45 protein-coding genes and 2 pseudogenes (1 of these 47 running past the window's edge) are annotated in these 46,856 nt (G+C 71.4%); 29 read left to right on the top strand and 18 right to left on the bottom strand.

Annotation, left to right across the window (positions count from 1 at the left end):
• Nucleotides 1-5 precede the first annotated feature (5 nt).
• Nucleotides 6-443 (bottom strand): DUF3052 domain-containing protein, encoded by a 438-nt coding sequence (locus tag ABD350_RS09545; RefSeq protein ID WP_030776836.1) that lies wholly within the window; start codon nt 441-443, stop codon nt 6-8.
• 409 nt (nt 444-852) lie between these two features.
• Here ABD350_RS09545 and aceE point away from each other — a divergent pair, with 409 nt between their 5' ends.
• Nucleotides 853-3,600: a pyruvate dehydrogenase (acetyl-transferring), homodimeric type gene (aceE, locus tag ABD350_RS09540; protein ID WP_344347411.1), complete on the top strand. Its 2,748-nt coding sequence runs from the start codon at nt 853-855 to the stop codon at nt 3,598-3,600.
• Nucleotides 3,601-3,727: 127 nt separating this feature from the next.
• Nucleotides 3,728-4,528 (top strand): potassium channel family protein, encoded by an 801-nt coding sequence (locus ABD350_RS09535; RefSeq protein ID WP_344347409.1) that lies wholly within the window; start codon nt 3,728-3,730, stop codon nt 4,526-4,528.
• Here the strand turns inward: ABD350_RS09535 and ABD350_RS09530 are convergent.
• Nucleotides 4,525-4,830, bottom strand: a complete 306-nt coding sequence (locus ABD350_RS09530; RefSeq protein WP_344347408.1) for a small hydrophobic protein — start codon at nt 4,828-4,830, stop codon at nt 4,525-4,527. The two genes, ABD350_RS09535 and ABD350_RS09530, sit on opposite strands and share 4 nt — an antisense overlap.
• 225 nt (nt 4,831-5,055) lie before the next feature.
• Nucleotides 5,056-6,675 (bottom strand): MFS transporter, encoded by a 1,620-nt coding sequence (locus tag ABD350_RS09525; protein ID WP_344347407.1) that lies wholly within the window; start codon nt 6,673-6,675, stop codon nt 5,056-5,058.
• 128 nt (nt 6,676-6,803) lie between these two features.
• Between ABD350_RS09525 and ABD350_RS09520 the strand changes: the two genes are divergently transcribed.
• From ABD350_RS09520 to ABD350_RS09510, 3 genes are all read left to right on the top strand, one after another.
• A complete protein-coding gene (locus ABD350_RS09520) occupies nt 6,804-7,430 on the top strand; it encodes a TetR/AcrR family transcriptional regulator (protein ID WP_344347406.1) in 627 nt (208 codons plus the stop codon).
• Nucleotides 7,431-7,533: 103 nt separating this feature from the next.
• A complete protein-coding gene (locus ABD350_RS09515; RefSeq protein ID WP_344347405.1) occupies nt 7,534-8,751 on the top strand; it encodes an alpha/beta hydrolase in 1,218 nt (405 codons plus the stop codon).
• Between the two features lie 66 nt (nt 8,752-8,817).
• Nucleotides 8,818-9,666, top strand: a complete 849-nt coding sequence (locus ABD350_RS09510; RefSeq protein WP_344347404.1) for a DUF4429 domain-containing protein — start codon at nt 8,818-8,820, stop codon at nt 9,664-9,666.
• 23 nt (nt 9,667-9,689) lie between these two features.
• On the opposite strand, the gene ABD350_RS09505 is transcribed toward ABD350_RS09510, so the two are convergent.
• Both ABD350_RS09505 and ABD350_RS09500 read right to left on the bottom strand, forming a co-directional pair.
• Nucleotides 9,690-10,706, bottom strand: a complete 1,017-nt coding sequence (locus ABD350_RS09505; RefSeq protein ID WP_344347403.1) for an aldo/keto reductase — start codon at nt 10,704-10,706, stop codon at nt 9,690-9,692.
• Nucleotides 10,703-11,167 (bottom strand): MerR family transcriptional regulator, encoded by a 465-nt coding sequence (locus tag ABD350_RS09500; RefSeq protein ID WP_344347402.1) that lies wholly within the window; start codon nt 11,165-11,167, stop codon nt 10,703-10,705. Before ABD350_RS09500 ends, ABD350_RS09505 begins: the two co-directional genes overlap by 4 nt.
• A 97-nt stretch (nt 11,168-11,264) precedes the next feature.
• Here ABD350_RS09500 and ABD350_RS09495 point away from each other — a divergent pair, with 97 nt between their 5' ends.
• Together ABD350_RS09495 and ABD350_RS09490 are read left to right on the top strand one after the other, a co-directional pair.
• Nucleotides 11,265-11,759, top strand: a complete 495-nt coding sequence (locus ABD350_RS09495) for a GNAT family N-acetyltransferase (RefSeq protein WP_344347401.1) — start codon at nt 11,265-11,267, stop codon at nt 11,757-11,759.
• A 19-nt stretch (nt 11,760-11,778) separates the two neighbouring features.
• Nucleotides 11,779-12,600 (top strand): serine hydrolase domain-containing protein, encoded by an 822-nt coding sequence (locus ABD350_RS09490; RefSeq protein ID WP_344347400.1) that lies wholly within the window; start codon nt 11,779-11,781, stop codon nt 12,598-12,600.
• 23 nt (nt 12,601-12,623) lie between these two features.
• Here the strand turns inward: ABD350_RS09490 and ABD350_RS09485 are convergent, their stop codons facing one another.
• On the bottom strand, nt 12,624-13,283 hold the full coding sequence (locus ABD350_RS09485; protein WP_344347399.1) for a pirin family protein: 660 nt from the start codon (nt 13,281-13,283) through the stop codon (nt 12,624-12,626).
• Between the two features lie 103 nt (nt 13,284-13,386).
• Between ABD350_RS09485 and fasR the strand changes: the two genes are divergently transcribed.
• The 5 genes from fasR (at nt 13,387) to fabF (ending at nt 18,353) form a co-directional block, all read left to right on the top strand.
• Nucleotides 13,387-14,592, top strand: coding sequence for a fatty acid biosynthesis transcriptional regulator FasR (gene fasR, locus ABD350_RS09480; protein ID WP_344347397.1), 1,206 nt, complete (start codon nt 13,387-13,389; stop codon nt 14,590-14,592).
• A gap of 89 nt (nt 14,593-14,681) precedes the next feature.
• A complete protein-coding gene (locus ABD350_RS09475) occupies nt 14,682-15,608 on the top strand; it encodes an ACP S-malonyltransferase (protein ID WP_344347396.1) in 927 nt (308 codons plus the stop codon).
• A 10-nt stretch (nt 15,609-15,618) separates the two neighbouring features.
• Nucleotides 15,619-16,650, top strand: coding sequence for a ketoacyl-ACP synthase III (locus ABD350_RS09470; RefSeq protein WP_344347395.1), 1,032 nt, complete (start codon nt 15,619-15,621; stop codon nt 16,648-16,650).
• Nucleotides 16,651-16,731: 81 nt separating this feature from the next.
• Nucleotides 16,732-16,980, top strand: coding sequence for an acyl carrier protein (locus tag ABD350_RS09465; protein WP_030604530.1), 249 nt, complete (start codon nt 16,732-16,734; stop codon nt 16,978-16,980).
• Nucleotides 16,981-17,090: 110 nt separating this feature from the next.
• A complete protein-coding gene (fabF, locus tag ABD350_RS09460; protein ID WP_344347394.1) occupies nt 17,091-18,353 on the top strand; it encodes a beta-ketoacyl-ACP synthase II in 1,263 nt (420 codons plus the stop codon).
• Nucleotides 18,354-18,430: 77 nt separating this feature from the next.
• Here the strand turns inward: fabF and ABD350_RS09455 are convergent, their stop codons facing one another.
• Nucleotides 18,431-18,925 carry a DUF3145 domain-containing protein gene (locus ABD350_RS09455; protein ID WP_344347393.1) on the bottom strand — a complete coding sequence of 165 codons (495 nt, stop codon included), beginning with the start codon at nt 18,923-18,925 and terminating at the stop codon, nt 18,431-18,433.
• A 256-nt stretch (nt 18,926-19,181) separates the two neighbouring features.
• On the opposite strand from ABD350_RS09455, the gene ABD350_RS09450 reads away from it, so the two are divergent.
• Both ABD350_RS09450 and ABD350_RS09445 read left to right on the top strand, forming a co-directional pair.
• A complete protein-coding gene (locus ABD350_RS09450; RefSeq protein WP_344347391.1) occupies nt 19,182-20,066 on the top strand; it encodes an SGNH/GDSL hydrolase family protein in 885 nt (294 codons plus the stop codon).
• 14 nt (nt 20,067-20,080) lie between these two features.
• Nucleotides 20,081-21,061, top strand: coding sequence for an aldose epimerase family protein (locus ABD350_RS09445; protein ID WP_344347389.1), 981 nt, complete (start codon nt 20,081-20,083; stop codon nt 21,059-21,061).
• Nucleotides 21,062-21,149: 88 nt separating this feature from the next.
• Here the strand turns inward: ABD350_RS09445 and ABD350_RS09440 are convergent.
• The 3 genes and pseudogenes from ABD350_RS09440 to ABD350_RS09430 form a co-directional block, all read right to left on the bottom strand.
• Nucleotides 21,150-21,446: pseudogene (locus tag ABD350_RS09440) on the bottom strand (fibronectin type III-like domain-contianing protein); the annotation flags it as partial.
• 195 nt (nt 21,447-21,641) lie between these two features.
• Nucleotides 21,642-22,448 carry an EI24 domain-containing protein gene (locus ABD350_RS09435; protein WP_344347388.1) on the bottom strand — a complete coding sequence of 269 codons (807 nt, stop codon included), beginning with the start codon at nt 22,446-22,448 and terminating at the stop codon, nt 21,642-21,644.
• Nucleotides 22,449-22,487: 39 nt separating this feature from the next.
• A complete protein-coding gene (locus ABD350_RS09430; protein WP_344347387.1) occupies nt 22,488-22,925 on the bottom strand; it encodes a MarR family winged helix-turn-helix transcriptional regulator in 438 nt (145 codons plus the stop codon).
• An 88-nt stretch (nt 22,926-23,013) separates the two neighbouring features.
• Between ABD350_RS09430 and ABD350_RS09425 the strand changes: the two genes are divergently transcribed.
• Together ABD350_RS09425 and ABD350_RS09420 are read left to right on the top strand one after the other, a co-directional pair.
• A complete protein-coding gene (locus ABD350_RS09425) occupies nt 23,014-24,018 on the top strand; it encodes an NADP-dependent oxidoreductase (RefSeq protein ID WP_344347386.1) in 1,005 nt (334 codons plus the stop codon).
• A gap of 94 nt (nt 24,019-24,112) precedes the next feature.
• Entirely contained in the window at nt 24,113-24,532 is a 420-nt protein-coding gene (locus ABD350_RS09420) for an organic hydroperoxide resistance protein (protein WP_344347385.1), read from the top strand.
• A gap of 69 nt (nt 24,533-24,601) precedes the next feature.
• Here ABD350_RS09420 and ABD350_RS09415 read toward each other — a convergent pair whose 3' ends face one another.
• Nucleotides 24,602-25,135: a hypothetical protein gene (locus ABD350_RS09415; protein ID WP_344347384.1), complete on the bottom strand. Its 534-nt coding sequence runs from the start codon at nt 25,133-25,135 to the stop codon at nt 24,602-24,604.
• Between the two features lie 672 nt (nt 25,136-25,807).
• Nucleotides 25,808-25,861: pseudogene (locus tag ABD350_RS37935) on the bottom strand (hypothetical protein); the annotation flags it as partial.
• Nucleotides 25,862-26,061: 200 nt separating this feature from the next.
• Here ABD350_RS37935 and ABD350_RS09410 point away from each other — a divergent pair.
• The 10 genes from ABD350_RS09410 (at nt 26,062) to ABD350_RS09365 (ending at nt 37,124) form a co-directional block, all read left to right on the top strand.
• On the top strand, nt 26,062-27,225 hold the full coding sequence (locus tag ABD350_RS09410; RefSeq protein WP_344347383.1) for a mandelate racemase/muconate lactonizing enzyme family protein: 1,164 nt from the start codon (nt 26,062-26,064) through the stop codon (nt 27,223-27,225).
• A complete protein-coding gene (locus ABD350_RS09405) occupies nt 27,222-28,226 on the top strand; it encodes a zinc-dependent alcohol dehydrogenase (protein ID WP_344347381.1) in 1,005 nt (334 codons plus the stop codon). The genes ABD350_RS09410 and ABD350_RS09405 overlap by 4 nt, the downstream gene beginning before the upstream one ends.
• Nucleotides 28,227-28,339: 113 nt before the next feature.
• Nucleotides 28,340-29,341, top strand: coding sequence for a hypothetical protein (locus ABD350_RS09400; protein WP_344347380.1), 1,002 nt, complete (start codon nt 28,340-28,342; stop codon nt 29,339-29,341).
• Nucleotides 29,342-29,346: 5 nt separating this feature from the next.
• Nucleotides 29,347-30,456, top strand: a complete 1,110-nt coding sequence (gene chvE, locus ABD350_RS09395) for a multiple monosaccharide ABC transporter substrate-binding protein (protein WP_344347379.1) — start codon at nt 29,347-29,349, stop codon at nt 30,454-30,456.
• Between the two features lie 34 nt (nt 30,457-30,490).
• Nucleotides 30,491-32,041 carry a multiple monosaccharide ABC transporter ATP-binding protein gene (gene mmsA, locus ABD350_RS09390; protein WP_344347378.1) on the top strand — a complete coding sequence of 517 codons (1,551 nt, stop codon included), beginning with the start codon at nt 30,491-30,493 and terminating at the stop codon, nt 32,039-32,041.
• Nucleotides 32,038-33,279 carry a multiple monosaccharide ABC transporter permease gene (mmsB, locus tag ABD350_RS09385; protein ID WP_344347376.1) on the top strand — a complete coding sequence of 414 codons (1,242 nt, stop codon included), beginning with the start codon at nt 32,038-32,040 and terminating at the stop codon, nt 33,277-33,279. Before mmsA ends, mmsB begins: the two co-directional genes overlap by 4 nt.
• 26 nt (nt 33,280-33,305) lie before the next feature.
• Entirely contained in the window at nt 33,306-34,454 is a 1,149-nt protein-coding gene (locus ABD350_RS09380) for an aldose epimerase family protein (protein ID WP_344347375.1), read from the top strand.
• A 282-nt stretch (nt 34,455-34,736) separates the two neighbouring features.
• Nucleotides 34,737-35,069: a divalent-cation tolerance protein CutA gene (gene cutA / locus ABD350_RS09375; protein WP_344347374.1), complete on the top strand. Its 333-nt coding sequence runs from the start codon at nt 34,737-34,739 to the stop codon at nt 35,067-35,069.
• A 271-nt stretch (nt 35,070-35,340) separates the two neighbouring features.
• Nucleotides 35,341-36,297 (top strand): arabinan endo-1,5-alpha-L-arabinosidase, encoded by a 957-nt coding sequence (locus ABD350_RS09370; RefSeq protein WP_344347373.1) that lies wholly within the window; start codon nt 35,341-35,343, stop codon nt 36,295-36,297.
• Nucleotides 36,298-36,386: 89 nt separating this feature from the next.
• Nucleotides 36,387-37,124: a VOC family protein gene (locus ABD350_RS09365; RefSeq protein WP_344347372.1), complete on the top strand. Its 738-nt coding sequence runs from the start codon at nt 36,387-36,389 to the stop codon at nt 37,122-37,124.
• 92 nt (nt 37,125-37,216) lie between these two features.
• On the opposite strand, the gene ABD350_RS09360 is transcribed toward ABD350_RS09365, so the two are convergent.
• Both ABD350_RS09360 and ABD350_RS09355 read right to left on the bottom strand, forming a co-directional pair.
• Entirely contained in the window at nt 37,217-37,453 is a 237-nt protein-coding gene (locus tag ABD350_RS09360; protein ID WP_344347371.1) for a hypothetical protein, read from the bottom strand.
• Nucleotides 37,454-37,574: 121 nt separating this feature from the next.
• Nucleotides 37,575-38,033, bottom strand: a complete 459-nt coding sequence (locus ABD350_RS09355; RefSeq protein WP_344347370.1) for an RrF2 family transcriptional regulator — start codon at nt 38,031-38,033, stop codon at nt 37,575-37,577.
• A gap of 75 nt (nt 38,034-38,108) precedes the next feature.
• Between ABD350_RS09355 and ABD350_RS09350 the strand changes: the two genes are divergently transcribed.
• Nucleotides 38,109-41,060, top strand: a complete 2,952-nt coding sequence (locus tag ABD350_RS09350; protein WP_344347369.1) for a beta-galactosidase — start codon at nt 38,109-38,111, stop codon at nt 41,058-41,060.
• Here the strand turns inward: ABD350_RS09350 and arfA are convergent, their stop codons facing one another.
• The 4 genes from arfA to ABD350_RS09330 form a co-directional block, all read right to left on the bottom strand.
• Nucleotides 41,061-42,581: an arabinosylfuranosidase ArfA gene (gene arfA / locus ABD350_RS09345; protein WP_344347368.1), complete on the bottom strand. Its 1,521-nt coding sequence runs from the start codon at nt 42,579-42,581 to the stop codon at nt 41,061-41,063. It lies immediately after the preceding gene.
• 115 nt (nt 42,582-42,696) lie between these two features.
• Nucleotides 42,697-43,536: a carbohydrate ABC transporter permease gene (locus tag ABD350_RS09340; RefSeq protein WP_344347367.1), complete on the bottom strand. Its 840-nt coding sequence runs from the start codon at nt 43,534-43,536 to the stop codon at nt 42,697-42,699.
• The gene (locus ABD350_RS09335; RefSeq protein ID WP_344347365.1) at nt 43,533-44,480 is read right to left on the bottom strand and encodes a carbohydrate ABC transporter permease; all 948 of its coding nucleotides are present in this window, start codon (nt 44,478-44,480) and stop codon (nt 43,533-43,535) included. Before ABD350_RS09335 ends, ABD350_RS09340 begins: the two co-directional genes overlap by 4 nt.
• Nucleotides 44,477-45,835 (bottom strand): extracellular solute-binding protein, encoded by a 1,359-nt coding sequence (locus ABD350_RS09330; RefSeq protein WP_344347364.1) that lies wholly within the window; start codon nt 45,833-45,835, stop codon nt 44,477-44,479. Before ABD350_RS09330 ends, ABD350_RS09335 begins: the two co-directional genes overlap by 4 nt.
• A gap of 218 nt (nt 45,836-46,053) precedes the next feature.
• Between ABD350_RS09330 and ABD350_RS09325 the strand changes: the two genes are divergently transcribed.
• Both ABD350_RS09325 and ABD350_RS09320 read left to right on the top strand, forming a co-directional pair.
• Entirely contained in the window at nt 46,054-46,713 is a 660-nt protein-coding gene (locus ABD350_RS09325; protein WP_344347363.1) for a toxin-antitoxin system, toxin component family protein, read from the top strand.
• A protein-coding gene (locus ABD350_RS09320; protein WP_344347361.1) for an MAB_1171c family putative transporter crosses the window boundary here: on the top strand, nt 46,710-46,856 show its 5' end (the start). The gene runs 1,173 nt beyond the window's last position; only the first 147 of its 1,320 coding nucleotides appear in the window; its start codon is at nt 46,710-46,712; its stop codon lies off the right edge, out of view. Before ABD350_RS09325 ends, ABD350_RS09320 begins: the two co-directional genes overlap by 4 nt.

Raw genomic sequence — 46,856 nt, 5'->3', positions numbered from 1 at the left:
GACGGTCACCGCTTGGACTTGGCGGCCTTGGGCGTCGCCAGACGCGAGCCGCTCCAGTCCTTGCCGACGCTGACGCTCTTCGACGCCGTCAGACCGGCCGTCGTGGCGGCGTCCTGGATGTCGCTCGGTTCCACATACCCGTCACGGCCGGTCTTCGGCGTGAAGAGCAGGATGGCGCCGCCCTCTTCGATGTACGTGGTGGCATCCACCAGCGCATCCGTCAGGTCGCCGTCGTCGTCACGGAACCACAGCACAACGGCGTCGGCCACGTCGTCGTAGTCCTCGTCCACGAGGTCAGTCCCGGTGACCTCCTCGATGGCCTCGCGGAGCTCCTGATCGACGTCGTCGTCGTAGCCGATCTCCTGGACCACCTGCCCGGGCTGGAACCCCAGCCTGGCGGCAGGGTTCGTCCGCTCCTCCGCGTGGTCCGCGGTCGCGCTCACGGGTTGCCTCCTGATCATGTCTTTGTTGAGTATCTCAGCCACGCGCGTGCGCGAAGCATTGGCCGTAGTCCACACGGGCGGGACGGATCGCGCAAGTACCCGGCCGTCGGGACCGTCGAAACGGTGACGATCCCGGCCGTGTCGCCGCAACTCCTGGCACCGTATCGCGCTTTTCCCCCACCCACATCACGCCGGTGTGCCCGGTTTGCCCCGTTCGGAATCATCCTGGGTTACGTCGCTCGAACAATTTTGCCAAGCACGTCACACCCCGGGCGTATCGTTGCGTTTTGACCGGTGGTGCGCCGGCGGAGACGACCGTGGAGATGACGTACGCGTTCCCCAGGTCCACGATGGGGAACGGTGCAGGCAGCTGTAACGAGAACTGGCCCTCCGACAGGTAAGGAACAGCGTGGCTTCCGGATCCGATCGCAATCCGATCATCATTGGCGGCCTTCCGAGTCAGGTTCCTGACTTCGATCCCGAAGAGACCCAGGAATGGCTCGACTCCCTGGACGCCGCCGTCGACGAGCGCGGCCGGGAGCGGGCCCGCTATCTCATGCTGCGCCTGATCGAGCGCGCCCGCGAGAGGCGCGTGGCCGTGCCCGAGATGCGCAGCACGGACTACGTCAACACGATCCCCACCAAGAGCGAGCCGTTCTTCCCCGGCAACGAGGACATCGAGCGCCGGATCCTGAACGCCACCCGCTGGAACGCCGCCGTCATGGTCTCACGCGCCCAGCGGCCGGGCATCGGCGTGGGCGGCCACATCGCCACCTTCGCCTCCTCCGCCTCGCTCTACGACGTCGGCTTCAACCACTTCTTCCGCGGCAAGGACCAGGGTGACGGCGGCGACCAGGTCTTCTTCCAGGGCCACGCCTCCCCCGGCATCTACGCCCGCGCGTACCTGCTCGACCGGCTCACCGCGGAGCAGCTCGACGGCTTCCGCCAGGAGAAGTCGAAGTACCCCGACGGCCTGTCCAGCTACCCACACCCGCGCTCGATGCCGGACTTCTGGGAGTTCCCGACGGTCTCCATGGGCCTCGGCCCGCTCTCGGCGATCTACCAGGCGCGGATGAACCGCTATATGCAGGCGCGCGGCATCGCCGACACCTCGCGCTCGCATGTGTGGGCGTTCCTCGGCGACGGCGAGATGGACGAGCCGGAGTCGCTCGGCCAGCTCACCCTGGCCGCCCGGGAGGGCCTGGACAACCTGACCTTCGTGGTCAACTGCAACCTCCAGCGCCTCGACGGCCCGGTGCGCGGCAACGGCAAGATCATCCAGGAGCTGGAGTCGGTCTTCCGGGGCGCCGGGTGGAACGTGATCAAGCTGATCTGGGACCGCTCCTGGGACCCGCTGCTCGCGCAGGACCGGGACGGCATCCTCGTCAACAAGATGAACACGACCCCGGACGGCCAGTTCCAGACGTACGCCACCGAGTCCGGGGCCTACATCCGCGAACACTTCTTCGGCGACGACCACCGGCTGCGCGCGATGGTCGAGAACATGACCGACGACCAGATCCTGCACCTGGGCCGCGGTGGTCACGACCACCGCAAGATCTACGCCGCGTTCAAGGCGGCCAAGGAGCACAAGGGCCAGCCGACGGTCATCCTGGCCAAGACGGTCAAGGGCTGGACGCTGGGCCCGAACTTCGAGGGCCGCAACGCCACGCACCAGATGAAGAAGCTGACCGTCGACGACCTCAAGCGCTTCCGGGACCGGCTGCACCTGCCGATCTCCGACCGGGAGCTGGAGTCCGGCCCGCCGCCGTACTACCACCCGGGCCCGGACTCGGAGGAGCTCCAGTACATGCACGACCGCCGCCGGTCGCTCGGCGGTTACGTCCCGACGCGGGTCGTGCGCTCGCAGCCGCTCGCCCTGCCGGACGACAAAGCGTACGCGACCGTGAAGAAGGGCACGGGCCAGCAGTCCATCGCGACGACCATGGCCTTTGTCCGGCTCCTGAAGGACCTCATGCGGGACAAGGAGATCGGCAGGAGGTTCGTGCTGATCGCGCCGGACGAGTATCGCACGTTCGGCATGGACTCCTTCTTCCCGAGTGCGAAGATCTACAACCCGCTGGGTCAGCAGTACGAGTCCGTGGACCGGGAGCTGCTGCTGGCCTACAAGGAGTCGCCGACCGGCCAGATGCTGCACGACGGCATCTCCGAGGCGGGCTGCACGGCCTCGCTGATGGCCGCGGGCTCGGCGTACGCCACGCACGGCGAGCCGCTGATCCCGGTGTACGTCTTCTACTCGATGTTCGGTTTCCAGCGCACCGGCGACCAGTTCTGGCAGATGGCCGACCAGCTGGCGCGCGGCTTCGTCCTGGGGGCGACCGCCGGCCGTACGACCCTGACCGGCGAGGGCCTGCAGCACGCGGACGGCCACTCCCAGCTGCTGGCCTCCACCAACCCGGCGTGCGTGGCCTACGACCCGGCGTACGCCTACGAGATCGCGCACATCGTCCAGGACGGCCTGCGCCGGATGTACGGCGGCTCGCCCGAGCACCCGCACGGCGAGGACGTCTTCTACTACCTCACCGTCTACAACGAGCCCATCCGGCACCCCGCCGAACCGCCGGACGTGGACGTCGAGGGCATCGTCAAGGGCATCCACCGGATCGGCGAGGCCACCGGCGGCGCGATCCCGGCACAGATCATGGCGTCGGGCGTCGCGGTCCCCTGGGCCCTGGAGGCACAGCGGATCCTCGCCGAGGAGTGGAACGTCCGGGCGGACGTGTGGTCCGCGACCTCCTGGAACGAGCTGCGCCGCGAGGCCGTGGCCTGCGAGCAGCACAACCTGCTGCATCCGGAGGAGGAGCAGCGGGTGCCGTTCGTGACCCGCAAGCTGGGCGGCGCCGAGGGCCCGTTCGTGGCCGTGTCCGACTGGATGCGATCGGTTCCGGACCAGATCGCGCGCTGGGTGCCCGGCCCGTACCAGTCCCTGGGCGCCGACGGCTTCGGCTTCGCCGACACCCGGGGCGCCGCGCGCCGCTTCTTCCACATCGACGCCCAGTCGATCGTGGTGGCGGTGCTGACGGAGCTGGCGCGGGAGGGCAAGGTCGACCGGTCCGTGCTGAAGCAGGCCATCGACCGGTACCGGCTGCTGGACGTCTCCGCCGCGGATCCGGGGGCGGCCGGGGGCGACGCGTAGCCGTTGCCCTTGGCTTCGGCCGACAGGGGGTAGTGGGGAAGGCGCGGGCCGGCGGGGGCCGGTCGTCGCGCCGTTCCCCGCGCCCCTCAAGGGCCCGCGGCTCTTACCGTTTCCTACGATTGCGGCCATGGAACAGCTGTCCGCGCAGGCGCGGTGGGAGCGGTACACCGAGCGGCCGTTGCTGGGGCTCGCGGTGGCCTTCGCCGTGGCCTACGCGGTGCCGATCGTGGACGACTCCGCCGGGCGCTCGCTGACGGCCGTGTGCACGGGGGTCGAGTGGGTGGTGTGGGGGGCGTTCGCCCTGGACTACCTGGTCCGGCTGGCGCTCGCCCCGCACCGGAAGACGTTCGTACGACGCCACTGGCTCGACCTGTGCGCGGTGATCCTGCCGCTGCTGCAACCGCTGCGGCTGCTGCGGCTGGTGTCGACGCTGCTGCTGGTGGGCCGGCGGGCGCGGATGGCCCCGCAGATCCGGCTGACCACGTATGTCGTGGGGGCCGTGATCGGCCTGCTGATGTTCGGCTCGCTGGCGGTGCTGTCCGTGGAACGCGAGTCGCCGCACGGGAACATCCGGACGCTGGGTGACGCCGTGTGGTGGTCGTTTACGACGATGACGACCGTGGGGTACGGCGATCACGCGCCGACGACGGGGCTCGGGCGGATGATCGCCGTCGGGCTGATGCTCTCCGGGATCGCCCTGCTCGGTGTCGTCACCGCGAACATCGCCGCGTGGTTCATCTCGCGCTTCGAGAAGGACGACGTGGAGGAGCGGCGGCAGACGGAGGCGATCGCCGCCCTGGCCGAGGAGGTGCGGATGCTGCGCGCCGAGGTGGCGCGGCTGACGGAGGCGGAACCCCGAAGGGGCGCGGGCGGATGCGCGGCCGGCCACCGCCCGCCCGCGCCCGGCAACGGGTCGCCGGGCCTCTAGAGGAGGCCGTTGCCCCAGGTCGCCGCGCCCGCGAGGGCGATGACGGCGAGCAGGGTGTCGATGGCGCCCAGGACCAGGGCCACCAGCGCCGGTACATTGCGTTCGCCGGACCAGCTGCGGCCCATGGACTGCCAGCCGCAGAAGATCGCGACGGGACCGAGGACGATCCCCAGCGCGAAGAAGCCGGCCACCGCGCAGATGGCGCCGATGATCCCGAGCGTCGCGCGGTCCGGCCCGGTGCGCTGCCACGTCCGGCCGCGCGACCGGGGGTACCCGCGTGTTCCGTGCCCGAAGCCAGCCATCATCAACTCCCTGAGGCATCTGGACAGTTCGGCTTCACCATGCGAGTACCCCGGTTGCGCCGGAGCAGACCAGACGCGCTGTCCCCCTCCGACAGCGCGCGCCGCGGCCCCGTGGTCCTCCCATGCGCTGCGGAGGAGTTGACCCACTGTGACCTGCGGCGCGCGCCGGGAGCCAGCGATCTTGAGCGGAGTCACCCTGATGGGCGAACTCCGCCCGACGGTCCGTCAGATGTGGCCCACGCCCGCGCCCGCCTCCGCGTTCGCGCCGCGCTTGGTGAGCAGCGCGACGAGGACGGCGACCGCGGCCACGCCCGCCGCCACGAGGGAGGCGAGGCTCATGCCGTCGATGAAGGTGTGGTGGGCCACCGCGGTGATCTTCTCGGCTATGGGGGCCGGGGTGCCCTCGGCCACCGGCGCGACCCCCTGCTGGACCGCCTCGGCCGCCTGGTGCAGCTGCTCCGGGGGCAGCTTCGGCAGCCCGGCGTCCGCCCAGTTGTCGCCGAGGGTGTGGTCGACCTTGGAGGCCATCACCGCGCCCAGCACGGCCGTACCGAGGCTGCCGCCGATCTGCATCGCCGCCTGCTGGAGACCGCCCGCGACACCGGACAGCTCCATCGGGGCGTTGCCGACGATGACCTCCGTGGCGCCGACCATGACCGGGGCGAGACCGAGGCCGAGCAGGGCGAACCAGAGGGACATCAGGCCGCTGCCGGTGTTCTCCTCCAGCGTGGACATGCCGTACATGGCGATCGCGGTGACGGCCATGCCGCCCGCCAGCGGGATCCGCGGGCCGGCCTTGGTGATGAGGGCACCGGCCAGCGGGGAGCCGACGATCATCATGCCGGTCAGCGGCAGCAGGTGCAGGCCCGCGTCGATCGGGCTCATGCCGTGGACGTTCTGCAGATAGAAGGTGACGAAGAACAGGCCGCCCATGAACGCGATGGCCATCAGCACCATCAGGACGACACCCGCGGACAGCGCGACCGAGCGGAACAGCGCCAGCGGGATCAGCGGCTCCCGCACCCGCTTCTCCCAGAGGGCGAACAGGGCGAAGCCGACGACCGAGGCGATGAGGAACAGCCAGGTCTTGCCGTTGCCCCAGCCCCAGGCCGGGGCCTTGATGAGGGCCCAGACCAGGCAGAACATCGCGCCCGAGAGCAGGGCGATGCCGAGCAGGTCGAAGGAGCGCGGGGCGTTCTCGGCGCGGTGGTCGAGCAGGATCAGCGCGCCCAGCACCAGCGCGAGGGCGCCGACCGGCACGTTGATGAAGAACACCGACTGCCAGTTGACGTGCTCGACGAGGACACCGCCGAGGATCGGGCCGCCGGCGGTGGAGGCGCCGATGACCATGCCCCAGATACCGATCGCCATGTTGAGCTTCTCGGCCGGGAAGGTGGCGCGCAGCAGGCCCAGCGCGGCCGGCATCAGCAGCGCGCCGAACAGGCCCTGGAAGACACGGAAGGTGACGACCGCGGCGATGCTGTCGGACAGTCCGATGGCACCGGAGGCGGCGGCGAAGCCGGCGACGCCGATCAGGAACGTCTGCCGGTGGCCGAAGCGGTCACCCAGCTTGCCGGCGGTGATCAGGGAGACCGCGAGCGCCAGGAAGTAGGCGTTGGTGATCCACTGCAGCTGTGCCCAGCTGGCGTGCAGGTCCCTGCCGATGGCCGGGTTGGCGATGGCCACGATGGTGCCGTCGAGGGCCACCATCATGACCCCTACGGCGACGGTGATCAGCGTGAGCCACGGGTGGCCGCGCAGGCCCGCGGCCGGCTGCGGCCCGGACGGGGCTGCCGGCGCTTTGTCCCCCGGTCCCGTGGCGTCGATGGTGGTCTGACTAGTCATACACTCAGGTTAGTGACAGCCACTGACAGTTGACAAACCAATTCACTAGTCGGTTACTGACACGAAAAATGGGGGTCAATACCGGGCCGGACGGACGTTCCGCCCCTCGTTTCACCAGGAGAGTGGCCATGGAGACGCTGCGCGAGCGCAAGAAGCGGCGTACACGGGAATCGCTGCTGCGGGCCGCTCTGGAACTGTTCACCACGCAGGGCTACGAGCGCACGACCGTCGACGAGATCGCCGATGCCGTCGACGTCTCGCAGCGCACCTTCTTCCGCTACTTCGCGGGCAAGGAGGACGTGGCCTTCGCGGTCCAGGACATGGCGGAGGCGGCGTTCGTGGCGGCCGTCCGGGCCCGCCCGCCGCACGAGGCGCCGATGCGGGCCCTGCGGCAGGCGTTCCTGGAGAGCTGGGACGAGATGCGCGAGACCGTCGAGTCGGTCGTGCCGGTCGAGCTGCACCTGAACATGTACCGGACGATCGAGGCCGAGCCCGCGCTGCTCGCCGCCCGGCTGCGCCGGCTGGCCGCGACGGAGGAGACCCTGGCGCGGGTGCTGGCCGAGCGGGAGGGCGTCGACGTGGACACCGACCCCCGGCCCCGGCTGGCGGTGGCCGTGTTCGGCGGGGTGATGCGGATCACCGAACAGCAGTGGTGCACGAGCGAGGACTCCGGGCCCGAGGTGATCCGGTCGCTCACCACGTCGTACCTCGATCAGGTGGGTTCGGCGCTGACCGGAAACTGGCGGGCCGCCTGAGATCGTTGGCAGGACGCCGGCTCCCTGACCACCGCCCGCCGAAACGTGATCCCCCTCACTCGGTTACCCCGCACCCCGCTCGCTCTCCTAGTGTGTCCTCCCAGTGACTTCCTTCGACACCTCCCCACAGCTCAGCATCTGGCGCGCCCTGCTCGCACTGGCCGTGGTGTTCGTGATGCTCGCGACCACCGGCTGGACCGCCCTGCGCACCCACCGGGAGTCGTCGGCGCTCGCGGCCTCGCTCACCGAGTGGCGGCACGGTCACCTCCACGGCCTGCGGCTGCCGGATCCCGACGCCGCACCGGCCCGGCTCGCCCGCTTCTTCGGCTCGCTCACCCCGGGCGACCGCGACCGGCTGGCCCGCCGCTATCCGCTCGCGGTCGGCAATATGAACGGCGCCCCGGTCGCCCTGCGCTACCGGGCCAACCACCTCGCGCTGGAGCAGGCCCGCAGGACCGAGCGCGCCCGGATGCACGACAGCCGGCTGAGCACGGCGGGCCAGCAGGACGCGGGCCGGCGGATGCACCGCTACGCATCCCTGCTCGGCGAAGGCCGGCAGATCCTGGCCTTCGACCCCGAGGGCTCCGGCCGCATCGCCGAGGTGTTCGGCGACCTCGCCACCGCCCGGCGGGTCTCGGTCGTCGTCCCCGGCGTCGACACCGACCTGCTCACCTTCCAGCGCACCAGCCGCCCCTACAGCGCCCCGGTCGGCATGGCCAAGGCGCTCTACGCGGCCGAGCGCGCGGCGCGCCCCTCGACCCGTACGGCCGTGATCGCCTGGGCCGACTACACCTCCCCCGACGGGCTCGGGGTGGACGCGGCCACCGGACTGCGCGCCGAGGAGGGCGCCGTACGGCTGAACGCGCTGCTGCGCGCCCTGCCCGGCCGGGCCCCGGTGTCGATGTTCTGCCACAGCTACGGCTCGGTGCTCTGCGGGGTCGCCGCGCGCGACATGCCCCGCCGGGTCGCCGACCTCGCGGTGGCCGCGAGCCCCGGCATGCGTGCCGCCAGCGCCGCCGACCTCGGCACCACGGCCCGGGTGTGGGCCATGCGGGACGCCACCGACTGGGTGCGCGATGTGCCCTATCTGGAGCTGGGCGGCCTCGGCCACGGCGCCGACCCGGTGTCCTCGGGGTTCGGCGCGCGGGTGCTGTCGGCCCGGGACGCCGAGGGGCACAGCGGTTACTTCGAGCCCGGCACGGACAGCCTGCGCAATCTCGCCGACATCGGGGTGGGCGCGTACGGCGAGGTGACGTGCGCACGAGAGGACGATGCGTGCCGGTCCGGTCTGTCCGGCACGCCGACGGCCCAACGCGCGTAGAAACAGCAGGAAGTGCGGTCTGCGCGGGTGGCGACGGAGGGACACGTGCCGCATACGATGAGCCGCATGGGTGACGTACTGGCGGGATTTCATGCCGTCTGGGAGTTCGAGTCCGACTCCGTGCTCATCCGTTACGAACGGGGGATTCGAACACCGAAGCTGCTCCAGGCGCTGGGCGAGCGCCGCATCCCGCTGGCCGCGGTCGAGGGCGTGACCCTCGGCCGGGGCCGGCGCGGGACGGTCGTCCTGCGCCTGCGACCGCGCCCCGGCGCCGATCCGCTGATGGAGGCGGCCGACGGGCAGCTGAAGGAGGGCTCCGACCCCTACCGGCTGGTGCTGGCGGCCGAGCGGGAGACCCTCGCCGAGTACTACGCCGACGAGCTGAAGGGGCTGCTCACCGAGCCCGGCCCCGCCGACCGGCACCTGGTCGCGGCGCCCGAGGCCCCCCTGCACTTCAAGGCCTACGACGGCAAGGCCTCCTTCGACGGCACGTCCGTGCAGTTCCGCTGGTCCTGGACGGGGGCGTCCTCGACGAAGTGGAAGGCCGGCGACCAGAGCTTCGCGGTGGCCGAGCTGAGCGGGGTGGAGTGGCGCTCCCCGGAGGTCTTCGAGGGTCACCTGCGGCTGATCCGGCGGTCGGCCGGCCCGGCGGCGCCCGCGCAGCCCGACCAGGACCCGGCGGCCGTCGTCTTCGGACTGGGCTACGGCCCGGTGCACGAGTCGCTGCCGTTCGCCGCGGCGGTGCTGGCCGCCGTACGCACCCGGGGGCCGGTACCCGTGATACCGGCCCCGGCCCGGCGCGACCCCGCCGACATCGCCGAACGCATCCGGCACCTCGGCGAACTGCACCAGGCCGGGCTGGTCACCGACGAGGAGTTCTCCAGCAAGAAGGCGGAACTGCTCGCGGAGCTGTGAGGAGCGCCCGGCCGGGCGGGTCGTTACTCCCGGCCCGCCGACGCGAACCGCATGTCCGGGTAGCGGTCGCCGGCCACCCGGGAGGCGATCGGCTCCAGGGCGGCCAGCTCCTCCTCGGTCAGGGTGATACGGGTCGCCGCCACGTTCTCCGCCACCCGCTCCGGCTTGCGGGTGCCCGGGATCGGCACCACGGTCAGGCCGGCGACCGACGCCCGCTGCTGCGCCCAGGCCAGCGCGATCTGGCCCAGAGTGGCGCCGCGGGCCTCGGCGATCGCCCGGATCGGCTCCAGCAGGGCCGCGTTGGCGGCCGCGTTGGCACCGGTGAAGCGGGGCTGCTGACGGCGGAAGTCGCCGGCCGTCAGGTCCTGCTCGGCGTTGGTGAAGGAGCCGGTGAGGAAACCGCGGCCGAGCGGCGAGTACGGCACCAGGGCCACGCCCAGGTCCCGCGCGGCCGGTACGACCCGGGCCTCGATGTCCCGGCTGAACAGGGACCATTCCGACTGCACGGCCGCGATCGGATGCACGGCGCAGGCGGCGCGCAGCTCGTCGGCGGTGACCTCGCTGAGCCCCAGGTGCTTGACCTTGCCCTCGCGGACCAGCTCCGCCATCGTGCCGACGGTCTCCTCGATGGGGACGTTCACATCGCGGCGGTGCATGTAGTAGAGGTCGATCACATCGACGTCCAGCCGCTTCAGGCTGGCCTCGACCGCCTCGCGGATGTAGGGGGCGTCGTTGCGGATGATGCGCTTGGTCGGCTCGTCCGGCGGGATGGACAGGGCGAACTTGGTGGCGATGACCACCTCGTCCCGGTGCGCCTTGAAGAACGGCGAGAGGAACCGCTCGTTCTCCCCGGCGCCGTAGGCGTCCGCCGTGTCGTACAGCGTGACGCCCAGCTCCAGGGCACGGTCCAGCGCGGCACGGGCCTGACCGGCGTCCGTCGGGCCGTAGCCGAAGTTCATGCCCATGCAGCCGAGGCCCTGCACACCGACCTGCGGCCCGTCCGCGCCGAGCCGTACCGTCGGAATCCTGGCGTCGGTCATCGAGTGGTCCCCTCCGTGGCGTAAAAACTGATCTTGCGGTCGAGTACGGCGAGCGTGTCGCGCAGTTCGGCGATCCGGTTCAGGACGTCCCGGCGGGTCGACTCCAGCAGGGCCCGCCGCTCCGCGTAGGTGTCCTCCCCCTCCCGGACCAGCTCCGCGTACCGGACCATGTCCGCCACCGGCATGCCGGTCAGCCGGAGCTTGGTCACGAAGTCCAGCCAGTCCAGGTCGCGGTTGCGGTAGCGGCGCTGGCCGGTGTGCGAGCGGTCGACGTGCGGCATCAGCCCGATCCGCTCGTACCAGCGCAGGGTGTGCGCGGTCAGACCGGTGAACGCGACGACCTCGCTGATCGTGTAGCGGTCCTGGCCGTCGGGGCGGGGGTGGCGCCGGGGAGGGGCGGAGCAGATGTCGGCGGGGGCGGCGTGCTCCGTGGCCGCCGGCGTGGTCTGCATCACCGTCATGCCCCCACGCTATGGCGTTGGAGTGCACTCCAAGCAAGCCGATCAGGTAAGAAAATCCCCAGGACCGGGCGGGGCGGTGGTGGTTAGCCTGCGCCCCATGAGTCTTGTACGGCGGGCCCGGCCCGAGGATGCCGGGGAAGTGCTGCGACTGCGCCAGGTCATGATCGATTCCCTGTGGGGCGACGGGGGCGACGGTGGCGGCGGGGGTGCCGGGCCCGCCGACTGGCAGGCCGAGTCGGTGCCGGTGCTGCGCGAACGGCTCGCGGCTCGGGACGGGGACTTCGCCGCGTTCGTGGTGGACCACCCCGGCCGGCCGGGGACGCTGGCCGCGCTGGTCGCGGGGACCGTGGAGTACCGCATAGGCAAGCCCGGCAATCCGCGGGGCCGGGTCGGGTACGTCTTCAGCGTGGCGACCGACCCGGACGCCCGCAGGCGGGGCTACGCGCGCGCGTGCATGCAGGAGCTGCTGGCCTGGTTCCGGGCGCGCGGCGCCGGACACGTGCTGCTCAACGCCTCGCCGCAGGCCGAGCCGCTGTACGCCTCGCTCGGCTTCACGCGGGATGCGGACCCGTCGATGCGGCTGCCGCTGTGAGCCGCATAGGCTCGGACGCATGTCGTTGCAGAGCCTGGCGCTGATCGAGAACTGGCCCGTCCCCACCGCGGCGGCGGGAGTCGTACGAGCCGACGGGACCGTCCTCGGGACGCGCGGCCCCCTCGCGCACCGCTTCCCGCTGGCCTCCGTCACCAAGCCACTGGCGGCCTACGCGGCGCTCGTCGCCTACGAGGAGGGCGCGATCGAGCTGGACGAGCCGGCCGGTCCGCCCGGGGCGACGGTCCGTCATCTCCTCGCGCACACCTCGGGACTGGCCTTCGACGAGCACCGGGTGACGGCCCCGCCCGGGGACCGGCGGCTGTACTCCAACGCCGGGTTCGAGCAGCTCGGGGACCACATCGCCAAGGCGACGGACATCCCGTTCGCGGAGTACCTGCGCCAGGCCGTGCTGGAGCCGCTGGGCATGACGGCCACGTCGCTGGAGGGCTCGCCGGCGAAGGACGGGGTGTCGACGGTCGAGGACCTGCTGCGGTTCGCGGCGGAGGTGCAGGCGCCCCGGCTGCTGGATCCGCGCACGGTGGCGGCGGCGATGACCGTGCAGTACCCGGGGACCAAGGGCGTCCTGCCCGGGTACGGGCACCAGAACCCGAACGACTGGGGCCTGGGCTTCGAGATCCGCGACGGCAAGTCCCCGCACTGGACGGGCACCTTGTCCTCGCCGCGCACGTTCGGGCACTTCGGGCAGTCCGGTACGTTCCTGTGGATCGACCCCGACGCCGGGGCGGCCGGGGTCGCCCTGACCGACCGCGCGTTCGGCCCCTGGGCGATCGAGGCGTGGCCGGCCCTGACGGACGCGGTCCTCGCCGAACTGCGCGGCTGACAGGGGCCACCGGCCCGCGGGGGTTACGGCGTCATCTCCCACAGCAGCAGGTCCGCCGGGGCCGACGCCAGCGCCTCGAGCCCCTCGGCACCGGTGATCCGTGCCGCGTCGCCGGGGCCCAGCTCCGCCCCGGCCAGCCGGACCGTGCCGCGCACCACATGGACGTACACCCGTGGCGCGTCCGGCACCGCCGTCCGCTCCCTGGGCCCCAGCCGCCGTACGTGCAGCACCGCGCCCGCGGCCGGAACCGGGTACCGGACGGGACCCCCGGCGGCCGGGACCAGGGTGTAGGACGGGGTGCCGCCGGGCTCCCGGGGGGTCAGCCACATCTGGAGGAAGGTCAGCGGGGCCGGACCGTCGTTGCGTTCCACGTGCCGCACGCCCGCCGCCGCGCTCAGGTGCTGCACGTCCCCGGGGCCGACCCGGGTCTCGCGCCCGGTGGAGTCGCGGTGGGTCAGCTCGCCCTCGACGACCCAGGTGACGATCTCGGTGTGGCTGTGCGGGTGCTCGTCGAACCCGGCGCCGGGGGCCAGCCGCTCCTCGTTGCAGGCGATCAGCGCCCCGAAGCGCAGGTTGTCGGGGTCGTAGTGCGGTCCGAAGGAGAAGGCGTGCCGGGTGTCGATCCCGGCCTGCGGGTCCCCTCCGCGGTAGCGCTCACCGGCGCGCCGTACATCCGTCGTCACGTCCCCCACGGTAGCCCCGCCGCCCCCGCCCGCCGGGGCCGGGCCGCCGGTCACCGCCCCCCGGCGGCGCGGGGGCCCGTCCGGATAAGGCACTCTTGTCCCCGTGCCCGAACCCGAATCCCACCACGGTGACCCCGCAGTCCGTCACATCCACCCGCACGCCGCGACCCTGAAGCGGCTGGAGAAGTCCTCCGGGAGTCTCGCCGCGCAGGCCATCGCGCGCATGGACGAGACCCTGCCGTGGTACCGGGCCATGCCCCCGGAGAACCGTTCCTGGATCGGACTCGTCGCCCAGGCGGGCATCGCGGCCTTCACCGAGTGGTTCCGGCGCCCGGACGCCCCCCAGGCGATCTCCACCGACGTCTTCGGGACGGCGCCGCGGGAGCTGACCCGGGCCATCACGCTGCGGCAGACCGTGGAGATGGTGCGCACCACCATCGAGGTCATGGAGTCCGCCATCGACGAGGTGGCCGCCCCGGGCGACGAGAGCGTGCTGCGCGAGGCGCTGCTGGTGTACGCCCGGGAGATCGCGTTCGCCACCGCCCAGGTCTACGCCCAGGCCGCCGAGGCACGCGGTGCCTGGGACGCCCGGCTGGAGTCGCTGGTGGTGAACGCCGTGCTGAGCGGGGAGGCCGACGAGGGCGCCGTCAGCCGGGCCGCCGCGCTCGGCTGGAACTCGCCGGAACACGTGTGCGTGGTGCTCGGCACCGCGCCCGACGGGGACAGCGAGCTGACCGTGGAGGCCATCCGGCGGGCCGCCCGGCACGCCAAGCTCCAGGTACTCACCGGGGTGCTCGGCGACCGGCTGGTGGTCGTCGCGGGCGGCAGCGACAACCCGCTGGCCGTCGCCCGCTCGCTGATCGGGCCGTTCGCCGCCGGACCGGTCGTCGCGGGCCCCGTCGTCCCCGATCTGCTGGCCGCCACCCGCTCCGCGCAGGCCGCCGCCGCCGGACTGAAGGCGTGCACCGCCTGGCAGGACGCGCCGCGGCCGGTGCTCGCCGACGATCTGCTCCCGGAGCGCGCCATCGCGGGCGACCCGAGCGCCCGTGAGCAACTGGTGGAGGAGATCTACAGACCGCTGGAGGAGGCCGGCTCGGCGCTACTGGAAACGCTGAGTGTCTACCTGGAGCAGGCCAGCAGTCTCGAAGGCGCGGCGAGAATGCTCTTCGTTCACCCGAACACCGTGCGCTACCGGCTCCGACGTGTGACTGACGTCACCGGCTGGTCCCCCTCGGATGTAAGATCCGCGTTCACACTACGGATTGCGCTCATCCTGGGGCGTCTGGCCGATGGTGAACCCCAGACATAAGGTTTTGTCGGGGCTCCACAAAAGCCCTACGTGTTCTTCGTCCCTGTCCCCACGGGCGGCCCCCGCCGTCCCCAAGAGAGAGTGTGAGAGTGCTCGTACTCGTCGCTCCCGGCCAGGGCGCCCAGACGCCCGGCTTCCTGACTCCCTGGCTCGACCTGCCCGGTGCCGCGGACCGCGTGGCCGCCTGGTCGGACGCCATCGGACTGGACCTCGTCCACTACGGCACCCAGGCCGACGCCGACGCCATCCGCGACACCGCCGTGGCGCAGCCGCTGCTGGTCGCCGCCGGACTGCTGTCCGCCGCGGCACTGGGTGACATGTCCGAGATCGCGCCGGGCGCGGTCGCGGGCCACAGTGTCGGCGAGATCACCGCCGCGGCCTTCGCGGGCGTCCTGGACGACACGGCCGCCCTCGGCCTCGTCCGCAAGCGCGGCCTGGCCATGGCCGACGCCGCCGCGGTCACCGGGACCGGGATGGCGGCGCTGCTCGGCGGCGACCCCGAGACCACCGTCCCGCACCTGGAGAAGCTGGGCCTGACCCCGGCGAACATCAACGGCGCGGGCCAGATCGTCGCCGCGGGCACGCTGGAGCAGCTGGCCGCGCTGAACGAGGACAAGCCCGAGGGCGTCCGCAAGGTCGTCGCGCTGAAGGTGGCCGGCGCCTTCCACACCCACCACATGGCCCCGGCCGTGGAGACCCTGGAGAAGGCCGCGGCCGAGCTGTCGCCCGCCGACCCGAAGGTGACCTACGTCTCCAACAAGGACGGCCGGGCCGTCGCCTCCGGCGCCGAGGTGCTCCAGCGGCTGGTCGGCCAGGTCGCCAACCCGGTCCGCTGGGACCTGTGCATGGAGACCTTCAAGGAGCTGGGGGTCACCGCGATCGTCGAGGTGTGCCCGGGCGGCACCCTGACCGGCCTGGCCAAGCGGGCCCTGCCCGGTGTCGCGACGCTGGCCCTGAAGACCCCCGACGACCTCGAAGCGGCCCGTGCTCTGCTCGCAGAGCACGCCGGCGCCTAAGGAGCCGTACATGGCGAAGATCACGCCCAGTAAGGGCGCCCCGTACGCGCGCATCCTCGGTGTCGGCGGCTACCGGCCGACCCGGGTGGTGCCGAACGAGGTCATCCTGGAGAAGATCGACTCGTCCGACGAGTGGATCCGCTCCCGCTCCGGCATCGAGACCCGGCACTGGGCCGGTCCCGAGGAGACCGTGGCCGCGATGGCCATCGAGGCCTCCGGCAAGGCGATCGCGGCCGCCGGCATCGACGCCGAGCGGATCGGCGCGGTGGTCGTCTCCACCGTCTCGCACTTCAGCCAGACCCCGGCCATCGCCACCGAGATCGCCGACAAGCTCGGCACCGCCAAGGCCGCCGCCTTCGACATCTCGGCCGGCTGCGCGGGCTTCGGCTACGGCCTCACGCTCGCCAAGGGCATGGTGGTGGAAGGTTCCGCCGAGTACGTGCTGGTGATCGGCGTCGAGCGGCTGAGCGACCTCACCGACCTGGAGGACCGGGCCACCGCCTTCCTGTTCGGTGACGGCGCCGGCGCGGTCATCGTGGGCCCCGCGCAGGAGCCGGGCATCGGCCCGACGGTGTGGGGCTCCGAGGGCGACAAGGCCGCGACGATCAAGCAGACCGTCCCCTGGGACCGTTTCCGGGTCGGCGACCTGTCCCGGCTGCCCGTCGACAGCGAGGGCAACATCAAGTTCCCTGCGATCACGCAGGAGGGCCAGGCGGTGTTCCGCTGGGCCGTGTTCGAGATGGCGAAGGTCGCCCAGCAGGCGCTGGACGCGGCCGGAATCACCGCGGACGACCTGGACGTCTTCATCCCGCACCAGGCCAATGTGCGGATCATCGACTCGATGGTGAAGACACTGAAGCTGCCGGAGCACGTCACGGTCGCCCGTGACATCCGCACCACCGGCAACACCTCGGCCGCCTCGATCCCGCTCGCGATGGAGCGGCTCCTGGCGACCGGGGAGGCGAAGAGCGGCGACACCGCGCTCGTCATCGGATTCGGGGCGGGTCTCGTCTACGCCGCCACGGTCGTTACCCTCCCCTAGGCACTCCGTGCCGGATCACACGGTCCGGTTCGGATACAAATGCCGTTAACCCGTCTGGAATATCAAGAAGGAGCGCCTGACATGGCCGCCACTCAGGAAGAGATCGTCGCCGGTCTCGCCGAGATCGTGAACGAGATCGCCGGGATCCCGGTCGAGGACGTCAAGCTGGACAAGTCCTTCACCGACGACCTGGACGTCGACTCGCTGTCCATGGTCGAGGTCGTCGTCGCCGCCGAGGAGCGCTTCGACGTGAAGATCCCGGACGAGGACGTCAAGAACCTCAAGACCGTCGGCGACGCGACCGACTACATCCTCAAGCACCAGGCCTGAGGCCACCGCGTAGGCCGCGTGTAGCAAGGCCCCGCCACCCGGCGGTGGCGCCGTAATCCCCGCACCGGCGGGGGTAGTCCTCCCCCGTATCCGTTGGAGAAAGAATTCCCGTGAGCCCGACCAATCGCACCGTGGTCGTCACCGGTATCGGCGCAACCACACCGCTGGGTGGCGACGCAGCCTCGACCTGGGAGGCCCTGGTCGCCGGCACGTCCGGTGTCAGCCTGCTGGAGCAGGAGTGGGCGACGGACATGCCGGTCCGTATCGCCGCGCAGATCGCCGTGGAGCCGGGCGAGATCATCCCCCGGCCGCAGGCCCGCAAGCTGGACCGGTCCGCGCAGTTCGCGCTGATCGCCGCTCAGGAGGCCTGGAAGGACGCCGGTTTCACCGCCAAGGCCGGGGTGGACTCGTCCGTGAACCCCGACCGTCTCGGTGCGGTCATCGCCTCCGGCATCGGCGGCGTGACGACCCTGCTGGACCAGTACGACGTGCTCAAGGAGAAGGGCGTACGCCGCGTCTCCCCGCACACCGTGCCGATGCTGATGCCCAACTCCCCGGCGGCCAACGTCGGGATCGAGCTGGGTGCCCGCGCCGGTGTGCACACCCCCGTCTCTGCCTGCGCCTCGGGCGCGGAGGCCATCGGGTACGCGATCGAGATGATCCGCACCGGGCGTGCGGACGTGGTCGTGGCCGGTGGTACCGAGGCCGCCATCCACCCGCTGCCCATCGCCGCGTTCGGCAACATGATGGCGATGTCCAAGAACAACGACGACCCGCAGGGCGCCTCGCGTCCCTACGACGCCGGCCGCGACGGCTTCGTGCTCGGCGAGGGCGCCGGTGTGATCGTCCTGGAGTCCGAGGAGCACGCGAAGGCCCGCGGTGCCCGGATCTACGCCGAGGCGGTCGGACAGGGCATCTCCGCCGACGCCCACCACATCACGCAGCCGGAGCCGTCCGGCAACGGCATCGCGCACGCGCTGCAGAACCTGCTGGACAACACGGATCTGAAGCCGGCCGAGATCGTGCACGTCAACGCGCACGCCACGTCCACGCCGCAGGGCGACGTGGCCGAGATCAAGGCGCTGCGGAAGGTGCTCGGCGACGACGTCGACCACATGGCGATCTCCGCGACCAAGTCGATGACGGGGCATCTGCTGGGCGGCGCCGGTGGTGTGGAGACCGTCGCGTCGATCCTGGCGCTGGTGAACCGTACGGCTCCGCCGACCATCAACCTGGAGAACCTCGACCCCGAGGTCAACGCGGACATCGTCCGGGGTGAGGCGCGGGCGCTGCCGGAGGGCCGGATCGCCGCGCTGAACGACTCGTTCGGGTTCGGTGGCCACAACGTGGTGCTGGCGTTCCGTACGGTCTGAGTTCCTTTGACGCTCGAATGGCCCGGTCTCCTGGTGTGGAGACCGGGCCATCGTCGTCGGCCCCCTCGCGGGGCGCGCTACACCACCTGGTGCAGCCAGCGGACCGGGGCGCCCTCGCCCGCGTATCGGAACGGTTCCAGTTCGTCGTCCCAGGGCTTGCCCAGGAGCTTGGCGATCTCGGCCTCCAGGTCGGTCTCGCCGCGCCGGGAGCGGGTCAGGGCGGCGCGCAGGCGGTCCTCGGGGATCAGGATGTCGCCGTGGAGGCCGGTGACGGCGTGGAAGATGCCGAGGTCGGGTGTGCAGCTGTAGCGCTCGCCCTCGGCGGTCGGGCAGGGCTCGGCGGTGACCTCGAACCGCAGCAGGTGCCAGCCGCGCAGCGCGGAGGCGAGCTTGGAGGCGGTGCCGGCCTGGCCCTGCCAGGAGAACTCCGAGCGCCAGGTGCCGGGGGACGCGGGCTGCCGGATCCAGTCGAGGCTGACGCGCGTGCCGAGCACCCCGGCGATGGCCCACTCGACATGCGGGCACAGCGCGCGCGGCGCGGAGTGCACGTACAGAACTCCACGTGTCGTCACCGGAACCTCCGGGCAGAGCGGGACATCTTGCGGACTGGCTGGGCGGCAGTGGCACGACGGCCGCGTTGATGGCGAGGCTACCTTGCGACGGGGCAAGGAGTGTGACGTACCGTCGGTCCCGGCGCCAGGAAACCGCCGCCATTCACCCAGGGGGACGCTTGTACGGGGACCGGCCGTTCCCGGGACGCCGGGCCGGGAACCCTCAGTCGTTGTCCTAGGGGGAGAGCCGGACCGTCGAGCGAGGGGAACAGCAGGGATGCGCAAGCGAAGCCACCGTGTGCGAGCCGCCCTCGCCGCCGTCGCGGCCGCGGTGCTGGGGGTCGCCGGATGCCAGGGCGCGGGCGGTGGTTCGCCGGCGGCAAAGGGCACGAAGGCGCGCGCGCCCCGGCCGCCGGTGTGGGACACCAGCCCGGACTCGGTCGCGGCGGTGGGCGATTCCATCACCCGCGGGTTCGACGCGTGCACGGTGCTGTCGGACTGTCCGGAGGCCTCCTGGGCGACGGGCAGCGACGCGGCGGTGGAGAGTCTCGCGGTGCGGCTGCTGGGGGCGGCCGGGGCGGCGGAGCGCAGCTGGAACTACGCGGTGACCGGGGCCCGGATGGCCGATCTGCCGGGGCAGATGGCGCAGGCCGTGGCCCGCCGCCCGGAGTTGGTGACGGTGATGGCCGGCGGGAACGACGCCTGCCGGACCACGGCATCGGCGATGACGCCGGTGGCCGACTTCCGCGCGGGCTTCGAGGAGGCGATGCGCACGCTGCGCTCGGCGCTGCCGAAGACGCAGGTGTACGTGTCGAGCGTGCCGAACCTGAAGCGGCTGTGGTCCGAGGGCCGGACGAACGTGCTGGGCAAGCAGGTGTGGAAGCTGGGCATCTGCCCGTCGATGCTGGCCGACGCGGACGATCTGACCAGCGCGGCGACGCTGCGCCGGGAGTCCGTGCAGCAACGGGTGGTGGAGTACAACGAGGTGCTGAAGGAGGTCTGCGCCAAGGACCGCCGCTGCCGCTTCGACGGGGGCGCGGTGTACGACTACCGCTTCGGCACGGACCAGCTGAGCCACTGGGACTGGTTCCACCCCAGCAAGGACGGGCAGGCGCGGCTCGCGGAGATCGCGTACCGAAAGGTCACGGCGTCGCGTCCGTGACCTAGTGTTTCCTCATGAACGAACTTTTCGGCACACTTCCCGACGGCACTCCGGTGCACCGGTGGACGCTGGAGCGCGGCGGGGTGCGGGTGCGGGTGCTGTCGTACGGCGGGATCGTGCAGTCGGCCGAGGTTCCGGACCGGGCCGGGCGGACGGCGGACGTGGTGCTGGGCTTCCCGGACCTGGAGGGCTATCTGCGGCATCCGGAGCCGTATCTGGGCGCCGTGATCGGCCGGTACGCGAACCGGATCGCGGGCGGCCGCGTCCCGCTGGACGGCCGGACGTACCAGGTGACGCGCAACGAGGGCGCCAACTGCCTGCACGGCGGGGAGCGTGGCTTCGACAAGCACGTGTGGGAGGTGGCGCCGGTGGAGCACGGGCTGCGGCTGAGCCGGGACAGCCCCGACGGCGAGGAGGGGTTCCCGGGGCGGCTGTCGGTGACGGTGACGTACACGCTGACGGCGTCGGGGGCGCTGCGGATCGGCTACGAGGCGGTCACCGACGCGCCGACCGTCGTGAACCTGACCAACCACACGTACTGGAACCTGGAGGGCGCGGGGTCCGGTGACACCGGCGGGCACGAGCTGCGGCTGGCCGCGTCCCGGTACACACCGGTGGGCGCGGACCTGATTCCGGTGGGGGCGCCGGCGGACGTGGCGGGCACCCGTCTCGACTTCCGTGCGGCCCGCCCGACGGGCTCCGGCTACGACCACAACTTCGTCCTGGACAAGGGCGTGACCCGGGAACCCGAGGAGGTGGCGGAGCTGTACGCCCCGGTCTCCGGCCGCATCCTGACGGTGGCGACGACCGAGCCGGGCCTCCAGCTCTACACCGGCGACCACCTGTCCGGCCCGTTCCCGCCGAACGCCGGCACCGCCCTGGAGACCCAGCACTTCCCGGACTCCCCCAACCGCCCGGACTTCCCCACCACGACCCTGCGTCCCGGCGAGGTCTACCGCTCGGAGACGGTGTACGGCTTCGGGGTGCGCGACTGAGAGCGGTGAGCCCCGGTCCAGGGGTCAGGTCCCGGACCGGGGCTGTTCGTGGGGGACTTCGTCCGCGGTGGGCGGGGAGCGTCCCGGATCAGACGTTAATCGGTGCGGTGCGCCGACGACCGGTGATCGAGCGGCCGGCGGAGATCTCGTACGAACCCTTCACATACGCCCACGTCTTCGTGGTCTCGTCCCACACCTCGAAGGCGCGGCGGGGCAGTTCGACGGTGGCCTCGGCGCTTTCGCCGGGGCCGGCCCCGGCGGAGGCGAAGGCGGCCGGGCGGCGGGCCGGACGGTCCGGGCCGGGCTCGGCCCAGTCGGTGCAGCCGAGTCCGTGGCCGAAGGGGTACGTGGGGGTGCGGCCGGCCCGGTCCCAGACGCGGTAGCCCGCCTGCCGGTACAGCGGGGTGCCGGGGCCTGCGACCCGGGCGAAGGTGGAGACGACGAACAGGGTCGTCTTGGGGTTGAGGACATTGGTGCTGTCGCGGACGATCATCGCGAAGTCGGCCCCGGGGCGATCACGGCGAGGACCGTGACGACGGCGACGGCGAGCAGCCGGGTCACGGGGTGGCGTCCTCGGTGGTCACGGGGTGGCGTCCTCGGTGTCGGGCCGCCCGCCGGGGGCGGCGGAGTCGTCGCCGGCGTTCTCCTCGCCCAGCAGGTCACGGGCGAGGAGCGTGGCGCCCGCGACCGCGCCCGGCATCAGGAACACGGCGACGAACGGCACCAGGAAGGCCAGGCCCAGCGGTGTGCCGAATCCCCAGACCAGCGTCTTGCGGGAGCGCAGCAGGGCGAGCCGGGCGCGCAGGTCGACGTTCCGGCGCTGGAGGGCCACGGCGGCGAGTTCCTCGGTGAGGAAGAAACCGGTGACGAAGAAGCCGATCACGGGCACGACGGTCTGCCCGACGAACGGCAGGAAGCCGAGGGCGAAGAGCAGGACGCCCCACAGTCCGGCCCGGACCAGGACGCGCAGGCTGTCCCGGGCCGAGATCCACAGTTCGCGCCAGAGCGGCCGGCCGGACTCGGGAGCGGTGCCGTCGGGCGAGACGTCGGCGTCGACCCGCTCGGAGAGGGACTCGTAGAAGGGCTGGCCGACCAGCAGGGTGACGGCCGTGAAGGTGAGCACGGCCAGCAGCAGGCCGAGCGCGAACAGGACGGCCGTCAGGAAGCCGCGGAACAGGCCCCGCCAGGGGCTGGACCAGTCGTCGGCGAACGGGGTGGCCCAGCCGACGGCGTCCTCGCCCCACAGGGCGAGCGCGACCAGCGCGGCGGCGTACAGCACCAGTGTGATCAGCCCGGGCAGCAGGCCGAAGCCGTACCGGCGGCCGTGCCGGGTCACCCACCGCTGGCCCTTGAGGAGATAACCGAAACCCACCCCGAGATCGCGCATGCGCAGGACTTTACTGGCTCGGCGGGGCCGGGCGCGGGCTCAGGTCCCGAGCATGCGGCGCAGCAGGTCGCGCAGGGAGCGGCGCTCCTCCTCGGACAGCCCCGCGAGGGGTTCGCGGGCGAACTGCAGGCCCTCGCGCAGGTCCCGGGCCACCGCGCGGCCCTGCTCGGTGGCGGCGGCCACCTTCACCCGGCGGTCGGCCGGGTCGGGGCGGCGCTCCACCAGCCCCCGGGACTCCAGCCGGTCCACGATCCCGGTCACGTTCGACGGCTCGCACTTCAGCTTCTGGGCCAGCTTGCGCATGGGCAGCGGCTCCAGGGAGAGCAGACTGAGCAGCCGGGCCTGCGGGCCGGTCAGGGTGTGCTCGCCCGCCGCCTCCTCGTAGTCCGCGTAGAAACGGGCCACGACCTCGCCGATCAGCTCAAGGACCTCCCGGGTGAGGGGGTCGGGGCGGCGGGCGTTCGATGGGGTGGACATGCCCGCCAGGATACCCGGTTACTTGACATCCTGAAATATTTAGGCGCATGGTTGTTTCAGGTACTGAAGTATCACGAAAGGCTCTGTCATGATCAACCGCGAATGGCACCTCCTCAGCCGTCCCGTCGGCTGGCCGAAGCCCGAGGACTTCGCGCTCGTCGAGTCACCCGTCCCGACCCCGGGCGAGGGCCAGGTGCTGGTGCGGAACAAGTACCTCTCCGTCGACCCGTACATGCGCGGCCGGATGAGCGCCGCCAAGTCGTACGCCGCCCCCTTCGAGCTGGGCAAGGTCATGCAGGGCGGCGCGGTCGGCGAGGTGATCGAGTCCAAGGCCGAGGGCATCGAGCCCGGCGACCACGTCCTGCACTTCTTCGGCTGGCGCGAGTACGCGGCCGTGGACGCGAAGAACGCCGTCAAGGTCGGCACGGGCGCCGAGGGCGTGCCGCTGTCGGCGTACCTCGGCGTGCTCGGCATGACCGGCCTGACCGCCTACGCCGGTCTGCTGCGCACCGCCTCCTTCAAGGAGGGCGACAGCCTGTTCGTGTCGGGCGCGGCCGGCGCCGTGGGCAGCCAGGTGGGCCAGATCGCCAAGCTCAAGGGCGCCTCCCGGGTCATCGGCTCGGCCGGGTCCGACGAGAAGGTCCGGCTGCTGGTGGACGAGTACGGCTTCGACGCCGCGTTCAACTACAAGAACGGCCCCGTGGCCGAGCAGCTGCGGCAGGCGGCGCCCGACGGCATCGACGTGTACTTCGACAACGTCGGCGGGGACCACCTGGAGGCGGCCATCGGGTCGCTCAACCAGGGCGGCCGGGTCGCGGTCTGCGGCATGATCTCGGTCTACAACAACACCGAGCCCGCGCCCGGCCCGAGGAACCTCGCCCGGCTGATCCAGACCCGCGGCCGGATCGAGGGCTTCCTGGTCGGCGACCACTACGACCTCCAGCCGCAGTTCGTCCAGGAGGTCGGCCCGTGGGTGGCCTCGGGCGCGCTGAAGTACCGCGAGACCGTGGTCGAGGGCATCGAGAACAACCTGGAGGCGTTCCTCGGAGTCCTGCGCGGCGACAACATCGGCAAGATGGTCGTCAAGCTCTAGCCTTCCCGGTTTTTTCGCCATGCGGTAACTTCTTTCCGAAATCCGGTGGCGATCGTGGGCGCGAGTCGCCGCGGACCGAGGAGGAAGACAACGCATGCCCATCACGCAGTCCGACGTCCTGTACACCGCCGTCGCCACCGCCGAGAACGGCCGTGACGGCCGGGTCGCCACCGACGACGGCAAGCTCGACGTCGTCGTCAACCCGCCCAAGGAGATGGGCGGCAGCGGCGCCGGCACCAACCCCGAGCAGCTGTTCGCCGCGGGGTACAGCGCCTGCTTCCAGGGGGCGCTGGGGGTCGTCGCCCGGCAGGAGGGCGCCGACATCTCCGGGTCGACGGTCACCGCCAAGGTCGGCATCGGCAAGAACGACGACGGGTTCGGGATCATCGTGGAGATCTCCGCGAACATCCCGAACGTCGACGCGGCGACCGCGAAGAGCCTGGTGGAGAAGGCGCACCAGGTGTGCCCGTACTCCAAGGCGACCCGGGGCAACATCACCGTGACCCTGGTCTGACCCCCGTCGTCGGCCACGGCGCAGCCGCATCCTTGGACGTGGGATGCGGCTGCGCCGTCTTCGTACCGCTCAGGAGCACCACCACAGGAAGCGGTCGCAGGATCTGACGGGCGAGGGCCCGGAGGTGGGGGCGGAGGTCGTCGGGTCCGGCGTGGGGGCGGTGGTGGCGGGCCCGGTGGGAGCCGGGGCGGTCGAGGCCGTCGGCGGTGTACCGGAGCCCGTGGCCCCCGTGGTGGCCGACTGCCCTGCCTCGCCGGACTCCCCCGGCGAAGCGGAAGCGGAATCCTTGCCGCCCGAGCCGCCCGGGTCGCCCGGGTCGCCCGTGTCGTCCTGGTCGCCCGTGCCCGCCGCCGACGGCGAGGCGAAGGCGGAGCCCGGGGCCGAGGCGTCCGGGGAGCCGGAGGCCGCGCCCGGGACGGCGGCGGAGCTCACCCCGGCCGGTCCGGCCGTACGGCCCGGAGCGCCGGAACCGGAATCGTCCTCCGCCTCGGTCTCCCCGGCGGTGGCCGAAGGGTCGTCGGCGAAGGGCGAGAAGGGCGCGTCCGTACCGAGCTCCGCCAGACTGAGCCCGCCGGCCGCGAGCACGAACCCGGCGACGACCACGAGGATCCGCCGCCGCCGACGCCGGTGCCCGGCGGCCTTGCGCTCCCGCCGCCCCCGCTCGGCCCGGGCCCCGGCCCGCCCGCCGACGGGGGTGAGGCCACCGGCGGCACCTTCACCGGGGCGCCCGTCAGCGGAGGGCCCTTCAACGGGGTGCCCTGTAGGGGTGGGGACGCCGGCACCCTCACCGAAAGGCGGACGGTCATCCCCGCCGGAGGTGCGCCCGTCACCAGCGGAGGTGCGCCCGTCACCGCCGGACACATGGCCGTCACCGGCGAACTCCCAGCCCGTTCCGCCGAGTTCACCGCCGTCCCCGGCCGAGTCGCGGCCCGGCCCGGCGGGCGCCGAGTCGCCCCCAACGGACGCGAGGCCGTCCTCGACGGACCCCCAACCGTCCCGCACGGACCCCCAACCGCCCTCCACGGGCCCGTGGCCGGCCCCGGCGGGCCCGTACCCGGAGCCGCAGTCCTCGTCGGAACGCACGCCGCCGCCCGGGTGTGCCCGCCCGTTCCCGGCAGGCTCCCCGTGGCCCGTGGCGGGTGCCCGGCCCGGCAGGCCGCTTCCGGTGGGTCCGTAGCCGCCCCCGTCCGTCCCCGCCCCACCCCCGGCGTCCCGGGGTGTCCCGCCCGCACCGTACGCGTCGTCGCCGTGGCCGGAGGCGGGTGTGCCGCAGCCGGGGCAGGCCAGGGCGCCGTTCAGGTGGCGTCGGCAGGGGTGGCAATAGTCCATGACGCGGGAAGACTAGAGTCCGCGCGGGCCGGGTTCCAGGCGTGGCTGTGAAGGTTCGGTGCGGGAGCGGAAGGCGTCCCGGACGCCTTGCCGAAACCGTTACCTGTTCGACCCATTGACACCTCCGCCGCCCCGTCCTTACTGTCACGCCAGCATTTCGAACGTGTGACGAAATACCGAACAGCTGAGGGGCAACTGCCGTGCGCATCACCGGAATCAGCACACACGTGGTCGGCACGCCGTGGCGCAACCTGACCTACGTCCAGGTGCACACCGACGAGGGGATCACCGGAGTCGGCGAGACCCGGATGCTCGGGCATACGGACGCGCTGATCGGCTATCTGCGGGAGGCCGAGGTCAACCACATTCTCGGCTCGGACCCCTTTGCCGTCGAGGACCTGGTGCGCCGTATGAAGTACGGCGACTACGGCCGCGCCGGCGAGATCGTGATGTCCGGCATCGCGGTGGTCGAGATGGCGTGCTGGGACATCAAGGGCAAGGCGCTGGGCGTGCCGGTGTGGCAGCTGCTCGGCGGAAAGGTCACCGACAAGGTCAAGGCGTACGCCAACGGGTGGTACACCACCGAGCGCACGCCGGAGGCGTACCACAAGGCCGCGCAGGGGGTCGTGGAGCGCGGCTACAAGGCGCTGAAGATCGACCCGTTCGGCACCGGCCACTTCGAGCTGGACCACCAGCAGACCCTGTACGCCGTCTCGCTCATCGAGGCCGTACGGGACGCCATCGGCCCGGACGCGGAGCTGATGCTGGAGATGCACGGCCGCTTCTCCCCCGCCACCGCCGTCCGGCTGGCCAAGGAGATGGCGCCGTTCAAGCCGGCCTGGCTGGAGGAGCCGGTGCCGCCGGAGAACCTGAAGGCGCTGGAGAAGGTCGCCGCCAAGGTCGACATCCCGGTGGCCACCGGCGAGCGCATCCACGACCGGATCGAGTTCCGCGAGCTGTTCGACAGCCAGGCCGTGGACATCATCCAGCCCGACGTCGGCCACATCGGCGGCATCTGGGAGACCCGCAAGCTCGCCGCCACCGCCGAGACCCACTACATGCTGGTCGCCCCGCACAACGTCGGCGGCTCCGTGCTCACCGCCGCCTCCCTCCAGGTCGGCTTCACCTCCCCGAACTTCAAGATCCTCGAACACTTCAACGACTTCGCGGACGCGGAGATCAAGAAGGTGGTCAAGGGCGCCCCGCAGGTGAACCCGGAGGACGGCTGCTTCCACCTCTCCGACGCGCCGGGTCTCGGTGTCGAGCTGGACGTCGACGCGGCGGCCGAGTTCCCACAGCAGCGGGCCCACTTCGACCTGTGGGCCGAGGGCTGGGAGAAGCGCAATCCGAAGGACGCCCAGTGAGTTCACAGGTCCTGGTCGAGGCGCCGGGCGTGCACCGGGTCGAGGCCCACACGCCGCGTAAGCCCGGCCCCGGCGAGGCGCTGGTGGCCGTGCACGCGGTCGGCATCTGCGGCAGCGACCGCGAGGTGTACCAGGGCAACCGGCCCGAGGGGTACGTCAGTTACCCGCTCGTGCCCGGGCACGAGTGGTCGGGCACGGTGACGGCGGTGGGGGCCGGGGTGCCCGCGTCGCTGGCCGGCCGCAAGGTGGTCGGCGAGGGCTTCCGCAACTGCCAGGTGTGCGACCGCTGTCACGCGGGCGAGACCACGCTGTGCACCGCCGGGTACGAGGAGACCGGGTTCACCCGGCCGGGCGCCATGGCGGCCACCCTCACCCTGCCCGCCCGGCTGCTGCACGTGCTGCCGGACGACGCCGACCTCACCGCCGCCGCGCTGCTGGAGCCGGCCGCCTGTATCGCCGCCGCCGCGCTGAAGGCGAACGCCCGGCCGGGCGAGCGGGTCGCGGTGGTGGGCACCGGCACCCTCGGGATGTTCGCCGTGCAGTTCCTCGCGGCGGGTTCACCGGCCGAGCTGCTGGTGGTGGGCACCCGCGACGACCGGGAGGCGCTGGCCCGGCGGTTCGGGGCGAGCGACTTCCGGCTGAGGAGCCAGGAGCTGCCCGACGGCTTCGACGTGGTGATCGAGACCGCCGGGTCCGCCTCCGCCGCCCGTACCGCCGCCGCGCTGCTGCGGCGCGGCGGGCGCCTGGTCCTCACCGGGATCCCGGCACCGGGCGCGGACGGGCTCGACCCGACCGATCTGGTCGTACGGCAGCTGGAGGTGCACACCGTCTTCGGGGCGCCGCCGGACGCCTGGGCGTACGCCGTGCGGGTGTTCGGTGCCGGACTGCTGGACCCGCTGCCGCTGGTCACGCACGAGGTGCCGCTGACCGACTTCCCGCGGGCCATCGAGCTGGTGGGCGCCGGCGATCCCGCCGTGGGCAAGGTGCTGCTCCGCCCCTGACCGTACGCCGGCCGGGGGGTGCCCTGACCACGCCCCGGCCGGCGTACACCCACGCTTTTCCGTTACCCAGAGCCGCGACCCTTGTCCGACATACCGAACACGAAGGACAGCTTGTGACCGACGCTTCCGCCCCGGCAGCCCGCAGGCCCGGCGAGCAGGTGCTCGCCGCACTCGGTCTGGGCGCGCCCGCCCTGGACCCCGCCGACGCCTCCGTCCACACCTTCCCGGGCGGCGGCCGCTGGCGCACCGAGATCCCCTCGTGCGAGGGTCCCGAAGCGCTGGCGGTCGTCCTCAAGGAGGCATCCCGCCTGGATGTGCCGATCCACCGGATCAGCCAGGGCAGCGGCGTGTGGATGCTCACCGACGACGAGATCACCGAGATGGTCGAGGCCACCGCCGAACGCGACATCGAACTGTGCCTGTTCACCGGCCCGCGCGGCACCTGGGACATCGGTGGCTCGGTGCGGTCCGACTCGCGGGGGGCCGGACTGCGCGCCCGGGGCCACGACGCGGTCGCCGGCTGCGTGGAGGACGCCGTCCGGGCCACCGAGCTGGGCGTCAAGTGCCTGCTCGTCGCCGACGAGGGCGTGCTGTGGACCCTGCACCGGGCCCGGAGCGCCGGGATCATCCCGGCCGACACCACGCTGAAGGTGTCCGCACTCATCGGCCCGGTCAACCCCGCCTCGTACGCCGTGTACGAGCGGCTCGGCGCCGACTCCGTCAACGTGCCCAGCGATCTGACGCTGGACCACCTCACGGAGATCCGGCGGGTGTCCGGCGCGCCGATGGACATGTACATCGAGGCCCCGGACGACCTCGGCGGCTACATCCGGATGTACGAGGTCGCCGAGCTGATCCGGCGCGGCGCCCCGCTGTACCTGAAGTTCGGCCTGTCCAAGGCGCCCGGCATCTACCCGTGGGGCCGCCACCTGCGGGACGTGACGCTGGACACCGCCCGGGAGCGGGTGCGGCGCGGCCGGCTCGCCCTGGACCTGCTCGCCCGGCACGGCGCGGACGGCGACATGGCGCCGCTCGGCTCCCGGCTGCCGAGGGCGCTCCACCGCTTCCCCGTCGAAGCGTCCGCCCCTCTCCACGACGAGAACGACAAGGACTGATCCCCATGCGCAACCGCAGAGCCGCCCTCGCCTCGATAGCCGGCGCCGCCTCGCTCGCGCTCGCCCTCACCGCCTGTGGCCAGAACAGCGAGGGCGGCAGCAAGGAGAAGTCCGGCGACTCCAAGGGCGCCACCATCGGCATCGCCATGCCGACCAAGTCCTCCGAGCGCTGGATCTCCGACGGCCGGAACGTCGTCAAGAACCTTCAGGCCAAGGGCTACAAGACCAAGCTGGTCTACGGCGAGGACGACCCGGAGACGCAGGTCTCGCAGATCGAGAACCTCATCACGCAGGGCGTGAAGGGCCTGATCATCGCGGCGATCGACAACAAGTCGCTCAACAGCGTGCTCCAGCAGGCCGAGGACGCGAACATCCCGGTCATCTCCTACGACCGGCTGATCCTCGGCACCGAGAACGTCGACTTCTACGCCTCGTTCGACAACGAGAAGGTCGGCACGCTCCAGGGCAGCTACATCGTGGAGAAGCTCGGACTGGACAAGGGCGCGAAGGGCCCGTTCAACATCGAGCTGTTCGCCGGCTCCAACGACGACAACAACACGAAGTACTTCTTCGGCGGGGCGATGAAGGTCCTCCAGCCCTACATCGACAAGAAGCAGCTGGTCGTCAAGTCCGGGCAGACCCGGCTCAACCAGGTCGTCACCCTGCGCTGGGACGGCACCACCGCGCAGAAGCGCATGGAGGACATCCTCACCTCGTCGTACAAGAGCGGCCGGGTCGACGCGGTGCTCTCGCCGTACGACGGCATCTCCATCGGCATCCTGTCCGCGCTGAAGTCGGACGGCTACGGCTCGGGCAGCAAGCCGCTGCCGGTCATCACCGGCCAGGACGCCGAGCTGGCCTCCGTGAAGTCGATCATCTCCGGGCAGCAGACGCAGACCGTCTACAAGGATCTGCGCAAGCTCGCCGAGGTCGCCGCCACGATGGTGGACGAGTCCCTGAAGGGCAAGAAGCCCGAGGTCAACGACACCAAGACCTACGACAACGGCGCCAAGGTCGTGCCGGCCTATCTGCTCCAGCCGGTCAGCGTCGACAAGTCCAACTACCGGAAGGTGCTGGTGGACGGCGGTTACTACACCGAGTCCCAGCTGAAGTGACCCGCCCTTTTCCTACGGAGTGAAAGGCACGACCATGGCGGGACCCGTCCTGGAAATGCGCTCGATCGTCAAGACCTTTCCCGGTGTCAAGGCGCTGTCGGACGTCACCCTGACCGTCCGGCGGGGCGAGGTCCACGCCATCTGCGGGGAGAACGGCGCCGGCAAGTCCACCCTGATGAAGGTGCTCTCCGGCGTCCACGCGTACGGCAGTTACGAGGGGGACATCCTCTTCGAGGGGGAGACCTGCCAGTTCCGCGACATCCGGGCGAGCGAGCAGCACGGCATCGTCATCATCCACCAGGAGCTGGCGCTGGTGCCGCACCTGTCCATCGCGGAGAACCTCTTCCTCGGCAACGAGCACGCCACGCGCGGCTTCATCAACTGGCGCGAGACCCTGCGCCACGCCACCGAGCTGCTGCGCCGGGTCGGCCTGGACGAGCACCCGGAGACCCGGGTCGCCGACATCGGCGTGGGCAAGCAACAGCTGGTGGAGATCGCCAAGGCGCTGTCCAAGCAGGTGAAGCTGCTGATCCTGGACGAGCCGACGGCGGCCCTGAACGACGAGGACAGCGACAAGCTCCTCGATCTGATCCTGGAGCTGAAGAAGCAGGGCATCACCTCGATCATCATCTCCCACAAGCTCAACGAGATCCGCAAGGTCGCCGACTCGGTGACGATCATCCGGGACGGCCGGTCCATCGAGACCCTCGATGTGAAGGCGCCGGAGACCACCGAGGAGCGGATCATCGCCGGCATGGTCGGCCGCGACCTCGACCACCGCTTCCCCGAACGCACCCCGCACCGGCCGGAGCAGGGCGTCGCACCGGCGCTGGAGATCCGCGGCTGGACCGTGTTCCACCCGATCGACCAGCAGCGCAAGGTCGTGGACGACGTGTCGCTGACCGTGCGCCGCGGAGAGATCGTCGGCATCGCGGGCCTGATGGGCGCGGGCCGCACCGAACTCGCCATGAGCGTCTTCGGGCGGACCTACGGCCGGTACGCGGGCGGCACGGTCCTCAAGGACGGCCGGGAGATCCGTACCAAGACGGTGCCGGAGGCGATCGGGCACGGCATCGCGTACGTCACCGAGGACCGCAAGCACTACGGCCTGAACCTCATCGACACCATCAACCGGAACGTCTCGCTGACCGCGCTGGACAAGGTCGCCAAGCGGGGCGTGGTGGACGAGCACGAGGAGCGGCAGGTCGCCGAGGGCTTCCGGAAGTCCATGAACATCAAGGCGCCCACCGTGTTCGAGCCGGTGGGCAAGCTCTCCGGCGGCAACCAGCAGAAGGTCGTCCTCAGCAAGTGGATCTTCGCCGGTCCGGACGTGCTGATCCTCGACGAACCGACCCGCGGCATCGACGTGGGCGCCAAGTTCGAGATCTACACGGTCATCGACCAGCTCGCCGCCCAGGGCAAGGCGGTCGTCTTCATCTCCTCCGAGCTGCCCGAGCTGCTCGGCATGTGCGACCGCATCTACACGATGGCCGCCGGACGGCTGACCGGTGAGGTGCCGCGGGCCGAGGCCACGCAAGAAGTGCTGATGCGCCATATGACAAAGGACAAAGAGGTAACGCGATGAGCACGGATGTGACCGCCAAGAGCCCGGCCCCCGCGCCGCCGGGCGGGAGCGGACCGGCCGCCGACGGCCTGCTCGGCCTGATGCTGGCCGGGCTGCGCCGCAACATGCGCCAGTACGGCATGCTGATCGCGCTCGGCCTGATCGTGGTCCTCTTCGCGATCTGGACCGACGGGGACCTGCTGCTGCCGCGCAACGTCTCCAACCTGGTGCTGCAGAACAGCTACATCCTGATCCTCGCGATCGGCATGATGCTGGTCATCATCGCCGGCCACATCGACCTGTCGGTGGGCTCGCTCACCGCGTTCACCGGCGCCTTCGCGGCCGTCCTGACCGTGCAGCACGGGGTGTCCTGGCCCGTCGCGCTGGTGCTGTGCCTGCTGATGGGCGCCGCCGCGGGCGCGGTCCAGGGCTATCTGATCGCCTACTTGGGCATACCGTCCTTCATCGTCACCCTCGCCGGGATGCTCCTCTTCCGCGGCCTGACCGAGATCCTCCTCAAGGGCCAGACCCTCGGCCCGTTCCCGCACGGCCTGCAGAAACTCGGCAACGGCTTCCTGCCCGAGACCGGACCGAACACCAATTACCACAACCTCACGCTGCTGCTCGGGCTGGTGCTGATCGCGGCCGTGGTGTGGCAGGAGTTCCGGGGCCGCCGCCGCCAGCAGGAGTTCTCCCTGGACGTCGTGCCGCTCCGGCTGTTCCTGCTCAAGCTGACGGCCATGGTGGCGGCGATCCTCGTCCTCACCCTGCTGCTCGCCAGCTACAAGGGCACCCCGATCGTGCTGATCGTCCTCGGCGCACTGGTCGTCGGCTACGGCTACGTCATGCGCAACGCGATCTTCGGCCGGCACATCTACGCCATCGGCGGCAACCTGCCGGCGGCCAAGCTGTCCGGTGTGAAGGACAAGAAGGTCACCTTCTACGTCTTCCTGAACATGGGCGTGCTCGCGGCCCTGGCGGGCCTGGTGGTCGCCGCCCGGCTGAACGCGGCCTCGCCGAAGGCGGGCGTCAACTTCGAACTGGAGGCGATCGCCTCCGCGTTCATCGGCGGCGCGTCCATGAGCGGCGGTGTCGGCACCGTCCTCGGCGCCATCATCGGCGGCCTCGTCCTCGGCGTGCTGAACAACGGCATGAACCTCCTGAGCGTCGGCACCGACTGGCAGCAGGTCATCAAGGGCCTGGCCCTGCTGGTGGCGGTCGGGTTCGACGTGTGGAACAAGCGCAAGTCCGGTTCGTAAGCGCGCAGAAAGCGAGAGCCGCACCCATGGAACTCAACAGACGCACGGTCATCGCGGGGGCAGCCGCCGCGGGCCTGGCCGCCACCACGCTCGGCGGCACGGCCCACGCGGCCCCGGGAAGGAAGCCGGTGAGGGAACACTTCGGCACGCTCGCCGACGGCACCGAGGTCCACCGCTGGTCGCTGGAGAACGGCGGCACCCGGATGAAGGTGCTCTCCTACGGCGGTGTCGTCCAGACCCTGCACCTCCCCGACCGGCACGGCCGGTACGCCAACGTGGTCGCCGGCTTCGACAACCTCGCCGACTACGCGGCCCAGAGCCCGTACTTCGGCGCGCTGATCGGCCGCTACGGCAACCGCATCGACGCGGGCCGGTTCACCCTGGACGGCAAGCCGTACCAGCTCGACGTGAACGACGGCGACAACAGCCTGCACGGTGGCGCCCAGGGCTTCGACAAGCGCGTGTGGGACGTCGAGCCGTTCACCGAGGGCACGGACGTCGGCCTGCGGCTGCGCTACACCAGCGCAGACGGCGAGATGGGCTACCCGGGCACGCTGCGCACTCGGGTGACGTACACCCTCACCCGGCACGGGGACTGGCGCATCGACTACGAGGCGACCACCGACAAGGCCACCGTCGTCAACCTCACCAGTCACGTCTACTGGAACCTGGCCGGCGAGGGCAGCGGCGGCATCGAGGACCACGAGCTGTCCATCGCCGCCGCCCGCTACACCCCGACCGACGCGGGCCTGATCCCCACCGGGGAGCTGGCCAAGGTCGCGGGCACCCCGTTCGACTTCCGGCACGCCAAGCCCGTCGGCCGGGACCTGCGGGCGGGCCACGAGCAGCTGGTACTGGCCAAGGGGTACGACCACAACTGGGTGCTGGACAAGGGGATCACCGCGCGGCCCGAGCACATCGCGACCCTGCGCGACCCGCACTCCGGCCGCACCCTGAAGATCGACACCGACCAGCCGGGGCTCCAGTTCTACTCCGGCAACTTCCTCGACGGCACGCTCACCGGCACCTCGGGCCGTACCTACCGGCAGGGTGACGCCCTGTGCCTGGAGACGCAGCACTTCCCGGACTCGCCGAACCACCCGGAGTTCCCGTCGACGGTGCTGCGCCCCGGCCGGACGTACCGGACGACGACGATCCACCGCTTCGGCGCGTGAATCTCTCCTCCGGGCGGGTGAGGTGAACAGACCCGCCGACACCTCCGTATCCAGGAGCGGCCCGCACGGGCCGCGCTCGGATACGGAGGTTTTCCTGTGCCCGGCAACGCCACTTCGCTGTTCCGGGACGGCGACGGAACCGGCCGGGTGGACTCGCCGGTGCCGGCCGCGCCCCCGGTGCCGGTGCCACCTTGGGCGCGGGCCGGCGCGCTGGTGGGTGGGCGGGCGGTCTCGGTACCGTCCGTCCGGTAGAGGACCCGTCCCCCGGAAGGAACACCGCCCATGACAGAGCACCGGCACCTGATCGTCCTGACGACCACGGACAGCGAGGAGAAGGCGAAGACGCTCGCCGCCGGGGCGGTGGAGGCCCGGGTCGCCGCGTGCGCGCAGATCAGCGCCCCCGTCACCAGCGTCTACCGCTGGAAGGGGGCGACACAGACCGAGCAGGAGTGGCAGATCCTGTTCAAGACCACCACGGCGCGCTACGAAGCCCTGGAGACCTACATCAAGGCAGCGCACGACTACGACACCCCCGAGATCATCGCGACCCCGATCGTGGCGGGCAGCAGCGCGTACCTGGCGTGGCTGGAGGAGGAGACCAGGCCGGCCGGGTAGTGGCCGGGGTCGGGAACGGGGTTCAGGGACGTGGCTCGCGGGACTTGAAGAGGCGGGACGGGTCCCACGGAGGATCCGCCGCGCCAGCACAGGTACACGTCGGACTCGGGGCCGGCGCGGGCGCCCGCGGAAGGCGAAGACAGGATCCGGCGCCACCCTCTGTGAGTTCCTGTCAGAACCGTTGACTCGTTGACGAATCGCTTCTACGGTCCCGTCCGAAGCTGCGATCGTAGTTCGATATCACGAACGTCGCCAGGAAGAGGGAGCCGCAATGAAGCGCACCGCACTCCTCGCCGTCCCCGCCGCCCTGCTGCTCGCGCTCGTGCCGGGCACCGCCTCCGCCTATCCCAACCCCGGCACGGTCACCGGCAGTACCGTCGTGCACGACCCGACGATGATCCGCACCTCCGGCGGCCGTTACCTGCTCTACGCCACCGGCGGCGGCCTGGGCTACCGGACCTCCACCGACCGGATCTCCTTCACCGCCGGCGCCGACGCCTTCGCCACCAAGCCGGGCTGGTGGTCGTCGTACGCCACCGAGGCCTGGGCGCCGGACATCTCGTACGCCGGCGGGAAGTACCTGATGTACTACGCCGTCTCCAAGTTCGGCGAGAACACCTCGGCGATCGGCCTGGCCGGCTCCACGACCGGGCTGCCCGGCTCCTGGACCGACTACGGCGTCGTCTACACCTCCACCTCCAGTAGCGACTACAACGCCATCGACCCCAACCTCTTCGTGGACGACGACGGCAAGTGGTGGCTCTCCTTCGGCAGTTGGTGGACCGGCATCAAGATGATCCGCATCGACCCCGCGACCGGGAAGCAGTACGCGGGCGACACCAGGCGCTACTCCCTCGCCGCCCGCCCCACCGGCAGCAAGGCGGTCGAGGCGCCGTACATCGTCAAGCGCAACGGCTACTACTACCTCTTCGCGTCCTACGACGTCTGCTGCCAGGGCACCAGCTCGACGTACAAGGTGAAGGTCGGCCGGGCGACCTCGGTCACCGGGCCGTATTACGACAGGAACGGCGTGGCGATGACGAACAACGGCGGCACCCCGGTCCTGGAGTCCCACGGCAACGTCATCGGTCCCGGCGGGCAGTCCATCACGCACGACGTCGACGGCGACCTGATCGTCTACCACTACTACGACGGCAACGCGGGCGGCACCCCGAAGCTCGGCGTCAACCTGCTGAACTGGTCGTCGGGCTGGCCGGTGGCCTACTGAACCGCACAGCCGGCCGCACGCCCCCGGTGCGGGCCACGCCAGGCGGCACTCCGGCCGCGGTCCCGGCGGCGGCTTCTAGGATCTGCGGCATGGCAACGAGACTCGTGCAGATCAACATGAAGGCCAGGGACGACTCCGCGCTCGGCCGGTTCTGGGCGGAGGTACTCGGTTGGGGTGTCGACAGCGAGGGGCCCGGCATCACCAACCTCGAACCCGTGGGTTTCACCTACCCCGACCCCGTGGCCGTCTGCGTCGACATCATCGCCCACCCGGAACCCAAGACGGTGAAGAACCGGGTGCACCTCGATCTGGCCACCACCTCGACCGCCCACCAGGCGGAGTTGGTCGCGCGCTTGCGGGAGCTCGGCGCGACGCTCGCCGACGTGGGTCAGGGGGACGTGCCCTGGACCGTGATGGCCGACCCGGAGGGCAACGAGTTCTGCGTCCTGGAGCCCCGCCCGGTCTACCGGGACACCGGGCCGATCGCCGCGGTGGTGGTCGACTGCGCCGACCCACGCGCGATGGCCCGGTTCTGGGACCAGGCGATGGACTGGACGCTGCACGAGGTCACCGACGACCAGGCGGTCATGCGGTCCGCCCAAGGCGTCGGCCCCTATCTGGAGTTCGTCCGCACCCCCGACACCAAGAGCGTGTGGAACCGCGTCCACCTGGACGTCTGCCCCTACCCCGGTGACGACATGAAGGCGGAGGAGGCCCGGCTGCGCGCCCTGGGCGCCACCGACCCCGGTATCGATCAGTCCGCGCTCTCCTGGACGGTGCTGGCCGACCCGGAAGGCAACGAGTTCTGCCTCCTCACTCCTCGCTGACCCCGGGCGACGGCTCCCCGCCTCGCCGAACCGGGCACCAGCGTGCCGGCCGGTGCGAAGGAGACGATCCCGCACCGGCCGGGGCGTCCGCGTCAGCGGCCCAGGACGCCGGGCGGGATCAGGGTGTTCAGCGAGGTGACCGGCTTGCCCGACTGCAGTGAGCCGACGAGGCCGGACAGGAGGGGGACGCCGGGGGCGCCGGCGGCGGGGACGGGAGACCGGACGGCGCCGGCCGCCTCGGCGGCGGGGGCGGCGGTGGCCAGCAGCGCGGCGGCCAGGACGGAGGCACAGGTGAGCTTCTTGATCACGTCCGCCCTAACGAACGGCACAGGCGCGGGGAAACGCGCCGGTCCCCCGGTCGGCCGAGTCCCCGTCGGCCCGGTCCCGCCCGGCCCGGTCTCCTCCGGCCGAGCCCCGCCCGACCAACTCCCGGTCGGCCGGTGCCGCCCCTCACGGGTTCTCCCACGCCCCCGGTTCCGCCGCCAGCGCCCGCACGGGCTCCGGCAGGGTGTCCGCCGCGAGGTCGGCCAGGGTGACGCCCTCCAGGATGCGGCGGACGTTGGCGCGCAGGGCGATCCACAGCGGCAGCAGCGGCCGGGCCGTGCCCGTGTAGGCGAGGCCCGTCGGGCGTTCGCCGCGCACCGACACGATCGGGCCGTCCACCGCCCGGATGACGTCGGCCACGGTGATCGCTTGCGCCGCCCGCGCCAGCCGGTAACCACCGCCCCCGCCACGCCGGCTGTCCACGATCCCGGCCCGCCTGAGATCGCCCAGGATGCCCTCCAGGAACTTGTGCGGGATGTCCTGCACGGCGGCGATTTCCTCTGCTTTCACCGGGCCGTTACCCTGCCGTACGGCCAGCTCCAGTACCGCCCGTACCGCGTAATCCGCCCGCGCCGAGATCCTCATGGATCCATTGTGGGGCGTCCCGCCGTGGAGAATGGCCGGACTCGCGCCCCCTAGGACCGCCCGGGAGGACCCACCTTGGCGCTCAGCAGACGTTCCTTCAGTGCCCTGACCGGCTCCGCCGCGCTCGGGCTGGCCCTCGGCGGCAGCGGCGGCCCCGGGGCCCCCTCCGCGTACGCGGGCGGCAGCGCGCCGACCGGTCCGGCGCCGGCCCCGCCGGGTGCCGACGGCGCGCGGCACACCATCGGCTACGACCGCTACTCGCTGCTCGTGGACGGGCGGCGGCTGGTGGTGTGGTCCGGCGAGCTGCACCCCTTCCGGCTGCCGAGCCCGTCGCTGTGGCGGGACGTGCTGCAGAAGATGCGGGCGCACGGCTACAACGCCGTCAGCGTCTACGTGGCCTGGAACCACCACTCCCCCGCGCCCGGCCGGTACGACTTCACCGGCGTGCGGGATCTGGACCTGTTCCTGCGCATGGCGGCGGAGACGGGGCTGTACGTCATCCTGCGGCCGGGCCCGTACATCAACGCCGAGGTCGACGGCGGCGGCTTCCCGGGCTGGCTGACCGCGACCAGGGGCACGGCCCGCACCGACGACCCCACGTATCTGTCCCACGTGGACGAGTGGCTGACCCAGGTGAACCGGATCGCCCGGCGGCACCTGTTCACCCGGGGCACCGGCACGATCCTGCTGTACCAGATCGAGAACGAGTACGACGCCCACCCCGCCGACGCGACCGGCCGGGCGTACATGTCGCACCTGTACAAGAAGGTCCGGGCCGACGGGATCGACGTCCCGCTGTTCCACAACGACAAGGGCAGGAACGGCTACTGGATCCCCGGCTCCTTCGACACCGGCGGAGAGAAGGGCGGCTGGCTGTACGGCTTCGACGGCTATCCCTCGCCGTTCAAGACGCCGCCGGACTGGGGTCACTTCGGTCCCGGCGGGCCGAAGGGCGGGGCCACCGCCTCGCCGGACACACCGGGGTTCGTGCCCGAGTTCGGGGGCGGCTGGTTCGACCCGTGGGGCGGGGCCGAGTTCGACGGCAAGGGGTATGCCGAGTCGCGGCGCACCCGGGACGCGGCCTACGAGCGCCGCTTCTACCTGACCAACCTGGCCAACGGCATCACCCTGCACAACGTGTACATGACGTTCGGCGGGACCTCGTGGGGCTGGCTGCCCGCGCCGGTCGTCTACACGTCGTACGACTACGGTGCCGCCATCGACGAGGCCCGCAACGTCACCGGCAAGATCGCCCCGATGCACCAGCTCGGGCATCTGCTTCAGCGGGTGCCCGACTTCGCCAAGCTGGACCGGGCGCCGGACGTGAAGGCCGAGGGGCTGAAGGTCTACCACCTCGCCAACCAGGACACCGGCGCGCACGTGTACATCGCCCGCAACGACGGCACGGAGGCGGTCACCGCCGGCCTGCCGACCGAGGCCGGGAAGGTGCGCGTCACCGTGCCCGGCAAGGACGCCAGGCTGCTGACCACCGGGCTGGCGCTGGGCCGGCGGAAGCTGAAGTACTCCACCGCCTCGCCCATGCTGTGCCTGACGACGGGCCGGCAGGACATCGCGGTGTTCACCGGGCGCCGCGGCGAGATGGCCGAGCTGGTGCTCCACTCCCGCGCGGAGCCGTCCGTGCAGCGGCTGGACCCGGAGGGCGGCTGGGCCTACGACCGGGGCGAGCTGCACGTCAACGCGCCCCTGGGCGAGGACGGGCTGACCCGGATGCTGGTGCAGAAGGGCGACAGCGACACCCCGCTGCTGCTGCTCTTCGCCGACGACGCCACCGCCGTCCGCCTGTTCCCGTACGACACCCCGTCCGGGACCCTCCTGGTGTACGGCCCGGCGCTGCTGCGCCACGCCGAGCTGCGCGGCTCCGAGGTCCGCCTCACCGGCGATGTCAAGGAGCCCACGGGCCTGGAGGTGTGGGGGCCGCGCGGGATCGACACCCTGGTGTGGAACGGGCGCAAGGTGGCCACCCGCGTCACCCTCTCGGGCTCCCTGATGACCAGGGGTTCGCTGCCGGGGGTGCCCCAGGTGCGGCTGCCGCGGCTGGGCGGCTGGCGGATGCGGCGGGAGAACCCGGAGGCCGGCCCCGGCTTCGACGACTCGTCGTGGAAGAAGGCCGACAAGACCTCGTCGTTCTCCACCACGGCCGTCCCCGAGGGGCAGCCGGTGCTGTTCGCCGACGACTACGGCTTCCACTACGGCGATGTCTGGTACCGGGGCACCTTCACCGGCGGCACCGGCATCGAGGAGGTCGCGCTCGCCTACAGCACCGGTACCCAGGGCCTGCTGATGGCCTGGCTGGACGGCGAGCCGCTGGGCACGCACCGGATGCCCGTGCCGGACAAGAGCACGGTCCGCCAGGGCAGCTGGGCGGACACCGCCGTCTTCCCGGTGCGCGAGCGGCTGCGCTCCCCCGGCCGTCATGTGCTGTCGGTGCTGGTCCGGCGCATGCAGCACGACCAGGACGGCAAGGCGCTCGACACGCACAAGGTGGCCCGCGGGCTGACGGCGGTCACCTTCAAGGGCGCCTCGCCGCGGGTGCGCTGGCGCATCCAGGGCGAGGGCCCCGCCGACCCGGTGCGCGGACCGCTGAACAACGGCGGCCTGTACGGCGAGCGGCACGGCTGGCATCTGCCCGGCTTCCGGGACCGGGACTGGGAGCGGGTGGACCTGCCGCGCGCGGAGCGGTACCAGGGCGTCACCTGGTACCGGACCACGTTCCGGCTGTCGGTGCCGGGCGATGTGGACGCGTCGATCGGCCTGACCCTGGACGACGACCCGTACCGGGCCTACCGCGCCCAGATCTTCCTCAACGGCTGGAACCTGGGCCAGTACATCAACAACGTGGGCCCGCAGCACACGTTCGTGCTGCCGAACGGCATCCTGCGCACCCGGGGCACCAACACCCTGGCGCTGGCGGTCCTGTCGGAGTTCACCACGCTGTCGGGCCCCGGGTCGGTACGGCTGACGCTGCTCGGCAGGGCCAGTGGCGGCGTACCCGTCACACCGGTCTGATCACGCCAGCCTGATCACGTTCCAGGACAGCGGCTCCAGTACGGCGGTGAGGGTGCCGTCCGCCAGGGCGGTGCCCTCGACCGGGTGCGGGGTGACGCGTTCGGGGTCGGTCAGGGTGTTGCGGGCGTCGGGGTCGGCGTCCGCGAGGGCGGTGTGCTCGGTGACGGTGGTCAGCTCCAAGCCGTTCAGGGCGACTTCGAGGGGCAGCGTCCCGGTGCGGCTCCGGTTGACCGCGAACACGGTGACCGTGCCGTCGTCCGCGCGGACGGCGGTGGCGTGCAGCAGGTCCGTCTCGCCGTACTTCTCGGTCTCGTACGTCGGCGAGTCCACGCGGACGTCCAGCACCTCGCCGCGGCCGTACCGGGAGGCCTGGGCGAACGGGAAGAACGTCGTCTGCCGCCAGGCCGGGCCGCCCGGCTCGGTCATGATCGGGGCGATGACGTTGACGAGCTGGGCGAGGCAGGCGACGGTGACCCGGTCGGCGTGCCGGAGCAGGGCGATCAGCAGCGAGCCGAAGACGACGGCGTCGGTGACGCTGTAGTTGTCCTCCAGCAGGCGGGGTGCCTCGGGCCAGTCGGAGTGCTCGCGGGTGTCGGAGAACTCCACCCACTTGGAGATGTACCAGACGTTCCACTCGTCGAAGGAGAGGTTGATCTTCTTCTTCGACTTCAGCCGGGCGCCCACGTGGTCGGCCGTGGCGATCACGTTCTCGATGAAGGACTCCATGTCGACGGCCGAGGCGAGGAAGGAGTCCACGTCGCCGTCGACGGGCTCGTAGTAGGCGTGCAGCGAGATGTAGTCGACCAGGTCGTACGTCTCCTTCAGGACGGTGGCCTCCCACTCGGCGAAGGTGGGCATGGCCTGGCTGGAGGAGCCGCAGGCGACCAGTTCCACGCCGGGGTCCTGCTGGCGCATGGCCCGGGCGGTCTCGGCGGCGAGCCTGCCGTACTCCTCCGCCGTCTTGTGGCCGGTCTGCCAGGGGCCGTCCATCTCGTTGCCGAGGCACCACAGCCGGATGCCGAAGGGGTCCTTGTCGCCGTGGGCGGCGCGCAGGTCGGACAGGGCGGTGCCGGAGGGGTGGTTGGCGTACTCCTGGAGTTCCAGGGCCTCGGCGACGCCCCGGGTGCCGAGGTTCACCGCCATCATGGGCTCCGCCTGGGGGCCGACCTTCTTCAGGAACGCGATGTACTCCGACAGGCCGAAGCGGTTGGTCTCGGTGGAGTGCCAGGCCAGGTCGAGGCGGCGGGGACGGTCCTCGACCGGGCCGACGGAGTCCTCCCACTTGTAGCCGGAGACGAAGTTGCCGCCGGGGTAGCGGATGGCGGTGACGCCGAGTTCACGGACCAGGTCCAGCACGTCGGTACGGATGCCCTCGGCGTCGGCCGCGGGGTGGCCGGGTTCGTGGATGCCGGTGTACACGCAGCGGCCGAGGTGTTCCACGAAGGAGCCGAAGAGACGGGGGCTGACCCGGCCGACGGTGAAGGCGGGGTCGAGGGTGAAACGGGCGGTGTTCTTGCTCATGGGTTCCTTCCGGGTCACTTGGGAACGGGCCGACCCGCCGGCCGGGTCCAGTGGGCCGGGGCGGCGGCCGCGAGGACGGGGGCGGGTCTCGGCTTCACGCGAGGGGCTCCCCGCGTCACTGGCCGGCCAGGCCCGTGTGGGCCACGCCCCGCACGATCTGGCTCTGGAAGAAGACGAAGACGATGATCAGCGGCAGTCCGGCGATCAGGCCGCCGGCCATCAGCTGGGGCCAGACGATGCCGAAGGCGTTCTGCACGGTGGCGATGCCGTTGGGCATGGTCATCAGGTCGGGGTTGTTGGTCACCATGTACGGCCACAGGAAGTTGTTCCAGGACGCGATGAAGGTGAAGATCCCGACCGCCGACAGCGAGGGCTTGGACAGCGGCAGCACGATGGTGAAGAAGATCCGCCAGCGGCCGGCGCCGTCGATGAACGCGGCCTCCTCCAGTTCCCGGGGCAGGCCCTGGAAGAACTTGTAGAGGATGTACACCATGGCGGCCGGGGCGCACTGGGGCAGGATCATGCCCCAGTAGGTGTCGACCATGCCGAGCGACTGGACCGTGGTGAACAGCGGGACGCCGAGGATCGCCGGGGAGAACATCAGGCCGGCCATGGTCAGGACCATCAGGGCGCCCTTGCCGCGGAACTCGGTGCGGGCGAAGCCGTAACCGGCGAGGGAGGCGACCAGCAGCACGATCACCGTGACGCACACCGAGACGACGACGGAGTTCACGAACCAGTTGGGGATGTCGCCCGCCTTGAGGACCTCTTCCCAGGAGTCCAGGGTGACGTGGTCGGGTATCCAGTGCGGCGAGGTGACGGACTCCGCCGGGGACTTCAGGGACGTGGACAGGGCCCAGGCCAGGGGGGCGAGCCAGATCAGGGAGAGGGTCGCGGCGACGGCCGTGAGCGCGATCTGGGCGAGGGGCCGGCGGCGGGCGGAGCGGGTGGTCATCGGGTGGCCTCCTCACGGCTCTTCAGCAGCCACACCCGGGCGAACGCCACGGCCGCGACGATGACGAACAGGACGAAGGAGATCGCGGAGGCGTAGCCCACGCGGTAGGTGGTGAAGCCCTGTTCGAGGGTGTACTGGACGAAGGTGCGCGTCGATTCCTCCGGTCCGGGGCCGAACTGGTACATGACCACGGCCTGGTCGAAGACCTGGAGCGAGGCGAGGACCTGGAGGGCGACGACCAGGCCGGTGATGGAGCGCAGGTTGGGCACGGTGATGTACAGCATCCGCTTCAGGGCGTTCGCGCCGTCGAGTTCGGCGGCCTCGTACAGGTGCTGCGGGATGTTCTGCAGGGCGGCCAGGTAGAGCAGGAAGGAGAATCCGACCGTCCACCACAGGGTGGCGACCACGACGGCGAGCATGGCCGTGGACTTCTGGGTGAGCCAGGGCGTGTCCAGGCCGAGGACGTGGTTGACCATGCCGTTGGTGGGCTGGAACAGCCACCACCACAGGTTGCCCACGACGGCCGAGGGCAGCAGGAAGGGCGCGAAGAAGCACAGCCGCCACAGCCACTTCAAGTGCACGGTGTGGTGCGCGACCAGGGCCATCAGCAGGGCCACGAGGACGATCAGCGGGACGACGCAGAGCGTGAACTGCGTGCTGTGCCACAGGGAGTCCCACACGAGCGGGTCCCGCAGCGCCTCGCGGTAGTTGGCGAGGCCGACGAAGCCGGTGTGGTCGCCGGAGATGTTGGCGTCCGTGAAGCTGAGGTACAGGCCGCGGACGACGGGCAGGACGACGAACAGCGCGTAGAGGACGAGGAACGGGGCGACGAACCAGCCGCCGTGCTGGAGGCGGCGGGACCAGCGCAGCCGGGCGGAGTCGGTGCCGGCGGCGGCACGGGGGCGGGCCGTGCGGCCGGCCGTGGTCAGGGCCGTACCGCTCATACGGCGGCTCCCTTCGGCTCCTGGGCGGCGGTGCGGCCGGTCATCGGGTTCTTCGCCGCGAGCAGCTGCTCCAGCAGCGCCTTCAGACGGCGGGCCGCCTTGCCGGGGGCGGTGGAGCCGAGGTTGGAGGAGGCGATGACCGGGCCGAGGCGCTGGGCGAGGATGCCGGTGGAGCCCGCGAACCAGATGTCCGGCTCGTTGGCCTGGTGGTCCATGGCGGGCCGGGAGTACTCGGTCTGCGGGGCCAGTTTGAGGTAGTCCGGGTCCTTGAAAGTGGGCAGATGGGCGGGGACGTGGCCGCCGAGGGCCCAGGTGGAGGCGTGGGTGACCAGGTAGGCGGCGAGCCGGTAGGCGCCTTCGTCGGCGGGGCCGCCGCGGCCGGTCCGGTGGGGCAGGACGAAGGAGTGGGACTCGGCGTGGGTGGCCGGGGCGCCGAAGACCGGGGGCAGCGGCTGGGCGCCGTAGTCGACCTTCTCGTCGTTGAAGTAGGGCACCGACCAGTTGCCCTCCCAGGTGAAGGGGGAGCCGGCCAGGAACGCCTCGGCGTCGGTCTCGCCCGGGGTGACGTAGCCGTCGGTGACGTGCTTGCGGAAGAACTCCAGGATCTCGGTGGCCTTGTCGGTGTCGAAGGTCACGTCCGACCGGGTGTCGTCGAAGTAGGCGCCGCCGAGCTGCCGGTAGAAGGCGACGAAGAACCACCAGCAGAAGTTCTGGTCGTTGACGTGCAGGCCGAGGGTCTGCTGCCCCTTCTTCAGCTGCTTCCTGGCCTCCTTGAGGACGGCGAACCAGTCGTCGGTGGAGGTGGCGGCGGGCAGCCGGCCGGAGGAGTCGAGCAGTCCCGCTCTCCGGCACACGTCCTTGCGGTAGAAGCAGAGCTGGACGTGGATGTCCAGGGGCAGGGCGTAGAGCTCGCCGTCGACGACGCCGCGTTTCCACAGCACCGGGTTGAAGTCGGCTTCGCGCACGCCGTACTCGGCCAGCAGCCCGGTGTCCCAGGGGTCCAGGAGGCGGCCGGGGGCGAAGCCGGGGACGCGGCCCTGGTGCATGACGGCGAGGTCGGGGGCGCGGTTGCCGGCGGCGGCCATGGCGAGCTTGGTGTAGTAGGGGCCGCCCCAGGTGAGGGTGGAGTCCTTCACCGCGGTGCCGGGGTGCGCCGCGCGGAACGCGTCGACCATGGCGGCCTGGTTGGCGCCGTCGCCGCCCTGGAAGAGGTTCCAGTAGCGCACCCGGGTACGGCTGCCGGCGGCCAGCGCGTCGGCCCCGCTGCCGAGCGCCGCGAAACCGAGGCTCGCGGCCGTCACCAACCCGCCCGCGGCGCCGAGGAAGTGCCTGCGGTTCAGGCCAGGTTGTCCCATACCGTGCCCACCTTGCCCCTACGTTCGAAATGCCGAATGGTGCCCGTAACTTCGAACGGGACCGTAGATTCCCCGCGCGTGCGCGTCAATGGGTTGGACAAAGCCCATAGGTCGTTTGATGTTGAACAATGGTCGGGGGAACGCATGACGCGGGCACATCCGTGCGCGTACCCTCGGACCAGCCATGACCGGCCGGAACACGGTACGAAGGGGGGCCGATGGGCATCGCGGGCGCGCGACAGCGGATGACCGGGCTCGCCTCCCGGCTGCTCGGCCCCCGCACCGGTCCGGCGATGCGCACCCTGGCCGGCGACCTCGCCGCCGCCGTCCGCTCCCGGCCCGAACCGCCGCGGGACGTACGTCAGTTGTGCCACGCTCTGTGCGAGGAGATGACGGCGCTGCGCGCCGGACGGCCGGTCGAGCTGCGGTTCGAACGATTCCCGGACGAGATCGAAGTGACCGGGCTCTGGGTCGAGTTCGCCGACTTCGACCTGATCATCGTGGAGGAGCGGGCGGAGGACGTGCAGCAACTGGTCATCCTGGGGCACGAACTGTGGCATCTGCACGCCGGCCACCGCCACCACCACCTGGCCGGGGCCGCCGCGGCCCGCGCCCTCGCCGACGCCCCCGGCTGGCGGGAGGCGGCCCTCACGGTGGCCGCCCGCAACGGCTCCCGGGAGACCGACGAGGCCGAGGCGGACGACTTCGGGCACCGCCTGGCCACCCTGTTCCGCGGCCATCTGTCCGGGACCCGGCCCGCCCCGCCGGACCCCGTCCAGCGCTCCCTCGGCTATCGCGGACGCGAACGGGCGGCCGGCCCGCGAGGGCGCGCCGCACCGGCGGACCGGCAATCCGGGGAGGGGGGAGCCGCGCGGTGAGACCGCCGGGCTTCCTCTGCGAGTTCTCCGTCTCCTTCTGGATCCCCGCGGCCGTACTCGTCACCGCGCTGGCGATCAAACTCCCGTCGATCATCCGGCTGTGGCGTGACCCGCTGCTGCGCGCGGTCGGCACGCTGCTGCTG

Origin of the sequence: Streptomyces nogalater (assembly GCF_039532885.1) — a bacterium.
GTDB classification, from domain to species: domain Bacteria; phylum Actinomycetota; class Actinomycetes; order Streptomycetales; family Streptomycetaceae; genus Streptomyces; species Streptomyces nogalater.
The sequence above is the reverse complement of the archived record's forward strand: the minus strand, read 5'-3'. Positions and strand labels throughout refer to the sequence as shown.

Coding starts and splice junctions, on each gene's coding strand:
- ABD350_RS09500 (WP_344347402.1), bottom strand. CDS start 11,167: ATGACGGTGATGCAGACCACGCCGGCGGCCACGGAGCACGCCGCCCCC.
- ABD350_RS09340 (WP_344347367.1), bottom strand. CDS start 43,536: ATGACCACCCGCTCCGCCCGCCGCCGGCCCCTCGCCCAGATCGCGCTC.
- ABD350_RS09330 (WP_344347364.1), bottom strand. CDS start 45,835: ATGGGACAACCTGGCCTGAACCGCAGGCACTTCCTCGGCGCCGCGGGC.
- ABD350_RS09430 (WP_344347387.1), bottom strand. CDS start 22,925: ATGTCCACCCCATCGAACGCCCGCCGCCCCGACCCCCTCACCCGGGAG.
- ABD350_RS09365 (WP_344347372.1), top strand. CDS start 36,387: ATGGCAACGAGACTCGTGCAGATCAACATGAAGGCCAGGGACGACTCC.
- ABD350_RS09325 (WP_344347363.1), top strand. CDS start 46,054: ATGGGCATCGCGGGCGCGCGACAGCGGATGACCGGGCTCGCCTCCCGG.
- ABD350_RS09470 (WP_344347395.1), top strand. CDS start 15,619: ATGGCGAAGATCACGCCCAGTAAGGGCGCCCCGTACGCGCGCATCCTC.
- ABD350_RS09495 (WP_344347401.1), top strand. CDS start 11,265: ATGAGTCTTGTACGGCGGGCCCGGCCCGAGGATGCCGGGGAAGTGCTG.
- ABD350_RS09525 (WP_344347407.1), bottom strand. CDS start 6,675: ATGACTAGTCAGACCACCATCGACGCCACGGGACCGGGGGACAAAGCG.
- ABD350_RS09450 (WP_344347391.1), top strand. CDS start 19,182: ATGCGCAAGCGAAGCCACCGTGTGCGAGCCGCCCTCGCCGCCGTCGCG.
- ABD350_RS09535 (WP_344347409.1), top strand. CDS start 3,728: ATGGAACAGCTGTCCGCGCAGGCGCGGTGGGAGCGGTACACCGAGCGG.
- ABD350_RS09490 (WP_344347400.1), top strand. CDS start 11,779: ATGTCGTTGCAGAGCCTGGCGCTGATCGAGAACTGGCCCGTCCCCACC.
- ABD350_RS09425 (WP_344347386.1), top strand. CDS start 23,014: ATGATCAACCGCGAATGGCACCTCCTCAGCCGTCCCGTCGGCTGGCCG.
- arfA (WP_344347368.1), bottom strand. CDS start 42,581: ATGAGCAAGAACACCGCCCGTTTCACCCTCGACCCCGCCTTCACCGTC.
- ABD350_RS09420 (WP_344347385.1), top strand. CDS start 24,113: ATGCCCATCACGCAGTCCGACGTCCTGTACACCGCCGTCGCCACCGCC.
- ABD350_RS09435 (WP_344347388.1), bottom strand. CDS start 22,448: ATGCGCGATCTCGGGGTGGGTTTCGGTTATCTCCTCAAGGGCCAGCGG.
- ABD350_RS09370 (WP_344347373.1), top strand. CDS start 35,341: ATGAAGCGCACCGCACTCCTCGCCGTCCCCGCCGCCCTGCTGCTCGCG.
- ABD350_RS09530 (WP_344347408.1), bottom strand. CDS start 4,830: ATGGCTGGCTTCGGGCACGGAACACGCGGGTACCCCCGGTCGCGCGGC.
- ABD350_RS09355 (WP_344347370.1), bottom strand. CDS start 38,033: ATGAGGATCTCGGCGCGGGCGGATTACGCGGTACGGGCGGTACTGGAG.
- ABD350_RS09335 (WP_344347365.1), bottom strand. CDS start 44,480: ATGAGCGGTACGGCCCTGACCACGGCCGGCCGCACGGCCCGCCCCCGT.
- ABD350_RS09465 (WP_030604530.1), top strand. CDS start 16,732: ATGGCCGCCACTCAGGAAGAGATCGTCGCCGGTCTCGCCGAGATCGTG.
- cutA (WP_344347374.1), top strand. CDS start 34,737: ATGACAGAGCACCGGCACCTGATCGTCCTGACGACCACGGACAGCGAG.
- ABD350_RS09520 (WP_344347406.1), top strand. CDS start 6,804: ATGGAGACGCTGCGCGAGCGCAAGAAGCGGCGTACACGGGAATCGCTG.
- ABD350_RS09445 (WP_344347389.1), top strand. CDS start 20,081: ATGAACGAACTTTTCGGCACACTTCCCGACGGCACTCCGGTGCACCGG.
- chvE (WP_344347379.1), top strand. CDS start 29,347: ATGCGCAACCGCAGAGCCGCCCTCGCCTCGATAGCCGGCGCCGCCTCG.
- ABD350_RS09505 (WP_344347403.1), bottom strand. CDS start 10,706: ATGACCGACGCCAGGATTCCGACGGTACGGCTCGGCGCGGACGGGCCG.
- ABD350_RS09380 (WP_344347375.1), top strand. CDS start 33,306: ATGGAACTCAACAGACGCACGGTCATCGCGGGGGCAGCCGCCGCGGGC.
- mmsA (WP_344347378.1), top strand. CDS start 30,491: ATGGCGGGACCCGTCCTGGAAATGCGCTCGATCGTCAAGACCTTTCCC.
- ABD350_RS09510 (WP_344347404.1), top strand. CDS start 8,818: ATGGGTGACGTACTGGCGGGATTTCATGCCGTCTGGGAGTTCGAGTCC.
- mmsB (WP_344347376.1), top strand. CDS start 32,038: ATGAGCACGGATGTGACCGCCAAGAGCCCGGCCCCCGCGCCGCCGGGC.